Source organism: Pseudomonas sp. Sample_11 (genome assembly GCF_004307505.1).
Classification (GTDB): Bacteria; Pseudomonadota; Gammaproteobacteria; order Pseudomonadales; family Pseudomonadaceae; genus Aquipseudomonas; species Aquipseudomonas atacamensis.
This window is the reverse complement of record NZ_RCOD01000051.1, coordinates 1-57,671: the sequence shown is the minus strand read 5'-3', so window position 1 is coordinate 57,671 and position 57,671 is coordinate 1. Positions and strand designations below refer to the sequence as shown.

Here is a 57,671-nt window from a genome sequence, read left to right as displayed (position 1 = left end):
AGCAGTACTCGGCGTCAGCGGGTTCGCTCAGGCGGGTGCAACCCTGGATGCGGTACAGAAAAAAGGTTTCGTGCAGTGTGGCGTGAGCGACGGTCTGCCGGGCTTCTCGGTACCGGATGCGACCGGCAAGATCCTCGGCATCGATGCCGACGTCTGCCGCGCTGTGGCGGCAGCCGTTTTCGGCGACGCCAACAAGGTCAAGTTCAGCCAGTTGAACGCCAAGGAGCGCTTCACCGCGTTGCAATCCGGCGAGATCGACATCCTGTCGCGCAACACCACCATGACCAGCTCCCGTGACGCGGGCATGGGCCTGAAATTCCCGGGCTTCATCACCTACTACGACGGCATCGGCTTCCTGGTGAACAACAAGCTGGGCGTGAAGAGCGCCAAAGAGCTGGACGGTGCGACCATCTGCATCCAGGCCGGTACCACCACCGAACTGAACGTTTCCGACTACTTCCGTGGCAACGGTCTGAAATACACCCCGATCACCTTCGACACCTCCGATGAAAGCGCCAAGTCGCTGGAATCCGGTCGTTGCGACGTGCTGACCTCCGACAAGTCCCAGCTGTTCGCCCAGCGCAGCAAGCTGGCCTCGCCGAAGGACTACGTGGTGCTGCCGGAAACCATTTCCAAGGAACCATTGGGCCCGGTCGTACGTAACGGCGACGACGAGTGGCTGGCGATCGTGCGTTGGGTCGGCTATGCGCTGCTCAATGCCGAAGAAGCCGGCATCACTTCGAAGAACGTCGAAGCTGAAGCCAAGTCCACCAAGAACCCGGACGTAGCCCGTATGCTCGGCGCTGACGGCGAGTACGGCAAAGACCTGAAACTGCCGAAAGACTGGGTTGTGCAGATCGTCAAGCAGGTCGGCAACTACGGCGAAATCTTCGAGAAAAACCTCGGCAAGAGCACTCCGCTGGAAATCGACCGTGGCCTGAACGCCCTGTGGAACAACGGCGGCATTCAGTACGCACCACCAGTGCGCTAATGGTTCTATCGCCCGGCGGGCCAACCGCCGGGTGATGTTCTTGTTCCATTTCTTCCGGGGCACTTCATGCAAAATTCAATCGGCGCACCAAAGCAGAGGCTCAGCCTCAGCGATCCACGAGTGCGTGCGTGGCTATTCCAGATCATCACCGTTGTGGCGGTGGTCTCGCTTGGCTGGTACCTGTTCGACAATACGCAAACCAACCTTCAGCACCGGGGCATCACCTCCGGTTTCAGCTTTCTGGAGCGCAGTGCCGGATTCGGCATCGCTCAAACCCTGATCGACTACACCGAAGCGGACAGTTACGCGCGGGTGTTTGTCATCGGCCTGCTCAACACCCTGTTGGTGACCTTTATCGGCGTGATCCTGGCGACGATTCTCGGTTTCATCGTCGGCGTGGCGCGGCTGTCGCAGAACTGGATCATCGCCAAACTGGCGACGGTGTATGTGGAAGTATTCCGCAACATTCCGCCGCTGCTGCAGATCCTGTTCTGGTACTTCGCGGTGTTCCTGACCATGCCGGGGCCGCGCAACAGCCACAACTTCGGCGACACCTTCTTCGTCAGCAGCCGTGGCCTGAACATGCCGGCCGCACTCGCTGCCGACGGTTTCTGGGCGTTCGTGATCAGCATCGTCCTGGCCATTGTCGGCATCGTGCTGATGTGCCGCTGGGCCAACAAGCGCTTCGAAGAAACCGGCGTACCGTTCCACAAGTTCTGGACCGGCCTGGCAATTGCGCTGGTGATCCCGACCCTGTGCGCGCTGATCTTCGGCGCTCCGCTGCACTGGGAAATGCCCGAGCTCAAGGGCTTCAACTTTGTCGGTGGCTGGGTGTTGATCCCGGAACTGCTGGCGTTGACCCTGGCGCTCACCGTGTACACCGCAGCGTTCATCGCCGAGATCGTACGTTCCGGGATCAAGTCGGTCAGCCACGGCCAGACCGAAGCAGCGCGTTCCCTCGGCCTGCGCAACGGCCCGACCCTGCGCAAGGTGATCATCCCGCAAGCCCTGCGCGTGATCATTCCGCCGCTGACCAGCCAATACCTGAACCTGGCGAAGAACTCCTCGCTGGCCGCCGGTATCGGTTACCCGGAAATGGTTTCGCTGTTCGCCGGCACCGTGCTCAACCAGACCGGGCAGGCTATCGAAGTGATTGCCATCACCATGAGCGTGTACCTGGCGATCAGTATCAGCATTTCCCTGCTGATGAACTGGTACAACAAGCGCATTGCGCTGATCGAGCGGTAAGGAAAAGCGCATGAGTACTCATACTTTCAAACCCGACATGCCTCCACCGAACAGCAGCATCGGCGTGGTGGCGTGGATGCGCGCGAACATGTTCTCCAGCTGGCTCAACACCCTGCTGACGCTGTTTGCGTTCTACCTGATCTACCTGGTCGTGCCACCGATCCTCAGCTGGGCGATCGTCGATGCCAACTGGGTCGGCACCACCCGCGCCGACTGCACCAAGGAAGGCGCCTGCTGGGTGTTCATTCAGCAGCGCTTCGGCCAGTTCATGTACGGCTACTACCCGACCGAGCTGCGCTGGCGCGTTGATCTGACCGTGTGGCTGGCGGTCATTGGCGCAGCACCGCTGTTCATCTCGCGCGTGCCGCGTAAAGCGGTGTACGGCCTGAGCTTCCTGGTGCTGTACCCGATCATCGCCTTCATCTTGTTGCACGGCGGTTTCGGTCTGACCACCGTGCCGACCAGCCAGTGGGGTGGCCTGATGCTGACCCTGGTGATCGCCACCGTCGGCATCGCCGGAGCATTGCCGCTGGGCATCGTGCTGGCGCTGGGACGGCGTTCCAATATGCCGGCGATTCGTGTGGTCTGCGTGACTTTCATCGAGTTCTGGCGCGGCGTGCCGTTGATCACGGTGTTGTTCATGTCCTCGGTGATGCTGCCGCTGTTCCTGCCCGAAGGCATGAACTTCGACAAGCTGCTGCGGGCGCTGATCGGCGTGATCCTGTTCCAGTCGGCGTACGTGGCTGAGGTGGTACGTGGCGGTCTTCAAGCGATCCCTAAAGGTCAGTACGAAGCGGCCGCGGCGATGGGCCTCGGTTACTGGCGTTCGATGGGCCTGGTGATTCTGCCGCAAGCGCTGAAGCTGGTGATTCCGGGCATCGTCAACACGTTCATTGCGCTGTTCAAGGACACCAGCCTGGTGATCATCATCGGCCTCTTTGACCTGCTCAACAGCGTCAAGCAAGCCGCCGCCGACCCGAAATGGCTGGGCATGGCCACCGAAGGCTACGTGTTCGCCGCCCTGGTGTTCTGGATTTTCTGTTTTGGTATGTCGCGCTATTCCATGCATCTGGAACGCAAGCTCGACACTGGCCACAAGCGTTAGGAGTTCTCTGTAAATGAGCGAAGCAATCAAAAAGCCTGTGGGTCCGGAAGGCATCATCCAGATGCAGGGCGTGAACAAGTGGTACGGCCAGTTTCACGTACTCAAAGACATCAACCTCAACGTCAAACAGGGCGAGCGCATCGTCCTGTGCGGCCCGTCGGGTTCCGGTAAATCGACCACGATCCGTTGCCTCAATCGTCTGGAAGAACACCAGCAGGGGCGCATCGTCGTCGATGGCGTGGAACTGACCAATGACCTCAAGCAGATCGAAGCGATCCGTCGCGAAGTCGGCATGGTGTTCCAGCACTTCAACCTGTTCCCGCACCTGACCATCCTGCAGAACTGCACCCTGGCGCCGATGTGGGTGCGCAAAATGCCCAAGCGCAAGGCCGAAGAAATCGCCATGCATTACCTGGAGCGCGTACGCATTCCGGAGCAGGCGCACAAGTACCCGGGGCAACTGTCCGGCGGTCAGCAACAGCGTGTGGCGATCGCCCGCGCCTTGTGCATGAAGCCGAAAATCATGCTGTTTGACGAGCCGACTTCAGCGCTCGATCCGGAAATGGTGAAAGAGGTTCTCGACACCATGATCGGTCTGGCCGAAGACGGTATGACCATGCTTTGCGTAACCCACGAAATGGGCTTCGCCCGCACCGTGGCCAACCGCGTGATCTTCATGGACAAGGGCGAAATCGTTGAACAGGCCGCGCCGAACGATTTCTTCGACAATCCGCAGAATGATCGGACCAAGTTGTTCTTGAGTCAGATTTTGCATTGATGGTTGATAAGTGAAACCAACCCGGCCATGTGCCGGGTTGTTTTTTCGGGGTCAGGAAACCGAAAGGGATTGATGTTCTTTGTGGACGATGTGCTCGAAACCTCTCAAATCTGCACCTTCGCCGAGAGTCTTTGCATCGGTTAGCAAATATGGGTAACGATCCAATAAACGCATCAGCAGTATGAGTGCCTTGGGCGGCAAGATTTCGCCGCGCTCGTAGCGAGAGAATGCGTTATGCCCACCCCCAGATAGCAGTTGCACCGTCTCTTTTTGCGTCAGATGCAATTTGCGGCGAATCCGCTTCATCTCGTCGCCGATCATTTTCCTGGCAGCGATGACCAACTCATCACCTGCGTCGCAATAACGTTCCGCGCTATCGGTATCGGCGTCCCATTCGACCTCACCGCAGTTCTGGCACTCCCAGCCAGAAAGATCATCCACACGCCGCTCCATGCCTTTGACTTTCAGGGTTTCGCCGCGCCCCTGAAAATGCCTCATTCCCTCACGTGCACCGCAGCTGACACATTGCTGGGTTTTCATGGGTTTTTCTCCTTGAAGGAGATCACCGGTGGGCTGCCGCCGGGGCGGTATGTCACCTTGATGTAAATCTCCTGATCTCGTGAATTGATGTGATACACGTCTTGCCAGATTCGATGATCCTCATAAGTAGTCATCGATTTGTACAACATCCTGGTTTGTAGCTCGAAAACAATCTCCTGCATTTCGCTGACATTGAAGCCGAGCTTCTCAGCTGACCTTACTGAAGTTTTGGTGAAAGCATTTTGACCCAGTCGCCTCACTTCAGACTTGATCACCGCCAAGTCGTAATGGGGTGTGCTCTTTTCCATAAGAAGCCAAAACCCTGTCCCTGAAATTACCCTTAAAGGGTAATTTTGACCAATCGAAAATGCCGCTCCATGTGTCTCCGATTGACCCTAGGTGGTTGCCGTCCTACATGGGTCTGACTAACATGTCGGAAAATTCATCCTATGATTGGATGAAAAGGTGAGGTTCATGTCCGACATTTCCCCTTTGATCAAGCGATCCCTGGTCGATCAGGCTTTGGATCAACTGCGTCAACGCATCAACAGCGGTGCGTGGCAGGTCGGCGAGCGTCTGCCGACCGAGCCTGAGCTGTGCGCCGAGCTGGGTATCAGCCGCAACACGGTGCGTGAGGCGATGCGTGTTTTGGCGTTTTCGGGATTGATCGAAATTCGCCAAGGCGACGGCAGTTATCTTCGTGCACTGGTCGACCCGCTCGACACACTTAAAGCGCTATCGCGTTGTTCGCTGGAGCAGGCCCGGGAGACCCGGCACATCCTTGAAGTCGAGGCCATCGGCCTGGCGGCGTTGCGTCGTACCGATGAGGATCTGGCGGCGCTGCGTGAAGCGCTCGGCACCAGCGGCAGCCATTACCACGGCGATCTCGACACCTATATCGCCTGCGATCTGGTGTTCCATCGCCGACTGGTCGACGCCGCGCACAACCCGACCCTCAGCGAGTTGTATCGCTACTTTTCCAGCATCGTCGGCGCGCAATTGCGCCAGACCCTGAATATCTCCCCGCGCCGTCAGGAAGTGTTCGATCTGCACATCGACTTGCTCGATGCGGTCGAGCAACGCGACCCGGAACGGGCCAAAGCCTTGTCGAGGCAGTTGATCAATGAACCTTGAAACCGAGAAGACCATGTCCCGCAGTGAGTTATCCACAGCGTCGAAACGCACCCCCGAACTTGAAGAGCTGCTGATCGATGCCGAGGCTGATGACGAGCAGGTGCAGCAAAGCCATCCGTTGGTGAAACGTCCATGGTTGCTGCTGCTCGGGTTGATTCTGGTGGCACTGAACCTGCGCCCGGCGTTGTCGAGCATGGCGCCATTGCTTAGCGAGGTCTCCAGAAGCCTCGGGCTGACTGCGGCGCAGGCGGGATTGCTGACCACGTTGCCGGTGCTGTGCCTGGGCTTGTTCGCACCGCTGGCGCCGATTCTGGCGCGGCGTTTCGGTGCTGAGCGGGTGGTGCTGGGGATTCTGCTGACACTGGCCGGCGGCATCATCCTGCGCAGCAATTTCGGCGAGATCGGGCTGTTCGCCGGCAGCGTGCTTGGCGGCGCCAGCATCGGCATCGTCGGCGTGCTGCTGCCGGGCATCGTCAAGCGCGACTTCGCCAAACACGCCGGGACCATGACCGGCGTCTACACCATGGCCCTGTGCCTGGGCGCAGCGATGGCGGCGGGTTCGACCGTTCCGCTGAGTGAACACTTCGGCAACAGCTGGGCGATGGGCCTGGGCTTCTGGGTGATTCCGGCATTGGTGGCGGCGGTTTTCTGGCTGCCACAAGTTGGCTCCAAACATGGCGCACACAACGTCGCCTATCGCGTGCGCGGGTTGCTGCGTGATCCGCTGGCCTGGCAGGTGACCTTGTACATGGGCCTGCAATCGTCGCTGGCCTACATCGTGTTTGGCTGGTTGCCGTCGATCCTCATCGGGCGCGGGCTTACACCGACTCAGGCCGGATTGGTGCTGTCCGGTTCGGTGATCATTCAGCTGGCCAGTTCGCTGGCCGCGCCGTGGCTGGCGACCCGTGGCAAGGATCAGCGTCTGGCGATCGTGGTGGTCATGGCGCTGACCCTGGCCGGCCTGTTCGGCTGCCTGTACGCACCGATCGAAGGTCTGTGGGGCTGGGCGATTCTGCTCGGGCTGGGGCAGGGCGGTACGTTCAGTCTGGCCCTGACCCTGATCGTGCTGCGCTCGCGCGATTCCCATGTCGCGGCGAACCTGTCGAGCATGTCCCAGGGTTTTGGCTACACCCTGGCGTCCATGGGGCCGTTCGCCGTGGGTGTGGTCCATGACTGGACCGGCGGCTGGAATGCGCTGGGCTGGATTTTCGGCATTATCGGCGCCGGTGCAATCCTCGCCGGGCTAGGTGCCGGCCGGGCGCTGTATGTGCAGGTGCAAAGCGAAAAGATCTGAATGCACTGACTGCAAATGTGGGAGCGAGCCTGCTCGCGAAAGCGGTGTTTCAGTCAACATGGATGTTGAATGTTGAATTGCCTTCGCGAGCAGGCTCGCTCCCACAAGGGTTTTGCGTATTGCCGATAGTGTTTCTGCGCGCGGCAGATTATGGTGCTGGCAATCTGTACCTATTTTTTTGGAGACTGCCTTGAGCGAAGCCCATAGCGCCCTGATCACCCGCTTCTACCAAGCCTTTCAGCGCCTTGACGCAGAGGCCATGGCCGCCTGCTACACCGATGACGTGGTCTTCAGCGATCCGGCCTTTGGTGAACTGCGCGGGCGCGATGCCGGCGACATGTGGCGCATGCTGACTACCCGCGCCAAGGATTTCTCCCTGACCTTCGACAACGTCCGCGCCGACGAACGCAGCGGCGGCGCACACTGGGTCGCGACCTACCTGTTCAGCCAGACCGGCAACATCGTCATCAACGATATCCAGGCGCGTTTCGTGTTCCGTGACGGCAAGATCTGTGAGCACCACGACCACTTCGATCTGTGGCGCTGGTCGCGCCAGGCGCTCGGTTTCAAAGGCCTGCTGCTGGGCTGGACGCCGCTGGTGCGCAACGCCGTGCGCGCCCAGGCGCGCAAGGGACTGAAGGCATTTCAGGCCGGGCGCTGATAAGATCGCCGCCTGTTTTCCTACACGTTCAGATCCCGAAGTGACCAGTCTTAGCGAACAATCCGTCGATGCTGCCGAGCCAGTGAGCAAATCCTGGTTCGTCTACCTCGTGCGTGCCGCCAATGGCTCCTTGTACTGCGGAATCAGCGACGACCCCGTACGCCGTTTCGCCAAGCACCAAAGCGGCAAGGGCGCGCGGTTCTTTCTTTCCAGCCCGGCGATGGCGCTGGTCTACACCGAACTGTGCCGCGACAAAAGCGATGCTTTGCGCCAGGAACGGCTGATCAAGAAGCTGCGCAAAAGCGCCAAGGAATGCCTCGTCGCGTCTTATCAATCTGACTGATTGGTTCCCATCAGGCAGATCTGTAGGCTGCTAATCCAATGCACGCTAAGCTGCGGGCTCACTATCTGAGCGGCGGAGCCGAGCATGTCCGAGTTGATTCTGCACCATTACCCGACCTCTCCATTTGCCGAGAAGGCCCGCCTGCTGCTGGGTTTCAAAGGCCTGTCCTGGCGTTCGGTGCATATTTCCCCGGTGATGCCAAAGCCGGATCTGACGGCGTTGACCGGTGGCTACCGCAAGACACCAGTGTTGCAGATCGGTGCTGACATCTATTGCGACACCGCACTGATCGCTCGACGCCTGGAACAGGAAAAAGCCCTGCCGGCGTTCTTCCCCGAGGGCCAGGAAATGACCAGCGCCAGTTTTGCGGCGTGGGCCGATTCGGTGGTGTTCCAGCACGCCGTGAGCCTGGTGTTCCAACCGGAATCGGTGGCGGTACGTTTCGGCAAATTGCCGCCGGAAGCGATCAAGGCATTCCTGGCCGACCGCGCCGGTTTGTTCAGCGGTGGCAGCGCCACGCGTCTGTCCGCCGAGCAGGCCAAACATCAGTGGCCGACGATCATGGCGCGACTGGAGCAGCAGTTGCAGCGCGAGCAGGGCGACTTCCTCTTCGGCGAGCCATCGATTGCCGACTTCGCCCTGGCGCATCCGCTGTGGTTCCTCAAGGCGACGCACGTCACGGCGCCGCTGGTGGATGAATATCCGGCGGTGGCGGCGTGGCTGGGTCGAGTGTTGGGGTTCGGCCATGGCGCAGCGAGCGAGATGTCTTCCGCCGAGGCACTGGAGGTCGCGCGTAACGCGACGCCAGCGGCATTGCCGGATGAGCGGTTCGTTGATCCGAACGGCTTCAAGGCGGGCCAGCAAGTGGCAATTGCCGCTATCGATTACGGCGTTGATCCGGTGGTGGGCGAGCTGCTGTTTGCTGGCCGTGAAGAGCTGATCATTCGCCGTGAAGACGAACGTGGCGGCGTGGTGCATGTGCACTTTCCGCGCTTTGGGTTCCGTATCGAGGCGCGCTAAAAGCAAAAGATCGCAGCCTTCGGCAGCTCCTACACCGATCTCATGTAGGAGCTGCCGAAGGCTGCGATCTTTTGATCTTGATTTTATTTCAGGGCAGCGAGGATTTCTTCCGGATCGAACCCGCGAATCAAGGTGCCGTTCACATCAATCAGCGGAATCCCGCGTCCACCCAATGCCTCATACGCCTTGCGCGCATCGGCATCCTTCTCGATGTCGTACTCCTTGAACGGTATGCCCTTGCTGTCGAGAAAGCGTTTGGTCTGTTTGCAGTAGCCGCACCAGTCGGTGGCATAGAGCACGACATTGGCTTGCGCCCGCGTCTGCTCAGAAACCATTTGCGCGGGGTTGAACACCCGCTCGATCTTGCCCCAGTTCTGATAAACCACGACCACCAGCAGCACCAGGGCGACTTTTTTCAGCACATTGCCGAGCATCAGTTACGCCGCTTCAGCTGGTCGGTCAGCGAAGTCGGCAGGCCTTTGATGATCAGGGTGCCGTTCTCTTCGTCGTACTCGATCTTCGAACCCAGCAGGTGCGCTTCGAAGCTGATCGACAGGCCTTCGGCGCGGCCGGTGAAGCGGCGGAATTGATTGAGGGTGCGCTTGTCTGCCGGGATCTCCGGCGACAGGCCGTAGTCCTTGTTGCGAATGTGATCGTAGAAGGCCTTCGGGCGTTCTTCGTCGATCAGTTCCGACAGCTCCTCAAGTCCCATCGGTTCGCCGAGCTTGGCCTGGCTGCTGGCATAGTCGACCAGAGTCTTGGTTTTCTCGCGGGCCGAGTCTTCTGGCAGGTCTTCGCTCTCGACAAAGTCGCTGAAGGCCTTGAGCAGTGTGCGCGTCTCGCCGGGGCCGTCGACGCCTTCCTGGCAGCCGATGAAGTCGCGGAAGTACTCCGAGACCTTCTTGCCATTCTTGCCCTTGATGAACGAGATGTACTGCTTGGACTGCTTGTTGTTCTGCCACTCGGAAACGTTGATCCGCGCTGCCAGATGCAATTGGCCAAGGTCGAGATGGCGCGAAGGCGTCACGTCGAGCTCGTCGGTCACCGCCACGCCTTCGCTGTGGTGCAGCAGGGCGATCGCCAGATAGTCGGTCATGCCTTGCTGATAGTGGGCGAACAGCACGTGGCCGCCCACCGACAGGTTGGATTCTTCCATCAGCTTCTGCAGATGCTCGACCGCCACTTTACTGAATGCGGTGAAGTCACGGCCGCCGTCCATGTACTCCTTCAGCCAGCCGCTGAACGGGAACGCGCCGGATTCCGGATGGAACAGGCCCCAGGCTTTGCCCTGTTTGGCGTTGTAGCTTTCGTTGAGGTCGGCGAGCATGTTTTCGATGGCGGCGGACTCGGCCAGTTCAGAGTCACGGGCGTGCAGAACTGCGGGCGTGCCGTCGGGTTTTTTGTCGATCAGGTGGACGATGCAATGACGGATCGGCATGGGCTTCTCGGCTGTTGGAAAGGAGGAGGGCAGGCTCCCCCGAAAAAGCGCTCAGTGTACCGCAACCACTGGTTTTGGCGCGGGTTGCAGGGCAAAACCGGGGCGCGCGCCCGGCCTTAAGCGGTTTTTTACCGATTTAGCGCAATAAAGCTGACCAAATGGGTAGCTAGAGGCGGATATTTCCTTGTCGCTGTGCTAGTTTTGCCCGGTCTTACGCGAAGTCACTGCGTTAAGCGTGCATTCAGCATTTGTCAGGTCGAACCAAACCCTGATTTCGGCATCTATAACCCGACTCGTCGTGGTTATCGCCGAGGGTGCCAGATCCAGAAGATCGGGCTCGATGGCTGACACTGCACTCTGCAATCCATATGAATTTGATAGGGAAGGAACACTACATGGCTCTTACTAAAGACCAACTGATCGCCGACATCGCTGAAGCTATCGACGCGCCGAAAACCACCGCGCGTAACGCTCTGGACCAACTGGGCCAAATCGTTGCCGATCAGCTGGAAAACGGCGGCGAAATCACCTTGCCAGGTATCGGCAAGCTGAAAGTGACCGAGCGTCCTGCCCGCACCGGCCGTAACCCTTCGACTGGCGCTGCCATCGAAATCCCTGCAAAGAAAGTGATCAAGCTGGTTGTGGCCAAAGGCCTGACCGACGCTGTGAACAAGTAAGACGCAGCGATAAAAAAAACCGTGCTTTGGAGTGATCCGGGGCACGGTTTTTTTGTGTCTGCGATTCGTTGATGTCACCAAGGTCTTTGTGGGTGCACGTCCCGTAGGAGCTGCCGAAGGCTGCGATCTCTTGATCTTGTTTTTGCCAATCCAGAATCAGGATCAAGATCAAGATCAAGATCAAAAGATCGCAGCGTTCCGCAGCTCCTACAGGTTCAGCGCACCCAGCGCTCGCGCCGCCAGATCTGCTGCTCGGACTTGGTCTGGAAGGTCCAGGCGACAAAGCGGCTCTGCTTCTGCCCCTGCGACATCTCCACTACCTGGCTTTCCAGCACGCCAGCCTTCTTCAGTGCCGTCTCGATGGCCGGCAGGTTCGAGGCCTTCGACACCAGGGTGCTGAACCACAACACCTTGTGCTGAAAGTTCGCGCTCTCGGCAATCAACTGCGTCACGAAGCGCGCTTCACCGCCTTCACACCACAGCTCCGCCGATTGCCCGCCGAAGTTCAGCACCGGCAGCTTGCGTTTCGGGTCGGCCTTGCCCAAGGCGCGCCACTTGCGCTCGCTGCCCTTGGTCGCTTCTTCCATCGAAGCGTGGAACGGCGGGTTGCACATGGTCAGGTCGAAACGCTCGCCCGGCTCCAGCAAGCCGATGAGGATGTGCTTGCGGTTTTCCTGCTGGCGCAGCTGGATCACTTTGCTCAGATCATTGGACTGCACGATGGCTCGCGCCGCCGCCACGGCTGTCGGATCGATCTCCGAGCCGAGGAAGTGCCAACGGTATTCGCTGTTGCCGATCAGCGGATAAACGCAGTTGGCGCCCATGCCGATATCCAGCACATTGACGATCGCGCCGCGCGGCACCTTGCCGTCGTTCATGCTCGCCAGCAGGTCGGCGAGAAAGTGCACATAGTCGGCACGCCCCGGAACCGGAGGGCAGAGGTAGTCGGCCGGAATGTCCCAATGTTGAATGCCGTAGAACGCCTTGAGCAGCGCCCGGTTGAACACACGTACCGCGTCGGGGCTGGCGAAGTCGATGCTTTCCTTGCCGTACGGGTTGGTGATCACGTACTTGGCCAGTTCCGGCGTGGTCTTGATCAGTGCCGGAAAGTCGTAACGACCCTGATGGCGATTGCGCGGATGCAGGCTGGCCTTCTCGCGCGGCTCGATGGCTTTGCTCGGGGACGCGGCGTCAGGCTTCTTGCGCGCAGGTTTGGGTGTGCGGGGGGCGGTCATGGGCGTGGTCGATTCGGGTATGGCTGAAAGTGGCGGGCATTGTCCCACATTGATGGGCCATGCGCCGAACCCATGTAGGAGCTGCCGAAGGCTGCGATCTTTTGATGTTGATTTTTAGAAGCAAGATCAAAAGATCGCAGCCTTCGGCAGCTCCTACAGGGGAAATGTGGTGGGAATAAAAAAAGGGAGGCCACTTGGGCCTCCCTTTTTCAGTGCGGTTTGCCGTTACAGGCTGGCAATCCGCGCGTGCTGCTCGGCCAGTTTGCCCAGGGCCTGTTCGGCCTCGGCCAGTTTGGCGCGTTCCTTCTCGATGACTTCGGCCGGGGCCTTGTCGACGAAACCTGCGTTGGACAGCTTGCCGCCAACGCGCTGGACTTCGCCCTGCAGTCGCAGGATTTCCTTGTCCAGACGCGCCAGTTCCGCGCCTTTGTCGATCAGGCCGGCCATCGGCACCAGCACTTCCATCTCGCCCACCAGTGCGGTAGCGGACAGCGGTGCTTCTTCGCCAGCGGCGAGTACGGTGATCGATTCCAGGCGCGCCAGCTTCTTCAGCAGCGCTTCGTTCTCGGTCAGGCGGCGCTGGTCTTCAGCGCTGACGTTCTTCAGGAAGATCGGCAGTGGCTTGCCCGGGCCGATGTTCATCTCGCCACGAATGTTGCGCGTGCCGAGCATCAGTTCCTTGAGCCATTCGATGTCGTTTTCCGCCGCCGGATCGATGCGCTCCTCGTTGGCCACCGGCCAAGGCTGCAGCATGATCGTTTTGCCCTGAATACCGGCCAGCGGCGCGATGCGCTGCCAGATTTCTTCAGTGATGAACGGCATGAACGGATGCGCCAGACGCAGCGCCACTTCCAGCACACGCACCAGCGTACGGCGAGTGCCGCGCTGACGTTCGACCGGCGCGTTCTCGTCCCACAACACAGGCTTGGACAGTTCCAGATACCAGTCGCAGTACTGGTTCCAGATGAACTCGTACAGCGCTTGCGCGGCGAGGTCGAAACGGAACTGATCCAGTTGGCGGGTCACTTCGGCTTCGGTGCGTTGCAACTGCGAAATGATCCAGCGATCAGCCAACGACAGCTCGTAGGCTTCGCCGTTCTGGCCGCAGTCTTCGCCCTTGTCCAGAACGTAACGCGCGGCGTTCCAGATCTTGTTGCAGAAGTTGCGATAGCCTTCGACGCGACCCATGTCGAACTTGATGTCGCGACCGGTCGAGGCCAGCGAGCAGAAGGTGAAGCGCAGGGCGTCGGTGCCGTAGCTTTCGATGCCATTGGCGAATTCTTCGCGGGTGGCTTTCTCGATCTTCTTCGCCAGTTTCGGTTGCATCAGGCCCGAAGTGCGCTTCTGCACCAGGGTTTCCAGGTCGATGCCGTCGATGATGTCCAGCGGGTCAAGGACGTTGCCCTTGGACTTGGACATCTTCTGGCCCTGGCCGTCGCGCACCAGACCGTGTACGTACACGGTCTTGAACGGAACCTGCGGCGTGCCGTCTTCGTTCTTCATCAGGTGCATGGTCATCATGATCATCCGGGCAACCCAGAAGAAAATGATGTCGAAACCGGTGACCAGCACGTCGGTGGAGTGGAATTTCTTCAGGAACTCGGTCTGCTCAGGCCAGCCCAGGGTCGAGAAGGTCCACAGCCCGGAGCTGAACCAGGTGTCGAGTACGTCGTTGTCCTGTTGCAGCGCAACGTCCGGGCCGAGGTTGTGCTTGGCACGCACTTCGGCTTCGTCGCGACCGACGTAGACTTTGCCCGACTCGTCGTACCAGGCCGGAATCCGGTGGCCCCACCACAGCTGACGGCTGATGCACCAGTCCTGGATGTCGCGCATCCACGAGAAGTACATGTTTTCGTACTGCTTGGGCACGAACTGGATGCGACCGTCTTCAACGGCAGCAATCGCCGGCTCGGCCAGCGGCTTGGTCGATACGTACCACTGGTCGGTCAGCCACGGCTCGATGACCGTGCCGGAGCGATCGCCTTTCGGCGTTTTCTGGTTGTGATCGTTGACACTCACCAGCAGGCCGGCGGCGTCGAACGCGGCGACGATCTGCTTGCGCGCTTCGAAACGCTCAAGGCCGGCGAACTCGGCCGGAATCTTGCCGTCGATGCTCTCGTTCAGCGTGCCGTCGAGGTTGAACACCTGGGCGGCAGGCAGCACGTTGGCGTTCTTGTCGAAGATGTTCAGCAGCGGCAGGTTGTGGCGCTTGCCGACTTCGTAGTCGTTGAAATCGTGGGCCGGGGTGATTTTCACGCAGCCGGTGCCGAATTCAGGGTCGCAATAATCGTCGGCGATGATCGGGATGCGCCGGCCAACCAGTGGCAGCTCGACGAATTTGCCGATCAGCGCTTTGTAGCGCTCGTCGTTCGGGTTAACCGCGACGGCGGAGTCGCCGAGCATGGTTTCCGGACGGGTGGTGGCGACGATCAGGAAGTCATTGCCCTCGGCGGTTTTAACGCCATCGGCCAATGGGTATTTCAGGTTCCACAGGAAACCTTTCTCTTCGTGGTTTTCCACTTCGAGGTCGGAAATCGCCGTGTGCAGTTTGGTGTCCCAGTTGACCAGACGCTTGCCGCGGTAGATCAGGCCGTCTTCATGCAGACGCACGAAGGCTTCCTTGACCGCTTCCGAGAGGCCGTCGTCCATGGTGAAGCGCTCGCGGCTCCAGTCGACGGACGAGCCGAGACGACGGATCTGCCGGCTGATGTTGCCGCCGGACTGATCTTTCCACTCCCAGACTTTCTCGAGGAATTTTTCCCGGCCCAGATCGTGACGATTCTGGCCTTGGGCTTCGAGCTGACGCTCCACCAGCATCTGCGTGGCGATACCGGCGTGGTCGGTGCCCGGCTGCCACAGGGTGTCGCGACCCTGCATGCGGCGGAAACGGATCAACGCGTCCATGATCGCGTTGTTGAAGCCGTGACCCATGTGCAGGCTGCCGGTGACGTTCGGCGGCGGGATCATGATGGTGTAGGACTCGCCCGCGCCTTGCGGGGCGAAGTAGTTCTCGGACTCCCAGGTCTTGTACCAGGAAGTTTCAATGGCGTGCGGCTGGTAGGTCTTATCCATGCGCGGCGGGACCCTATTGGCATTTATTCAGGAAAAGCCGGGAAGTATAGCCGTGGGGACAGCCACAAGCCACAAGCTGCAAGCTTCAAGAGGAGCGCGGCGGATTTGCTTTGGCTTTGGCTTGCAGCTTAAAGCTTGCCGCTTGCAGCTGCGGCGAGCAGCCGCTCCATCCGCGCATCCAGGCGACGTTTGATTTCGGTTTCGATGTGCGGAGCGAAGTCGTCGATCACGTCTTGCATGATCAATTGCGCGGCGGCGCGCAGTTCGCTGTCCAGGTGCAGCAGAGCGTCGGGACCTTTGTCGACCGGCGCAGCAGCCTGGGCAGCCTGGGGCGGCGCTGGTGGCGGCTCGACGGCCGCCGGTTGATTGCCGACGGAATCGAACAGCATCGGAATCTGTTCCTGTTCGCCGTCATCGACCGTATCGGTCAACAGTGGCGGTTGCAGGTTGTCATCGCCGAGCAACTGGCGGATCGATTCGAGATCGTCCAGCAGGTGTGCGGATTTCTGTTGCGGTTTCGGAGTGTCCATTGGAATGCTCAGAGTCGCTGTAAACGGTGGTCTTGCAGAGAATAGCCCTGTTCGCGGTAGAAACGGAAACTCTCCCGCGCCGCTGCGCGGATGGTCGGATCTTCGACCACCACTTCCGCCACGCGGGCAAATTTGCTGGCGAAGGCCGGGACTTTCAGGTCGAGATTGACCAGTAGATCCTGATGCTCACCGCAGTCTTGCCCGAGTCCCAGCACGATCAAACCGTCCGGTTCGCTGTCGGCCGGGCCGTGGGGCACGAAGCTTTCACCCTTGAATGCCCACAGACGCGCATCGAGATCGTCGCGCTGGGCCGCATCGCTGCAATGCAGGTAGATGCGGTGGCCCATGCGCCAGGCTTTCTCGGTGAGCTTGCAGGCGAAATCCAGGCGCGCTGATGGATCGGCGCTGGGCAGGATATAGAAGTCGACTTTGGTCATTGCGGTTCCAGAGCGGCAAGCGGCGTCACCCGAGAGTGACGCCACCTTTCAGCGGTTTCAGGCCTTGGCGCGATCCAGCAGGTACTGGGTCAGCAGTGGAACCGGACGGCCAGTGGCGCCCTTGTCCTTGCCGCCGCTGGTCCATGCCGTGCCGGCGATGTCCAGGTGCGCCCAGTTGAGGTTCTTGGTGAAGCGCGACAGGAAGCAGGCGGCAGTGATGGTGCCGGCCTTCGGCCCGCCAATGTTGGCGATGTCGGCGAACGGGCTGTCCAGTTGCTCTTGATACTCATCGAACAGCGGCAGTTGCCAGGCGCGGTCGTCGGCAGCCTTGCCGGCGCTGAGCAGTTGGTCGATCAGCTCGTCGTTGTTGCCCAGCAGGCCGGACGTGTGCGCGCCCAAGGCAACTACGCAAGCACCGGTCAGGGTGGCGATGTCGATCACCGCTTGTGGCTTGAAGCGCTCGGCGTAGGTCAGCGCATCGCACAGCACCAGACGGCCTTCAGCGTCGGTGTTGAGGATTTCCACGGTCTGGCCGCTCATGGTAGTGACGATATCGCCCGGCCGCGAAGCATTGCCGCTCGGCATGTTTTCGGCGCAGGCGAGGATGCACACCAGATTGATCGGCAGTTTCAGCTCAAGCACAGCACGCAAGGTACCGAACACGGAGGCAGCGCCGCCCATGTCGTATTTCATCTCGTCCATGCCGGCGCCCGGCTTCAGGCTGATGCCGCCGGTGTCGAAGGTGATGCCCTTGCCGACCAGCGCGTATGGCTTCTCGGATTTCTTGCCGCCGTTGTATTGCATGACGATCAGGCGCGGCGGCTGGGCGCTGCCCTGGCCCACAGCGTAGAACGAGCCCATGCCGAGGGATTTGATCTTCTTCTCGTCGAGTACTTCGACTTTCAGATCCTTGAACTCTTTGCCCAGGTTCTTCGCCTGTTCGCCCATGAAGGTCGGGTGGCAGATGTTCGGTGGCAGGTTGCCAAGGTCGCGGGTGAAGGCCATGCCGTTGGCGATGGCGGTGGCGTGGTTCACGGCACGCTGCACTTCGGCTTGCGCAGCCTTGATGGTCAGCAGGGTGATTTTCTTCAGGGCGCGCGGTTCGGCTTTCTGGCTCTTGAACTGGTCGAAGGTGTAGCCGCCGTCGACCAGGGTTTCTGCCAGCAGGCGAGTCTTGCCGTAGCTGTCGCGACCTTTGACGATGACTTCATCCAGCGCCAGCACGGCGTCACCGCCGCCCAGGCCTTTGAGGGTGTTGAGGATGCCGGCAACGATTTTGCGGAACGGACGGTCGCCCAATTCTTCGTCCTTGCCCACACCGACCAGCAACACGCGCTCGGCTTTCAGGTTCGGCAGGCTGTGCAGCAGCAGGCTCTGACCGACCTTGCCGGCCAAGTCGCCACGCTTGAGCACGGCGCTGATCGCGCCACCGCTCGACTCGTCGACCAGTCTGGCGGCGACACCGAGTTTGCGGCCTTCGCCGACGGCAACCACCAGGGTGGCGGTTTTCAACGTTTCTGGGCTAACGCTTTTTACAACCAGTTCCATGTCCGGATCCCTGAATGAATGGTCAACACGCAGGCGCTCGACGTTGTCCGCAGTCGCCTGCTTATAGATAGAAGAGGCGCAGGCCAAAGCCTGCGACAAGGGCCGCAGTTTGAACCTCGCTCCCCGCGCCTGACAACCCTCAGCAAAGGATTACAGCGATGGATGAGTGTGCGCAGTGACAGGCGCACCCAATCACAGGATAATGCCGCATCTTTTTTCGACCGCTCTGCATGGCGGGCCGGTCGATGTGTTTGCTTGTTTGGCCGCCTTAGCCTGACAACCCTGGAGTGTCTGGTTTGATCGTCTTCCGTTATCTGTCCCGCGAAGTCCTGTTGACCCTCAGCGCCGTAAGTGCCGTGCTGCTGGTCATCATCATGAGCGGTCGCTTCATCAAATACCTGGCGCAGGCTGCGGCCGGTCAGCTCGATCCGGGCTCGCTGTTCCTGATCATGGGCTTTCGTCTGCCGGGTTTCCTGCAACTGATTCTGCCGCTGGGCCTGTTCCTCGGGATCCTGCTGGCCTACGGTCGGCTGTACCTCGAAAGCGAAATGACCGTGCTCTCGGCCACCGGCATGAGCCAGCAGAAGCTGTTTCGCATGACCCTGTTTCCGGCAACGCTGGTGGCACTGGTGGTGGCGTGGCTGAGCCTCGGCCTTGCTCCGCAGGGCGCCAACCAGTTTCAGCTGCTGCTGAACAAGCAGGACGCGCTGACCGAGTTCGATACCCTCGAACCGGGCCGCTTCCAGGCCTTGCGTGACGGTACTCGAGTGACTTACACCGAAACCCTGAGCGACGACCGCGTCAATCTCGGTAGCGTGTTCATTTCGCAGAAGAACCTCGGCGCCGATAAGAAGGATCGCGGGATTTCCGTACTGGTGGCCGAGTCGGGCCGTCAGGAAATCCGCCCCGACGGCAATCGTTACCTGATTCTCGACAACGGTTACCGCTATGACGGCAGCCCCGGGCAGGCCGATTACCGCGCCATTCATTACGAAACCTACGGCGTGCTGCTGCCCAAGCCGGACGTCAGCGAAGAAGTCACCGATCGCGATGCGATGCCGACCTCGTCCCTGTGGGGCAGTGATGACATCCGTTCAAAAACCGAGCTGCAATGGCGCATGTCGCTGCCATTGCTGGTGTTCATCGTGACCCTGATGGCGGTGCCGCTGTCGCGGGTGAATCCGCGTCAGGGGCGTTTTCTCAAGCTGCTGCCGGCGATTCTTCTTTATATGGCTTACCTGACCATTCTGATTGCCGCTCGCGGCGCCCTTGAAAAAGGCAAGATTCCGCCAGCCCTCGGCCTGTGGTGGGTACACGCGATCTTCCTGGTGATCGGCCTCGGCCTGCTTTATTGGGAGCCGCTGCGCCTGAAGCTGGCCAGCCGTCGCAGTGCTGCGCTGGAGGTGGCCCGTGGTTAAACTCGACCGCTACATCGGCAGCAGCGTATTCATGGCGATCATCGCCGTGCTTGCGATCATCCTCGGCCTGGCAACGCTTTTCGCCTTCATCGATGAAATGGGCGACGTCAGCGACACCTACACCCTGGTCGACGTGCTCGGTTTTGTATTGCTCACCGCACCGCGCCGGCTCTATGAAATGCTGCCGATGGCCGCATTGATCGGCTGCCTGATCGGTCTCGGCAGTCTGGCCAGCAGCAGTGAGCTGACGGTCATGCGCGCTGCTGGCGTGTCGATCGGCCGTATCGTCTGGGCCGTCATGAAACCGATGCTGGTGCTGATGCTCGCCGGCGTGCTGATCGGCGAATACGTCGCCCCGGCCACCGAAAGCATGGCACAGGCCAATCGCTCGCTGGCCCAGGGCAGCGGCGATGCGCAAAGCGCCAAACACGGTATGTGGCACCGTCAGGGTGAGGAATTCATCCACATCAACGCCGTTCAACCGAACGGTCTGTTGTACGGCGTGACGCGCTATCACTTCGACAAGGAACGCCATCTGCTCAGCTCCAGCTTCGCCAAAAAGGCCGAGTTTGACGGCAGCAAGTGGCAGCTCACCGACGTTGCCACCACGCTGTTCCACGAGCGCAGCACCGAGGTCGTCAATGCCCCGAGCGAGGAGTGGGACGTGGCGTTGAGCCCGCAACTGCTCAGCACCGTGGTCATGGCGCCGGAATCGCTGTCGATCAGCGGTCTGTGGGGCTACATCCACTATCTGGCCGAGCAGGGCCTGAGCAACGGCCGTTACTGGCTGGCATTTTGGGTCAAGGTGTTGCAGCCGCTGGTGACTGCCGCGCTGGTGCTGATGGCGATCTCGTTCATCTTCGGTCCACTGCGTTCGGTGACTCTTGGCCAGCGTGTGTTCACCGGCGTGCTGGTGGGCTTCACCTTCCGCATCGTCCAGGATCTGCTGGGGCCATCGAGTCTGGTGTTCGGTTTCTCGCCGCTGTTTGCGGTGCTGGTGCCGGCCGGCGTGTGTGCGCTGGCAGGCGTCTGGCTGCTCAGACGCGCGGGCTGATGAACAAGCTTTCATTGAGCGCTTGAACCCTGAAAACGCCTCGGTCGCCAGACCGGGGCGTTTTTGCATGCGATCCGGGTGACAGGCGAACGTGACGCTTGCGCCGTGTATCAGGTACAATTCCCGGCTATTTTTCGGCGGGCCAAGCCTGCAGCCTTTTTGAGTGTTGATCCGTGAGTGATTTGAGTCATATCCGCAATTTCTCCATCATCGCCCACATTGACCATGGCAAGTCGACGCTGGCTGACCGTTTCATCCAGATGTGCGGCGGCCTGGCCGAGCGTGAAATGGAAGCCCAGGTACTGGATTCCATGGATCTTGAGCGTGAACGCGGGATCACCATCAAGGCCCATAGCGTTACCCTCTATTACAAAGCCAAAGACGGCATCACCTACCAGCTGAACTTCATTGACACCCCGGGACACGTCGACTTCACCTACGAAGTCAGCCGTTCCCTGGCCGCGTGCGAAGGTGCGTTGCTGGTGGTCGATGCGGGGCAGGGCGTAGAAGCCCAGTCCGTGGCCAACTGCTACACCGCCATCGAGCAGGGCCTTGAGGTCATGCCGGTCCTGAACAAGATCGACCTGCCCCAGGCCGAGCCGGATCGCGTCAAGGACGAGATCGAGAAGATCATCGGCATCGACGCTACCGACGCCGTCACCTGCAGCGCCAAGACCGGCCTGGGTGTCGACGAAGTGCTCGAGCGTCTGGTGCACACCATTCCTGCACCCACCGGCAACATCGAAGATCCGCTGCAAGCGTTGATCATCGACTCCTGGTTCGACAACTACCTGGGCGTTGTTTCCCTGGTACGCGTGCGCCACGGCCGTGTGAAGAAGGGCGACAAGATTCTGGTCAAGTCCACCGGCAAGGTGCACCTGGTCGACAGCGTCGGTGTGTTCAACCCGAAACACACCGCCACCGTTGATCTGAAGGCCGGCGAAGTGGGCTTCATCATCGCCAGCATCAAGGACATTCACGGTGCGCCGGTCGGTGACACCCTGACCTTGAGCTCCACGCCGGACGTGCCGGTGCTGCCGGGCTTCAAACGCATTCAGCCACAGGTTTACGCCGGTCTGTTCCCGGTCAGCTCCGACGACTTCGAGGATTTCCGCGAAGCGCTGCAGAAGCTGACCCTGAACGACTCGTCGCTGCAGTACACCCCGGAAAGCTCCGACGCCCTGGGCTTCGGCTTCCGTTGCGGCTTCCTCGGCATGCTGCACATGGAAATCATCCAGGAGCGCCTCGAGCGCGAATACGACCTGGACCTGATCACCACTGCGCCGACGGTAATTTTCGAGCTGGTGCTGAAAACCGGTGAAACGATTTACGTCGACAACCCGTCGAAGCTTCCGGACGTGTCGGCGATCGAGGACATGCGCGAGCCAATCGTGCGCGCCAATATCCTCGTACCGCAGGAACACCTGGGCAACGTGATCACCCTGTGCATCGAGAAACGCGGCGTTCAGGTCGACATGCTGTTCCTCGGCAATCAGGTGCAAGTGACCTACGACCTGCCGATGAACGAAGTGGTCCTGGACTTCTTCGACCGTCTCAAATCCACCAGCCGCGGCTATGCTTCGCTGGACTACCATTTCGATCGTTACCAATCGGCTAATCTGGTGAAACTGGACGTGCTGATCAACGGCGACAAGGTCGATGCCCTGGCATTGATCGTGCACCGTGACAATTCGCACTTCAAAGGTCGCCAGTTGACCGAGAAGATGAAAGAACTGATTCCTCGTCAGATGTTCGACGTGGCGATCCAGGCCGCCATCGGTGGTCAGATCGTGGCGCGGACAACCGTCAAGGCGCTCAGAAAGAACGTATTGGCCAAATGCTACGGCGGTGACGTCAGTCGTAAGAAGAAACTGCTCGAGAAGCAGAAGGCCGGTAAGAAACGCATGAAACAGGTCGGCAACGTGGAAATTCCACAGGAAGCCTTCCTCGCCGTGCTCAGGTTGGAATAATCAGGTCCTATGTCGCTAAATTTCCCGCTGTTGCTGGTCATCGCCGTGTTCGTCTGCGGCCTGTTGGCGTTGCTTGATCTGCTGTTCCTGGCACCGCGTCGGCGTGCTGCCATTGCCTCTTATCAAGGCAGTGTCAGCCAGCCCGAGCCTGTGGTGGTCGAGAAGCTGAACAAAGAGCCGCTGCTGGTCGAATACGGCAAGTCGTTCTTTCCGGTGCTGTTCATCGTGCTGGTGCTGCGTTCGTTCCTGGTGGAGCCGTTCCAGATCCCGTCCGGCTCGATGAAACCGACCCTGGATGTCGGCGACTTCATTCTGGTGAACAAGTTTTCCTACGGCATCCGTCTGCCGGTGATCGACAAGAAGATCATCGAAGTCGGTGACCCGCAGCGCGGTGATGTGATGGTGTTCCGCTACCCGAGCGACCCGAACGTCAACTACATCAAGCGTGTGGTCGGCCTGCCGGGTGACACGGTGCGTTACACCGCCGACAAGCGTCTGTTCGTCAACGGCGAATCGATTGCCGAGAAGATGGTTGGCGCCGAGGCGGGTTCGCTGGGCAGCGCGGAGCTCTATCAGGAAAAACTCGGCGCAGCCGAACACCTGATCCGTAAGGAAATGAGCCGCTACCGCGCCACCCCGGACCGTTCGTGGACAGTGCCTGCCGGGCACTACTTCATGATGGGCGACAACCGCGACAATTCGAATGACAGCCGCTACTGGGATGATCCGAACATTCCCAAGGATCTGCTGGGCATGGTTCCCGACAAGAATATTGTCGGCAAGGCCTTCGCGGTCTGGATGAGCTGGCCAGAGCCGAAACTCAGCCACCTGCCGAATTTCTCGCGGGTTGGCCTGATCAAGTAATCAAACACGGCGCTGTTGACCACAGCGCCGAATGCATTTCTGGAGCCGGCACAATCGGCTTCGCAATCGCCAGGATTTATTTTTTGAACACAGCGTTAATTGTCCCAGGCCTGCGCCGTACCCCGGCGATGGCAGTGGAAACCAGCCACGAACTCAGCGTGGGTAAACCGTGAGCGTTTCTCTAAGCCGTCTCGAGCGCCAGCTCGGTTACACCTTCAAGGATCAGGAGCTGATGCTGCTGGCCCTCACGCACCGCAGTTTTGCCGGGCGCAACAACGAGCGTCTGGAATTCCTCGGTGATGCCATCCTCAACTTCGTCGCTGGCGAGGCGCTGTTCGATCGCTTCCCGCTGGCCCGCGAAGGCCAGTTGTCGCGTTTGCGCGCACGGCTGGTAAAAGGTGAGACCCTGGCCGTACTCGCTCGCGGTTTCGACCTCGGCGATTATCTGCGCCTGGGTTCGGGTGAACTGAAGAGCGGTGGTTTCCGCCGTGAATCCATTCTGGCCGATGCCCTCGAAGCGTTGATTGGCGCGATCTACCTCGATGCCGGCATGGACGTCGCCCGCGAGCGCGTGCTGGCCTGGCTGGCCGGCGAATTCGAAGGCCTGACGCTGGTCGACACCAACAAGGATCCGAAAACCCGCTTGCAGGAACACCTGCAATCGCGCGGTTGCGAACTGCCACGCTACGAAGTGGTGGATATCCAGGGCGAACCGCACTGCCGAACCTTCTTCGTCGAATGCGAAGTGGTCTTACTGAATGAAAAAAGCCGAGGTCAGGGTGTGAGCCGTCGTATTGCCGAACAGGTAGCGGCCGCCGCAGCACTGATTGCCCTGGGCGTGGAGAATGGCAATGACTGATACAAACGCAACTCGCTGTGGCTACGTTGCCATCGTCGGCCGTCCCAACGTCGGCAAGTCGACGCTGCTCAACCACATCCTCGGGCAGAAGCTCGCGATCACCTCGCGCAAGCCGCAGACCACTCGCCACAACATGCTCGGGATCAAGACCGAGGGCGACGTGCAGGCGATCTACGTCGACACCCCGGGCATGCACAAGGGTGGCGAAAAGGCCCTGAACCGTTACATGAACAAAACCGCTTCGGCGGCGTTGAAAGACGTCGACGTGGTGATCTTCGTCGTCGACCGCACCAAGTGGACCGACGAAGACCAGATGGTTCTGGAGCGTGTGCAATACGTGACCGGCCCGCTGATCGTCGCGCTGAACAAGACCGATCGCATCGAAGACAAAGCCGAGCTGATGCCGCACCTGAGCTGGTTGCAGGAACAGCTGCCGAACGCGCAGATCATCCCGATTTCCGCGCAGCACGGGCACAACCTCGAAGCGCTGGAAAAGGTCATCGCCGATCACTTGCCGGAGAATGATCACTTCTTCCCGGAAGACCAGATCACCGACCGCAGCAGCCGTTTCCTTGCCGCCGAACTGGTGCGCGAGAAAATCATGCGCCAGATGGGCGCCGAGCTGCCGTACCAGATCACGGTTGAAATCGAAGAATTCAAGCAGCAGGGCAAGACCTTGCACATCCACGCGCTGATTCTCGTCGAGCGTGACGGCCAGAAGAAAATCATCATTGGCGACAAGGGCGAGCGCATCAAGCGCATCGGCACCGAAGCGCGCAAGGACATGGAGCTGCTGTTCGACTCCAAGATCATGCTCAACCTGTGGGTCAAGGTGAAGGGCGGCTGGTCCGATGACGAGCGCGCGCTGCGTTCGCTGGGTTATGGCGACCTGTAAGTAGCGATCTCGAAAACACCGCTACTCACTGTGGGAGCGAGCCTGCTCGCGAAGAGGATGTAACATTCAGCATTGATGTTGACTGTCACTCCGCTTTCGCGAGCAGGCTCGCTCCCACAGTGGTTTTGGGTTGTATGTAAAACCGCGTTTCTTCATCGAGAACTCAATGTCGCAAAACCCGCCTCCCGCCCAGCCCGCCTATGTCCTGCATTCGCGCGCCTATCGCGAAACCAGCGCATTGGTCGATTTCCTCACGCCGCAAGGTCGGCTGCGGGCGGTGTTGCGCAGTGCGCGGGGCAAGGCCGGGACGCTGGCGCGGCCGTTCGTGGCGCTGGAGGTCGAGTTCCGTGGCAAGGGCGAGCTGAAGAATGTCGGGCGCATGGAGAGTTCTGGCACCTCTGCGTGGCTCAATGGCGAGGCGCTGTTCAGCGGTCTCTACCTCAACGAATTGTTGATCCGCCTGTTGCCTGCCGAAGACCCGCATCCCGCCGTATTTGACCACTATGCTGCGACCCTGTTGGCGCTGGCCGAGGGGCGGCCACTGGAACCGTTGCTGCGCTCCTTCGAATGGCGTCTGCTGGATGATCTCGGCTACGGCTTCTCCATGAACACCGATATGCACGGTGAGCCTGTGGCACCTGACGGTCTCTATCGCCTGCAAGTCGATGCCGGTCTCGAAAGGGTGTATCTGCTGCAACCAGGCTTGTTCAACGGCACTGAACTGCTGGCCATGGCCGAAGCCGACTGGTCGGCGCCCGGTGCGCTGTCGGCGGCCAAGCGGCTGATGCGCCAGGCCCTGGCGGTGCATTTGGGCGGGCGTCCGCTTGTCAGTCGCGAGCTGTTTCGCAAGCCCTGATATGCTGTGCGCCGAATCTCTCAATTCAGGAGCGCATCCGTGACCAGCAGCAATCGCATTCTTCTCGGCGTGAACATCGACCACGTCGCCACCCTGCGTCAGGCCCGTGGCACGCGCTACCCGGACCCGGTCAAAGCGGCGCTGGATGCAGAAGAGGCGGGCGCCGATGGCATCACCGTGCACCTGCGCGAAGATCGACGGCACATTCAGGAGCGTGACGTGCTGCTGCTGAAAGATGTGCTGCAAACGCGCATGAACTTCGAAATGGGCGTCACCGAAGAAATGATGGCGTTCGCCGAGCGCATTCGCCCGGCGCACATCTGCCTGGTCCCGGAAACCCGTCAGGAGCTGACCACCGAAGGCGGTCTGGATGTAGCGGGGCAGGAAGAACGTATCAGGGCGGCGGTCGAGCGCTTGTCGAAAATCGGCAGCGAAGTGTCGCTGTTCATCGATGCTGACGAGCGGCAGATTGCGGCTTCCAAGCGCGTCGGTGCGCCGGCTATCGAGCTGCACACCGGGCGTTACGCCGATGCCGAAACCCCGACTGAAGTGGCCGAGGAATTGAAGCGTGTGGCGGATGGCGTTGCGTTTGGTCTGGCCCAAGGCTTGATCGTCAATGCCGGGCATGGCCTGCATTACCACAACGTCGAGGCCGTGGCTGCGATCAAAGGCATCAACGAGCTGAACATCGGTCACGCGCTGGTGGCGCATGCGTTGTTCGTTGGCTTCAAGTCTGCCGTATCGGAAATGAAAGCGCTGATTCTGGCTGCTGCTCTCAAGGGCTAAGATCAAAAGATCGCAGCCTTCGGCGGCTCCTACAGGTGAACACATAACCCTGGAGCTGCCGAAGGCTGCGATCTTTTGCTTTAGAGCGGGGCGGGCTCTTGCGCGGGTTTCGACTTGTCGATCGCCGGCACATGCAGGTTGCCCTCGGCCACCTGATCGCCTTCAAGTTGCGGCTGGGTCACCCAGGTCAGGATGTCGTAGTAGCGACGGATGTTCGCCACGAAATGCACCGGCTCGCCACCACGGGCGTAACCGTAGCGGGTCTTGCTGTACCACTGCTTCTGCGAGAGGCGCGGCAGGATCTTTTTCACGTCCAGCCACTTGTCCGGATTCAGACCTTCCTTCGCCGCCAGTTTGCGCGCGTCATCCAGATGGCCGCTGCCGACGTTGTACGCCGCCAGGGCGAACCAGGTGCGATCCGGTTCCTGGATCGAGTCGTCGAGCTGATCTTTCATATAAGCCAGGTACTTGGCGCCGCCCATGATGCTCTGCTTGGGGTCGAGGCGGTTGGACACGCCCATCGCCTGCGCGGTGTTCTGGGTCAGCATCATCAAGCCGCGTACGCCGGTTTTCGAGGTCACCGTCGGCTGCCACAGGGATTCCTGATAGCCGATGGCGGCCAGCAGGCGCCAGTCGACTTTCTCTTTCTTCGCGTAGTTCTTGAAGTGCTGTTCGTATTTCGGCAGGCGCTGCTGCAAATGCTGGGCGAAGGTGGTGGCGCCCATGTAGCCAAGCACATCGACATGGCCGTAATAGCGGTCCTTCAGGCGTTGCAGGGTGCCGTTCTTCTGCACCTTGTCCAGATAGGCGTTGATTTCATTGAGCAGGCTGTTGTCTTCGCCCGGGCCGACCGCCCAGCTCTGACTGCGCGCGTCGCCGAGGTCGAAGGCCACGCGGATGTTGGTGAAGTACACCTGATTCATCGCCACTTCGTTGGAGTCGACCAGGGTCAGGTCGATCTGGCCCTCATCGACCATGCGCAGCAGATCGACCACTTCAACCGCGTCGGATTCTTCGTATTCGATACCGGGATATTTCTGTTTCAGCGCGGCCAGTTGCTCGGCGTGGGTGCTGCCCTTGAGCACGGTGATCTTCTTGCCGACCAGATCCGCCGGATCGGTGGGGCGCGACTGGCCGTTGCGGTAGATGATCTGCGGGGTGACTTCGAGGTAGGAGTGGGAGAACCGCACCTGCTTCTTGCGTTCATCGCTGCTGACCAGACCGGCGGCCGCGAGTACCGGGCCGTTCGGCTTGCCGACCTGGTTGAACAGGTCATCGAGGTTGTCGGCCGTCTCGATCTTCAACTCGACGCCCAAATCGTCGGCGAAGCGCTTCACCAGCTCGTATTCGAAGCCGGTTTCACCGCTGCGATCCTGAAAGTAGGTGGCGGGGCTGTTGCGGGTAACCACGCGCAGCACACCGTCCTCCTTTACGCGCTCGAGTGTGTTGGGTTTATCAACACAGCCACCGAGCACCAGGAAGAGTCCGGTTGCGATCAGCCATTTGGCGTATCGCGGACGCAAAGCCGTTGGGAAAAACATCTGCGCAGTATACGCAAACGGCCACGGGCGCCATATCTCGACAGCGTAGGACTAGTCTGCTAGCGATCACAAAATCGAACGAAATCCCTTGAATACGGGCCTTCAGGGCATTTTGTTACAGTAAAAATAAGCCGCGCTGAAAGGCTTGATTTACCTGACCCCGAAGGCAGAAACACAGATTGCTACCCGAGTGCAACCGTGCGTAGCGTTTCGGGTGATGTTGAGGTCGGTTTAGGCTAGAATGCACGGCCTCAAAGCACACCCCTTCCCGAGGCTGTCCCGAAGATGTTGATCCTGCGCGGCGCTCCTGCCCTTTCTGCCTTTCGCCACAGCAAACTCCTTGAGCAACTGAGCCAGAAGGTTCCAGCTGTCAGTGGCCTGTATGCTGAATTCGCTCACTTCGCCGAAGTCACCGGCGTCCTGACCGGCGACGAACAGCAGGTGCTAGCGCGCCTTCTGAAGTACGGCCCAAGTGTTCCGGTTCAAGAGCCTACCGGCCGTCTGTTTCTGGTGTTGCCGCGTTTCGGCACCATCTCGCCGTGGTCGAGCAAGGCCAGCGACATCGCCCGCAACTGCGGCCTGAGCAAGATCCAGCGTCTGGAACGCGGTATCGCCTTCTATGTTGCAGGGCAGTTCAGCGAAGCCGAAGCCCAGCTGATTTCGGACGCGCTGCATGACCGCATGACCCAGATCGTGCTGGCCAACCTCGAGCAGGCCGCCGGTCTGTTCAGCCATGCCGAGCCGAAGCCGCTGACGGCCATCGACATCCTCGGTGGCGGCCGCGCCGCGCTGGAAAAGGCCAACACCGAGCTGGGCCTGGCCTTGGCCGAAGACGAGATCGACTATCTGGTCAACGCCTTCAATGGTCTGAAGCGCAACCCGCACGACATCGAATTGATGATGTTCGCCCAGGCCAACTCCGAGCACTGCCGCCACAAGATCTTCAACGCCAGTTGGGACATTGACGGCCAGAGCCAGGAAAAAAGCCTGTTCGGCATGATCAAGAACACCTATCAGATGCACAGCGAAGGCGTGCTGTCCGCTTACAAGGACAACGCTTCGGTGATCGTCGGCAACGTTGCCGGCCGCTTCTTCCCGAACCCTGAAACCCGCCAGTACGGCGCGGTGCAGGAGCCGGTGCACATTCTGATGAAGGTTGAAACCCACAACCACCCGACCGCGATTGCGCCGTTCCCGGGCGCATCCACCGGTTCCGGTGGCGAGATCCGTGACGAAGGTGCAACCGGTCGCGGCGCCAAGCCAAAGGCCGGCCTGACCGGTTTCACCGTATCGAACCTGCAGATCCCGGGCTTCGAACAGCCGTGGGAAGTGCCGTACGGCAAGCCTGAGCGCATCGTCACCGCGCTGGACATCATGATCGAAGGCCCGCTCGGCGGCGCTGCGTTCAACAACGAATTCGGTCGTCCGGCGCTGACCGGCTATTTCCGTACCTTCGAACAGTCGATCACCACTCCGCACGGTGACGAAGTGCGTGGTTACCACAAGCCGATCATGCTCGCTGGCGGCATGGGCAACATCCGCGAAGAACACGTCAAGAAGGGCGAGATCGTCGTCGGCTCCAAGCTGATCGTGCTCGGCGGCCCGGCGATGTTGATCGGTCTCGGTGGCGGCGCGGCTTCGTCGATGGCCACCGGCACCAGCTCGGCGGATCTGGATTTTGCTTCCGTGCAGCGTGAAAACCCTGAAATGGAGCGTCGCTGCCAGGAAGTCATCGACCGTTGCTGGCAACTGGGCGACAAGAACCCGATCAGCTTCATCCACGACGTCGGCGCGGGCGGTCTGTCCAACGCCTTCCCGGAACTGGTCAACGACGGCGACCGCGGTGGCCGTTTCGAACTGCGCAACATCCCAAACGACGAGCCGGGCATGGCCCCGCACGAAATCTGGTCGAACGAATCCCAGGAACGTTACGTGCTGGCAGTCGGCCCGGAAGACTTCGAGCGCTTCCAGGCGATCTGCGAACGCGAGCGTTGCCCGTTTGCCGTAGTCGGGGAAGCGACTGCCGAACCGCAACTGACCGTGACCGACAGCCACTTCGGCAACAACCCAGTGGACATGCCGCTGGAAGTGTTGCTGGGCAAAGCTCCGCGCATGCACCGTTCGGTGGTTCGCGAAGCCGAACTGGGCGATGACTTCGATCCGTCGAACCTCGACATCAGCGAGTCCATCGAACGCGTTCTGCATCACCCTGCCGTAGCCAGCAAAAGCTTCCTGATCACCATCGGCGACCGCACCATCACCGGCCTTGTCGCCCGTGACCAGATGGTCGGCCCATGGCAAGTGCCGGTGGCTGACGTTGCCGTCACCGCCACCAGTTTCGACGTCTACACCGGTGAAGCGATGGCGATGGGCGAGCGTACTCCGCTGGCTCTGCTGGACGCGCCGGCATCGGGCCGCATGGCTATCGGCGAAACCATCACCAACATTGCTGCCTCGCGCATCAACAAGCTCTCCGACATCAAACTGTCGGCGAACTGGATGTCGGCGGCCGGTCACCCGGGCGAAGACGCGCGTCTGTACGACACCGTGAAAGCGGTCGGCATGGAGCTGTGCCCTGAGCTGGGCATCACCATTCCGGTGGGCAAGGACTCGATGTCCATGGCCACGCGCTGGAACGACAACGGCGAAGACAAGACCGTCACCTCGCCAATGTCGCTGATCGTCACCGGTTTCGCGCCAGTGGCTGACATCCGTCAGACCCTGACTCCGGAACTGCGCATGGACAAGGGCACCACCGACCTGATCCTGATCGACCTCGGTCGCGGGCAGAACCGCATGGGTGCATCGATCCTCGCGCAAGTCCACGGCAAACTCGGCCAGCATGCACCGGACGTCGATGACGCCGAAGACCTGAAGGCCTTCTTTGCGGTGATCCAGGGCCTCAACGCCGACGGTCACCTGCTGGCTTACCACGACCGTTCCGACGGTGGTCTGCTGACCTCCGTGGTGGAAATGGCCTTCGCCGGCCACTGCGGTCTGAGCCTGAACCTGGACAGCGTTGCCGAATCCGCTTCGGAAATCGCCGCGATCCTGTTCAACGAAGAACTCGGCGCAGTGATCCAGGTTCGCCAGGACGCCACCCCGGACATCCTCGCGCAATTCAGCGCGGCCGGTCTGGGCGACTGCGTGTCGGTGATCGGTCAGCCGATCAACAATGGCCAGATCAACATCACCTTCAACGGTGACACCGTGTTCGAAGGCCAGCGTCGTCTGCTGCAACGTCAGTGGGCCGAGACCAGCTACCAGATCCAGCGTCTGCGCGACAACGCCGACTGCGCCGAGCAGGAATTCGACGCGCTGCTGGAAGAAGACAACCCGGGCCTGAGCGTCAAGCTCAGCTACGACGTCAATCAGGACATCGCCGCGCCTTACATCAAGAAAGGCATCCGCCCACAGGTTGCCGTGCTGCGTGAGCAGGGCGTCAACGGTCAGGTGGAAATGGCCGCCGCGTTCGACCGCGCCGGTTTCAGCGCGATCGACGTGCACATGAGCGATATCCTCGCCGGTCGTGTCGACCTCAACGAGTTCAAAGGCCTGGTGGCCTGCGGTGGTTTCTCCTACGGCGACGTGCTCGGCGCCGGTGAAGGCTGGGCCAAGTCGGCGCTGTTCAACAGCCGCGCCCGCGATGCGTTCCAGGGTTTCTTCGAACGTAACGACAGCTTCACGCTGGGCGTGTGCAACGGTTGCCAGATGATGTCCAACCTGCACGAGCTGATCCCGGGCAGCGAGTTCTGGCCGCACTTCGTGCGCAACCGCTCCGAGCAGTTCGAAGCGCGGGTGGCGATGGTGCAGATCCAGGAATCGAACTCGATCTTCCTGCAGGGCATGGCCGGTTCGCGCATGCCGATCGCCATCGCCCACGGTGAAGGGCATGCCGAGTTCGCCAGCGAAGAAGCACTGCTGGAAGCCGATCTGTCCGGTTGCGTGGCGATGCGTTTTGTCGACAACCACGGCAAGGTCACCGAAGCCTATCCGGCCAACCCGAACGGCTCGCCGCGCGGGATCACCGGCCTCACCAGCCGTGACGGCCGCGTGACGATCATGATGCCGCACCCGGAGCGTGTGTTCCGTGCGGTGCAGAACTCGTGGCGTTCGGAAGACTGGAACGAAGACGCGCCGTGGATGCGCATGTTCCGTAATGCTCGCGTGTGGGTTAACTGATCGTCGTGTACAAGTTGGCGTTTTTTGTTCCTGACAGTCATGTCGAGGTGGTCAAAGGGGCTGTGTTCGCTGCCGGTGGTGGGCGGATCGGTGACTATGACCACTGTGCGTGGCAGGTGCTTGGCCTGGGCCAGTTTCGACCGTTGGACGGCAGTCAGCCGTTTATCGGTCAGGCGGGGCAGGTCGAGCGGGTTGAGGAATGGAGGGTTGAGCTTGTCGTTGCGGATGAGTTGATTGTGGCTGTTGTGGCGGCGTTGAAGCTCAGTCATCCGTATGAGACGCCGGCTTATGAGGTGTGGCGGCTGGAGGATTTCTGATCTTCTTGGCTGCTTGAACGGGAAGCCCGCAGATGAGGGATTGTCTGCGGGTTTTTTGTTGGCCTTGGTTTTATTTGGATTTGGGTGAATATCCGTTGCTTCGGGTGTGGCGGCTGGCGGTTTCGCCCTTACGGCGACTTACTTTTTTACAAGCGCCTAGAAAAGTAAGCAAAAAACGCTAGCTCCTGCGTTCGGCCCTCGCAGGCTCGGGTCCCTTCGCTCCGGGACTGATCCGGGCGCAGCGGCTCCGGTTTGCTTCGCTGCACCTCCTTCCGCTGTGTCTGGCTGCGCCAGACGGTCGCTGCGCTCCCACCCCCGGATCAATCCCTCCACTCAGCCTTCCGACGTCGCCGGTGGATCAAGATCAAGAGCAGGCGAGCTGACACTCGGCCTATTGAGTGGTGAAAAGCGTGTGTGTCCGGCTTTTGATTTGTGTTGTTGCTGCCCCTCACCCCAGCCCTCTCCCGAGGGAGAGGGGGCCGATTTTGTGTGGTTTGCAAATCCTGAGTTCAACTCGGACTTTCACGTCGGCGTACCTCGCCTGAACAACTCGGTCAGTCCCCTCTCCCTCTGGGAGAGGGCTAGGGTGAGGGTGGCGATCTGGAGTGTGTTTAAAGCGGTATCTGAGTTCGCAGAACCTTCCCACAAGGTTTTCAGGTTGTCCGTCGGACGTGCGATCTCTAGTCTTTTCCCGTCGCTGCGAATCAGCGATCGGGAGTGAGATCCCCGGATAGCTTGCAACTGGCGCCAGCACCACGATAATTGGCGCCAGCTCAATCTGCTGCCTGCTTTATGGCGGCTGTGTGCGGGCAGACTTCGGTCTGGCCGGTTGCCTGCTCCGGTGGATCTCACCTCGCACATAGCTGCCACCTATTCGCCGCGTGAGATCCGGCGATCGATGGCTGCCCATCAGCATCAGCAGGAGAAGCATTTTGGATAAGATCGTCCCCGACCCACCCCTCGAACCCACCACCCCCCTCGAACAAACCATCCGCGCCGACGACCTCGCGAAAAACCGCGAAGCGATCAAGCGCGCTCTGGATTTTTACCTGTGCCCACAGCCGAGCAAGGCGCGCCCGCCCGGCACCCTGTTTCTGATCCAGCCCGACGTCGACACCGAAACCCTGCTCGCCCACGCCTGTGAATCCCTCGCTTCAGCCAACACTCTGGCCAGTGATTTCGCCGATCAGTTGGGGCGACCGCAGCGCAATACGGCGCTGGCGATTCAGCAGATCATCATGCTCGCTGAGCTGGCGGTGAACCGTGCGCTGGATCGGGTTGATCCGTAGGCGTAAAAAAACCACCGGGCCGTCAAGCCCGGTGGTTTTCCACGACGTGCAATCGCGTGGATGTCACGTCACCTGTGTCAGCTTGACGTCCGTTACAAGCATGTCGACCAAGGTTCGCAGGTATTTGAAGCTCTGATCTTTTTTCCCCCAGCGATCAATGAAGAACAGACCTTTGTCATTGATCTGAATCGGCGTCTCAACGATCTCGCCGGACCTGGATCTATGCACCACACTGGCGTTGCGGGTATCTGCATTTTCGATCAGGAATTGGCCCTGTCGAGTCAGTCTGCTGCGACTGACAGACGGAGGCGCAGCAGGCTTTTTCGTGCCGGGGACGGCCACCTCCATCACAAAGTCGCTGCTCAAGGCCCTCACGTTGGCCTCGTGCTGGCCGCTGACAAATTCCCATGTACCGCGATGAATATCCCTGGCCAGCTCGGGGGCGGTGTCGCGCACGTGCAGGCTGACGGCTGAAAGTGTATCGGCCAGACCTGGCACGCCGAGGTTGTAATTGGTGTGCGCACTGCCGATGAGGGCCACCCATTTATGCGGGCCGTTGGCCAGTTGATCAGCCTCGATCACTTGGGTTGCAAAATAGCTGAACATCTCGTTTCGCGAGACTGCTTTGTCATGCAGGCCCTTGAGGTGGTAGGACGCTGTGCAATCGATCGCTCTGATGCGGATGTTGTATTTGGCTGCTGCCTGGTAGAGCTCCGTGTAGGTATCGCTCCCACCGTAAGCCATCATGTGCCCTCGGTCCTGACGATGCAGGTACGCCTTCAGCCTGTGCGGCATACGTTGGGTTCGCAAAAAAATGTCGAGATCGGCCTGGTGCAGATCGGTGAACAGGTGCTCGACATACAACGTGTCATAGCCTGCTTTCTTGAGCGCTTTCATGTGCTTTTTCAGCAGCGCTTTGCTCGCTACATCGGCATGGGCTTCGCCGATCAGAAGATTCAAGCGTCCGTCGGCCAGCTGCCGCAGAAAAGCCTCGAATGTGCAGTCGGAGGTGAGCACCGGCAGAATCGGCGCATCGGGAGGGACGTAGTCGGTGAAAGCGTCTCTGGCGGTTTTTTCCAGGCGCTTGCGCTGGGCGATGAAAGCCTCGTAGGCCGTTCTTTCACTGGAGATCGTCGGGGTGTAATTCGAGTCCATGGAGTAGGGCTTATGCAACATTTCAGCGATATCGTCACGCAGCGGCAAAGCCACATCGAAATCGCTGAAGTGATCAACGGCGCTAGCTGCGGCGGGCGGCCTGGAGACGGGTAGAGGTGCCTTGTAGGTGCTCGGCATCTGTACCAGGAAATCACCTTGCGCAGTCGCATCGCCGGCGATGGCGCCGGGTGTATCCCTGCTTATGCGTGCCGGTTGGTACAGGTCGATGTCTTCAACACGTATGGCTACGGCCTCGTGCAGGTCGGCCAGGCCCGGCGTGTTGTCGAACGTGGTCATGCGCGACTGTTCGGTCAGGGCAATCCAGCGCTCTTCGCCGACGTCGGCCACATCGCTGGCAAGCGCCTTGTGCGAATAGAAGTTTCTGATGGAGTTGTTTCGCGGAGTCAGCGGCGAGACTTCGGACATCACCATGATCCCTTCGAGCTTATAGCTGGCCGAGCCGTCTAGCGCATGGATGCTCATGCCTTTTTCCCGGGCCCTGCGCACCAGCGCCAAGTAAGAAAAAGCTGCGTCCGGCGCATACCCCATGGCTTTGTCGAGCGCCTTCAGATGTTTGTTGATATGAAACCAGGAGCCGTTCCTGTTGAGCTTTTCCAGTTTGAGATGAAACACGTCACCCGGCAGGTATTCGAGAAAGAGATGCTTGTAGCCGTTCGCAACGAGGACGTCGAGATGCTCGATCAATAACTGTTTGCTGGCGATCGAACCAGGTTGTGCACCGATCACCAGGTTTTTTGCGGCGAATGCATCGCTGCCGATCAACTGTGCGAATGAGGTATTGGCGGCAACCGCCGGCACTTCGGCACGGGCGGGCAGCGGTGCGAGCCGGGCAAAATGGCGCGTGGCATCTTTGGTGAGTTTTTCGACCTGTTCCAGATAGGCTGTGCGTACCTCGCTCAACTGATCGACCACGCGGGCAATGATGGTCTGCCGCGGGATACCCATGTCGCTCAGTTGCAGCAATGCCTCGCGCGATTGCGGCACCAGCAACGTTTCGACGCGCTCGCGGTAGTCGATCGCGACTCCATAATCTTTGTGCGGACCGGGTGTATCGGGCACAGCTTCGTATTTCGGTGCCCCGCCTGACAGGCCGCTGCGCACCATCACCCCGTCGGAATTGCGTACGGTCAGAATGCCGGTCGAAAGCAGTCCGGAGCCATTCGGATCCGGGCGGTAGAGCAAATAACGGCCCAGCGCGTCCGGGTTGTTACTGGCGTAATACGACTGTCCTCTGAAAGCGACCGCCTGCATATCGTCCCAGACGGGTGCAGTGGCCATTTGATCGACCAATGCCAGAGCACTCTGTTGCTCATTGCCGGCAGTGGCGACAGCCTGACGCAACGGGCGCCGGACGGGCTTGAGTGACCGTAGCGCCGGACGCAGATCCGTCAGCACCGCGCCGGCACTGTTGAACAGATAACCGAGCAAGTGCCGGAACGCTTCGTTGTTGTTGCCCTGACGATAGGCATGCAGGGCGAGCATCGCGTCCTTGAAGGCCAGCAACAGGCCGGTGCTCAGGCTCAACAGCGGGAAGGGCGCGGTGGCGATGGCCGCGACCCACTCAACGCTCGTCCAGATCAGGCCAGCGATCATTTCGATACGACTGGTGGTGGTCGCGTGGACGTTGTCGATCCGCCGTTGCAGCTTCATGTCATAGAGCGCGGTCAGCAGGTCGCTGACGGCGTCAGCCGGTCGCATCGAGTCGTAGCGGGCGGGGCTGGGGGTGGTTTTGTTGAGGTCTTTGGGCAGCTTCTTGCGGATGTTGTCCAGGTGCGTGCGGACCCGGGTCTGGGCGCTGATACCCACGCGCGAGGTGAAGTACTCGACCATGCCCGATTGCAGCAGCAGATAATTGAACAGGCGCGCTTCACGAAAACGCACGCCGTCCGGTGCGTCCGGCGTATACAGCAGAACCGGATTACTGCCATGGCTGAACAGCCAGGTATCGATCACCCATTCGCCATCGATCATCAACCGGTGGATCGGGTACTTCGTCCGCGTCTGCCCCGACGTTTGATCCATGCTGGTGATGCTTTGCTGGAGCCATTGCAGGTCGCTGCTGGCGATATGTCCTTGCAGCTGGCATTCCAGCGCGGCGCTTTGCATCTGGCGCTGAGTGATCGCCAGCGTCGCGTTGCGGCGGAACGCGTAGCCTTCGCTCTGGGAATTCTGCAGCTCCTTTTTGACTTTGTCGGTATAGCGTTGGCCGATCCACACCCCTGTGACCGAGCGCGCGACATTCTGCGCGGTCAGGCTGCTGATATCGATGCCTTGCGGACCTCTGAAGCGCGCCGAGCGTGAGAATTTCTGCTCGAGAAAACCCACGCCGTCGGCATAGCCGTCGCGATACAGCCGGGTATAGGTCAACGGCTTTGGTGTCCATGAGGGCACGATCGATTTTGGCGAGTAGGCCCAAACGGTGTCAGGATCGACGTCATTGGCCGGACGTTTGAGCAAGCGGTTCAGGCTGAGCTTCGCTTGCTCGTGCACGTAGGCGTCAAATGTCTGGAAACGCCCGCCCGACAGCGGATGTTGATTGAATGCGAGCAGTGCGCCCTCGGCGTCGTCGCTCAGCGTCGTCAGTTGTCGGCGATTGGCCGCAGTGGTTGAGCGATACCATACCGGTGTACTGAAATCATAATCATCGATGCGTGTGGCAAGCATGTGTTCAGCCATCGCTTTGAGGCAATCGAGATGGTTGCCGAGGTGATCGAAAGTCACCTTCTGGTGCTCCGCTGCTTCCGGCTTGAAGCTCAGCCCCGACAAGACTTTGCGCAGAGCAGGACGAAAGCGCATCGGTGCGCGGCTGACCAGGTAACCGGCCATGGTTTGGGCAGCGTCACTCTGCTTGGCCCACGACAACACATGGGCCTGACATTCGCGCTCACTGTCAAAGGCCTCGAACTGGCGATCGCGTGGGGCCTGTGGCGTGCATAGCAGAACGCGTTTGAGCGCACCGGACTGATCGTTCTGACGCAGCACCCAAAGGTCTTGGAGTTGCGCACCGTGCAAGCACAGCGTGGCGGCGCGCAACTGTGAATCGCTGCCGCTGCGCAGGCGCTGGATCATTTGCAGGTCGCTGTCGAGCAGGTGCCCTTGCAGCGCTGCGGTATGGGCGAGCGCGACGATGCGCTGATCGAGCATCTGCTCAATGGCAGGTTTGATTGCGGAGCTTGCCTGCATCTGCGTTTGCAAACGTGCGAAGTCGACGCGCGGTTCCAGCTCCAGTGCCTGCTCGAGCACCCAGGCGGGCGTCACGTCCGCGTACTCGTCGGATAACGGCAGGTCGTTGTAAGTCAGCCGGGTGTGGCTGAGAAACTCCGAGCCTGGCAACTCATCGCCGGTGTGCGGGCCGCGCAGGGTCAGCTCGAGCAGGTTGCGCTTGTGCACATATACGCCATATCCCGGTACCCGTCGGTCGGTGGTGATTTGCAGGTTGTCCGGTTGCAGATCGTCGATTTGCAGATCATCACTCAGACGCTCCAGCCATTGCTGGCGGGCCACGGCCATCAGACTGACCGCCGGGCCCATCAGGTCAAGCAGGTTTTGCCGGGCCTGATTGTAGTTGCCCAGGTGCAACGCCAGTTCGGCCCGCTTGGCGGCGTCGGCGCTGCGGTACCAGTCCGGGGCGCTGTTGCGCAGGTGCCGTTCGAACAGGGTTTGTGCCTGAAGGGCCAGACGCGGAGTGAGATCCGGCAGCGCAGCGCCGATGGCGCGCTCCAGCTCGGCGATCAAGCGAGCGGGATCCTGCTGCGGGTTAGCGGCGAAACTCAGTGCATATTCGATATCCAGGGTGCGTTTTTCGATCAAGGTATCGTAGATGTGTTCGAACAGCGGTTGGCTGTCGATGGGCGTCAGCTGCAATGGCCAGATTCCTGCTGTACCGACCTCGTGGTAGCGGCTGGGCAGCAGCTGCATCAACTCGCCACGGCTGATGCTGTGCTTCATGGTCTCGAGCAGATGGGCGTCGAGATCAGCCAGAGAATTGAACAGCTCCAGGCCCCTGGCAGGTGTGAACAAAACGACGAAACCCGCGCTCTGGTCGGTCAGCAGATCGCTGACTTTCGGGGTGTCGTTTTGCGTAACAACAAAGGCCCCGGCGAGCTCGACGGTGGTTTGCTGATAAGTGAACTGCAACGCATACATGGCCGGACGCAAGAGCGGGCCCAGCGCCAGTTTCCTCATCAGTTCACCAGCCTGCGGGTGCAACAGGCGATCCTTGACGGCTTGTTGCGCCTCGTACTCGAGCGCGGTGAAACCGGCGTCGTATTTAAGGAAGGTTTTTGCCGGTTTGCCGTCGATCTGGTCACGCAGATCCATGTTGATCAGTTGCGTGCTGAGGCGCACCTTCAGCGTGGCGATCAGTTGCTTGCCTGCCTCGCTTTGCAGGTCGCTGGTTGCCAGCGCCTGATAGAGCGTGCGGCTGCGTTGCAGGTAGCTGTCGCGATAGGTTTTCAGCTGCTCTTCGAGACGTTTGAGATGAGCCTGCTCGGTGCTCGGTTTGTGCTCTGGCAACAGCGGGGTTTCGGTGTTGAAGAGCAGACGGCCGATCTGGTTGAGATCGTTTTTGATCTCATCGGGTGTGGGTGCGTTGGGGGTGCTCATAGGCACGATTTCCATGCTGGGGATGAAGGGCCAGCATGGCGAGCGGGGCGTGGAGGAGGGTGGTATCCATATATCGTGCGCGAGCCGGATTTTCCCCGCCCGCTCCAGCCCTCCCGCCACCGGCGCAGATCAAACCTGCGCGCTGACCTCCCCGCGACTCAGCAATGTCTCGATCGCCCCGCTCAAACTCGCGGCCTTGTCCCCCACCAGCAAATGCCAGACGCCGCCGTCCAACTGGCTGACACCCAGGCAGCCGAGCGCTTTGAGCTGCGCATCGGACAATGCCTTGGCATCGGCCAGTTGCAGGCGAATGCGGGTCATGGCGATGCAATCGAGTTGCAGCACATTGTCGCGACCGCCCAGTGCATCCAGCCATTGCTGCGCCTCGTTGCGGGTAAGCGCAACGGTCTTCGGCTCATCAGCAACCACTGCGGTTTCCTCCAACGCAGTTCGGCCCAGCGCAGGCATGGCCAAGCGAATCTCATCGGCGATGCTGTCAGCCAACGGCCCGACCACGACCTGCAAACTGCCGCCCTTGCCCGGGCGCACCACCGCCATCGCGCCCAACGCTTTCAGCTCGGCATCCGAAGCCTTGTTGCGGTCGACCATCTCCAGGCGCAGTCGGGTCGTGCACGCACCGACGGTGAGCAGATTCTCGGCGCCGCCCAAGGCTTTGATATACGCACTGGCGCGTTCGGTTTCCGAGAGCACGGTTTTTTCGGCGCTGGCGACGTCTTCGCGCCCCGGCGTCTTCAGATTGAAGCGGCGGATACAGAAGTCGAAGACCAGGTAATAGATGACCGCATAAGCCAGCCCGACCGGCACCACCAGCCAGCCATTGGTCGACTTGCCCCAGCCGAGAATCATGTCGATGAAACCACCGGAAAAGGTGAAGCCCAGATGAATGTTCAAGCCGTTGGTGATCGCCATCGACAGCCCGGTCAGCAGCGCGTGCAGGAGGAACAGCAGCGGCGCGAGAAACATGAAGGCGAATTCGATCGGCTCGGTCACACCGGTGAGAAACGAGGTCAGCGCCATCGACAGGAAGATCCCGCCCATCACCTTGCGCCGCTCCGGCAAAGCGTTGCGGTACATCGCCAGGCACGCGGCGGGCAGGCCGAAGATCATCATCGGGAACATGCCGGTCATGAACTGGCCGCCCTTCGGATCGCCGGCAAAATACCGCGACAGATCGCCGGTCACCAAGGCGCCCGTGGTCGGGTCGGTGAAGTTGCCGAAGACGAACCACGCCATGTTGTTGAGGATGTGGTGCAGGCCGGTGACGATCAGCAGGCGGTTGAACACGCCGAAGACGAAGGCGCCGAGGCTGCCGCTTTCCATCATCAGCGCGCCGAACGCGTTGATGCCCTGCTGGATCGGCGGCCAGATATAGCCGAACAGCACGCCCAGACCCACCGCCGCGAACCCGGTGACGATCGGCACAAAACGCCGGCCACCGAAGAACGCCAGATACTCCGGCAGCTTGATGTCCTTGAAGCGGTTGTACAGCGCACCGGCCATCAGGCCGCTGACGATCCCGGCGAGCATGCCCATGTTGATGGTCGAGTCGAGCACCTTGAGCGTGGAGATCATCACCAGATAACCGATCACTCCGGCGAGGCCGGCGGTGCCGTTGTTGTCCTTGGCGAAACCGACGGCGATGCCGATGGCAAAGATCATCGCCAGGTTGGCGAAGATCACTTGTCCGGCATCGTGAATGATCGCGATGTTCAACAGGTCCGTGTCGCCCAGGCGCAGCAGCAGGCCGGCAATCGGCAGGATCGCGATCGGCAGCATCAGCGCGCGGCCCAGGCGTTGCAGGCCTTCGATGAAGAGTTGGTACATGGCGTTTGTCCTTTTTGTTTTTGTTAGCGCAGAGGCCAATGTTGTTGACAGGCGTGGCGAACGGCGGCGGCGCTGGACAGCTTGAGCAAGTCGCGGCTCAGGCGCTGACATTCGGCTTCATGCAACTGACGTACGCGGTCCTTGATTTCACCGATCTGCACCGGGCTCACCGACAGTTCGGTGACGCCCAGACCCACCAGCACCGGCGTGGCCAGCGGGTCGGAGGCGAGGGCGCCGCAGACACCGACCCAGCGCTTGTGCACCGCCGCGCCTTCGCAGGTCATGGCGATCAGGCGCAGCAATGCCGGGTGCAGGGCATCGACCCGCGCCGCCAGCCCGGCGTGATCGCGGTCCATGGCCAGGGTGTATTGCGACAGATCGTTGGTGCCGATCGAGAGAAAGTCGGCGTGTTCGGCCAGTTGTTCGGCTTGCAGCGCGGCGGCGGGGACTTCGATCATCACGCCGATTTCCGGGCGCTCGGCAATGCCCAGCTCAAGGCGCAAGGCATCGACGCGCTGGCGGATGTGCAGCAGTTCGTCGACCTCGGTGACCATCGGCAACAGAATCCGGCAACGCGACAACGGCTTGACCTGCAACAGCGCGCGCAGTTGCTGATCGAGAATTTCCGGGCGCGCCTGGGCCAGACGAATGCCGCGCAGACCGAGCACTGGGTTGGCCTCGGCGGGCAGCGGCAGGTAGTCGAGTTGCTTGTCGCCGCCGACGTCGATGGTGCGGATGATCACTGACTTGTCGCCCATGGCATCGATCACCGCTTGATAGGCGCTGCGCTGTTCTTCGACGTCCGGTGCCGTCTGGCGATCGACGAAGAGAAACTCGGTGCGCAACAGGCCTACACCATCAGCACCGTTGGCAAATGCGTCTGCCGCTTCGTTGCTTGAGGCGACATTGGCGACCACTTCGATGTGCACGCCATTGCGCGTTTCAGCGGGCAAATGGGCTTTGGCCTGTTGGCTGTCGCGACGCTGCCGACGCTCGATTTGTGCCTGTTGCACTTCGCTCAGGCGCTCGGCGTTTGGCGTCAATTCGAGGCGCCCGCCGTCAGCGTCGAGCACCACGGCCTGATCTTGCGGTTGCTCTAGCAATTGCGCGCCCAAAGCCACGAGGCACGGCAGACCTTTGCCGCGCGCCAGAATCGCTACGTGGGAGGTCGCGCCGCCCTCGGCCATGCACAACCCGGCGACACCTTGCGCGCTGAGTTGCAGCAGATCCGATGGCGTCAGTTCATGGGCGGCAACGATGGCGCCGGCCGGCACCTGGTATCCCCAGGCCTCGCCAAGCAGAGCGCGCAGGACGCGTTGCTTGAGGTCGCGCAAATCGTTGGCACGTTCGGCCAGCAGCGGACTGCCGGTGCCTTGGAGCATGTCGCACTGGGTGTCGATCGACTGACTCCAGGCGTGCGTCGCAGCGGTGCCTTGCGCGATGAATTGCTGCGCGGCGTCGATCAGGGCCGGGTCTTCAAGCAGCGCCATGTGTGCGGCGAAGATCGCTTCTTCGTCGGCGTTCTTGTGCTTTTTCGCCTGGGCGAGGGTGGCGGCGATTTCGCTGCGCACCGCGTTCAATGCCGTTTCAAGCGTCTGCTGCTGTTGCACTGGATCGTGATGGCCCGTATCCGCCGGCAAGGTGATCGCGTTCAAGCGAAACAACGGCCCGGCGACCAGCCCCGGCGCCGCGCAAACACCGTGCAACACGCCAGCCTCGGCCGGGCGTTTCAGCGCGGCTGTGGTGGTCGGCGCTTGCCCGTGATGATCGTCCGGCAGCGCCGTGGCCAATGCGCTGAGCAAGGCTTGCAGCGCGGCATCGGCGTCCGGTCCCTGACAGCTGACCTGCACTTCATCCTGCTCACCGATCGCCAGGCCCATCAAACCGATCAGACTGTTGCACGGCGCCGATTTGCCGTTGAAATGCAGTTGTGAGTGGCTGCTGAACCCCTGGGCGGTCTGGCGGATCAGCGCAGCCGGGCGCGCATGCAGGCCACCGCGATGAGCGACCTGCACTTGACCACGAACCTCAGGCCCGCCGCTTGTATCGGTATTCGCCGCCACCACATTGCGCGCGATGATGTGCAGCAACGGCTCGCCGACTTTCACCGCTTTGAGGGTGATCGGCCGCACCTGAAAATCCGCGCTGTTGGTCAGGATCAACAGGCTGACCAGGCTTTTGCAGTGCTGGCCGACCTTGTCCAGGTCATAACGCAGCAGCGGCTGACCGAGGCTGACGCGATCGCTTTCCTCGACCAGCATGGCGAAACCTTCGCCGTTCAGCTCAACGGTATCGAGGCCCAGATGCAGGAGGATTTCCGCACCGTTGTCGGCACGCACGGTCACCGCGTGGCTGCTGCGTGCGACGTGGATGACCACCCCGGCGCAGGGCGAATACAGCGTGTCGTTGAGCGGGTCGATGGCGATGCCGTCGCCCATCGCGCCACTGGCGAACACCGCGTCCGGGACGTTGGCGAGCGTCAGTACCGGGCCGCTGAGCGGGGCGCTGAGGGTCAGCTCTTTATTGTTGTCGGGCATGGCTGGGTCTCATCAGTTGAATCTCGGTTCGATGTCCCCTGTAGGAGCTGCCGAAGGCTGCGATCTTTTGATCTTGTTTTTATGGGTCGAGATCAAAAGATCGCAGCCTTCGGCAGCTCCTACATGGAGTTACGTCCTTTAGCCGCTATCAGTGCGTGCGGGTCACTTTGCTCAAATGGCGCGGCTGATCCGGGTCCATGCCCCGAGCCACGGCCAGGCCTGCGGCCATCACGTAGAAACTCTGGATCGCCAGAATCGGGTCGAGGGCCGGGTGTTCGGCGCGGGTCAGGGTCAGGTCGCGTTCGTTGACGTCATCCGGCGCGGCGAGCAAGACCCGGGCGCCGCGCTGGCGCATTTCCGCCGCCAGGCTCAGCAGGCCGGCCTGCTCGGCGCCGCGTGGGGCGAAAACCAGCAGCGGATAGTGTTCGTCGATCAGCGCCATCGGGCCGTGACGCACTTCGGCACTGCTGAACGCTTCGGCCTGAATCGCCGAGGTTTCCTTGAATTTCAGTGCCGCTTCCTGGGCAATCGCGAAACCGGCGCCACGGCCGATCACCATCAGGCGCTCGCAATCGCGCAGGGCTTCGATGGCCACGCTCCAGTCCTGTTTCGCCGCTTCGCGCAGGCCTTCTGGCAGCGCATCGTGGGCTTGCAGCAATTCGCTGTCCTCTTTCCAGTGCGCGATCAAGCGCGCGCTGGCGCTGAGGGTGGCGATAAAACTCTTGGTCGCGGCGACGCTGCTTTCCGTGCCGGCGAGCAGCGGCAGGCTGAATTCACACGCTGCCTCCAGTGGCGAGTCGGCAGCGTTAACCATCGACACGCTCAGCGCGCCACGCTTGCGCAACAGGCGCAGGCTGTTGACCAGATCCGGGCTCTGTCCCGACTGCGAAAACGCAAAGGCGACCTGACCGCTGACTTTCAGCGGCGCCTGCTGCATGGTCACCACCGACATCGGCAACGAGGCCACCGGCACGCCCAGTTGCTGCATGGTCAGGTAGGCGAAGTAGCTCGCCGCGTGGTCGGAGCTGCCACGGGCGACGGTCATCGCCACTTGCGGCGGCTGACGGCGCAGGCGCCCGGCGATCTCGATCATCGGCGCGTCGAGCTGTTGCAGTTGGGCTTGCACGGCCTCGAACGAGGACAGCGCCTCCTCAAGCATTTTTGAAGTCAATGTCTTCTCCTTCGACCATGACGGCGGTCAGTGTGAGTGAGCGATCGAGCCGCACGCTGTCGGCCCAGGCGCCGGGGGCAAGGCGCCCGCGTTCGGTAATGCCGAGGTAGTCGGCGGGAAATTGCGACAGACGCTGCGAGGCTTCGGCGATCGGCAGACCGATCTTGACCAGATTGCGCAGGGCCTGATCCATGGTCAGGGTGCTGCCGGCCAGCGTGCCGTCGGGCAGGCGCACGCCGCCCAGGCATTTGGTCACGGTGTGGCTGCCAAGCTTGTATTCACCGTCGGGCATGCCGGCGGCGGCGGTCGAATCGGTGACGCAATACAGGCACGGGATCGAACGCAGGGCCACGCGAATGGCGCCGGGGTGTACGTGCAGCAGATCGGGAATCAGCTCGGCGTATTTGGCGTGGGCCAGTGCTGCGCCGACGATGCCCGGCTCGCGGTGATGCAGCGGGCTCATGGCGTTGTAGAGGTGGGTGAAACTGCTGGCACCGGCAGCCAGCGCGGCGACGCCTTCCTCGTAGCTGCCGAGGGTGTGGCCGATCTGCATGCGGATGCCACGGCTGCTCAGCTCGCGAATCAACGCATCGTGGCCAGCGATTTCCGGGGCGATGGTGATGACGCGGATCGGCGCCAGCGCCAGATACTCTTCGACTTCGGCCATCAACGCGGTGTGGGCGAAGTTCGGTTGAGCGCCGAGTTTTCCCGGGTTGATGTAAGGGCCTTCAAGGTGTACGCCAAGCACTCGCGCGGCGCCTTTCGGACGCTGTTCGCAGAATTGTCCTACCTCTTTCAGGACATTTGAGATCTCCGCACTCGGCGCAGTCATTGTCGTGGCCAACAGCGAAGTGGTGCCGAAACGCACGTGGGTTCTGCTGATGGTTTCGAAGGCTTCGGCGCCTTCCATAATGTCTTTGCCACCGCCGCCGTGCACATGCAGGTCGATGAAACCCGGCAGCAGATAGGGCAGATCGTTAGCCGCCGGATCGCAGGGCAAGCCTTCGATCGACACGACCTTGCCGTGTTCGTGAATCAGCCGGCCGCGAACCCAGCCGCTGGCGGTGAGGATGTTGTCTTCGGACATTTCGCTTCTCTCGTTTGGCTTGCTGCTGATCAGCGGCGAAGCTCTGCAACAAAGTCGTAGTAGTCGTTGCGGCAATAGGTGTCGGTGACTTCGATCGGCGTGTTGTCTTCCAGATAGCCGACCCGGGTCATCAGCAGCATGGCGGTGCCGGGGGCGATGCCGACCAGTGCGGCGAATTCGTCCGAGGCGTTGATTGCCTGGATGTGCTGAAGGGCGCGGACGATCGGTTTGCCGATGCCGTCGAGGTATTCGTAAAGCGAATCGCCCACCGCTTGCGGCCTGGGCATGATCGAGGCGGGCAGGGTGCTCATCTCGATCGCCATGACCGTGTCATCGGCTTTGCGCAGGCGTTTCATGCGCGCCACCTTGTCATTCGGCGACAGGCCGAGGCGGATCAGTTCTTCGTGGGTCGGCAGGGTGATTTCCCGCTCCAGCCATTTCGAACTCGGTACGAAACCTTTCAGGCGCAGCATTTCGCTGAAGCCGGACAGACGCGACAGCGGTTGTTCCAGCCGTGGGGTGATGAACGTGCCCGAGCCTTGCAGACGGCGGATCAGGCCTTGCTCGAGCAAGACTTCCAGCGCCTTGCGTGCGGTGACCCGGGAGATGCCGAGCTGGTCGCTGAGGTTGCGCTCGGACGGCATCGCCTGTTCGGCCTTCCACTGCCCGGCATGAATCGCTGCTTCCAGATTGCGCGCCAGTTGCAAGTACAGCGGCGTCGGCTGGGAGTCATCGGGACGTAGGGTTTGAAGGTCGTTCATGTAGGTCGTTTCCGTCGCGAGTATAGGATTGTTGTGGCTCGCTTGTGCGACGGAAGCTAATACCACTTGAATACCATGTCAACGCGATGAAATGGCGTCTGACCCAATGGATTGGCGGGTTTCAGGGGGCAGCGTTTAAAGTGGTATTAGTGATGGCCTATAAAAAGCAAAAGATCGCAGCCTGCGACAGCTTCTACAGTTGAGAGTGGTATCACCCCTGTAGGCGCTGTCGCAGGCTGCGATCTTTTGAATTATTTTTTTTGCGGGTGACCAGCGGTCGAGGTTACGGACGAATCTCGATCATCGTGCCGTCCGGTACCAGATTCCACACTTCACGCATGTCGACGTTGCGCATGGCGATGCAGCCGTCGGTCCAGTCGAGGGTGTGGAACAACTGCTCAGGGTTATCTGCCGAATCCGGAGTGCCGTGGATCATGATCATCCCGCCGGGCTCGACACCTTCACGGCGTGCGCGGGCGGCATCGCTGATGTTCGGGTAGGAGATGTGCATCGACAGGTTGAATTTGTCGCTGGTCTTGCGCCAGTCGATCCAATAGAAACCTTCGGGTGTGCGTTTGTCGCCCTCGATCAGTTTCGGGCCTTTCTTCGCGCCCTTGCCCAAGGAGATGCGATAGGTCTTCAGCGGCTTGCCGTCGGCAATCAACTGCAGTTGGTGGGCCGATTTCAGTACCAGGACTTTTTCGATCAGCGGAGTGTTCGAGGGCGTCACGGTGGTCACGAATGACGCTTGCGAAACGCTGACGAACGACAGGCACAACAGGGCAAGCAACCAGCGCATTGAAACGATTCCCCAGGGAGTGACGCAATCAGGTTTTAGGTAGGAGCTGCCAAAGGCTGCGATCTTTTGATCTTCTAGCCAACAATCACCGGCTGAACCAATGGCGGAATCGATTCCGAACGAACCGGATACTTCTCGACGCGCCGATCAGCGAAGAAGCATTCTAAGGTACGCCCGACCGTGCGGAAAGCCAGCTCGTCCCAGGGAATGTCGGCTTCTTCGAACAGCTGCACTTCAAGGCTTTCCGGCCCGGCCGCATACTGCAGATCGGCCAGTTCAGCGCGGAAGAACACATGCACCTGGCTGATGTGCGGCACGTCGATCAGCGTGTAGATGCTCAAGTTGCGCACCCGGGCGCAGGCTTCTTCGGCGGTTTCGCGGATGGCGGCCTGCTCGATGGTCTCGCCGTTTTCCATGAAGCCGGCAGGTAGCGTCCAGTAACCGAGACGCGGCTCGATGGCGCGGCGGCAGAGCAGCACTTTCGTCCCCCAGGTCGGCACGCAACCGGCGACGATATTGGGGTTCTGGTAGTGAATGGTCTGACAGCTGTCGCAGACAAATCGCAGCCGCGAGTCGCCTTCGGGAATGCGCTGGGTGACCGGGTTACCGCAGTGGCTGCAAAATTTCATGCTCGGGTTCCTGAATGCTGCGCCTATCTTGGCGTGCAGCGGGGCCGGTCGGCAAGTTGTCGTTTCGCGACACGACGGGTTTCGGGGGCTTGGGCGCTCGCTTTGATTGGTGCATGATGCGGAGCAAGGCACCGATCGAGAACACTCATGCTGGACGAGCTACTGCATAGGGTAAGCAACCACACACCGCGCACGCTGGAGACCGACGCACGTTTCCCCGAAGCCGCCGTGCTGGTGCCGATCACCCGCAGTGACGAACCGGAACTGGTCCTGACCCTGCGCGCCAGCGGGCTTTCGACCCACGGCGGCGAGGTCGCCTTCCCCGGAGGGCGCCGCGACCCGGAAGATCCGGACCTCATATTCACCGCGCTGCGCGAAGCCGAAGAAGAAATCGGCCTGCCGCCGGGTCTGGTCGAAGTCATTGGCCCGCTCAGTCCGCTGATCTCCCTGCACGGCATCAAGGTAACGCCGTATGTCGGCGTGATTCCCGACTTTGTCGAATACCAGCCCAATGATGCCGAGATCGCCGCCGTCTTCAGCGTGCCGCTGGAATTCTTCCGCAAGGACCCGCGTGAGCATACCCATCGCATCGATTATCAGGGCCGCAGTTGGTACGTGCCGAGCTATCGCTTCGGCGAGTACAAGATCTGGGGGCTGACGGCGATCATGATCGTCGAGTTGATCAACCTGCTCTATGACGCCAAAATCAGCCTGCACCGACCGCCGAAAAGCTTTATCGATACCTGAGCCGTCGTTCGAACGGCCGTGAGCCCTGAGGAAAACAAGATGAAATACCGCCTGGGCGACGCCCGTGTCGAAACCCATCCACAGAGCTGGGTCGCGCCCAATGCCGTGCTGGTGGGCAAGGTTCGCCTGGAAGAGGGCGCCAACGTCTGGTTCAACGCCGTATTGCGCGGCGACAACGAACTGATCCTCATCGGCAAGAACAGCAATGTGCAGGACGGCACGGTGATGCACACCGACATGGGGTATCCACTGACCATCGGTACCGGCGTGACCATCGGCCACAACGCCATGCTCCACGGCTGCACGGTCGGCGATTACAGCCTGATCGGTATCAACGCGGTGATTCTCAACGGCGCGAAGATCGGCAAAAACTGCATCATCGGCGCCAATTCCCTGATCGGCGAAGGCAAGGAAATTCCCGACGGTTCGCTGGTGATGGGCTCGCCGGGCAAGGTCGTGCGTGAACTGACCGAGGCGCAGAAAAAGATGCTCGAAGCCAGCGCCGCGCACTATGTGCATAACTCGCAGCGTTACGCCCGCGATCTGGTCGAGCAGGAACAATGACGACTGTTGAACGACCAGTCGCCTCGCCGTGCGTGAATATTTGCGCGCTGGATGAAGATGACGTTTGTACCGGATGCCAGCGCACGGTCGCGGAGATCACCCGCTGGGGCCGCATGAACAATGACGAGCGCCGCGTGGTGCTGGGGTTGTGTCATGAACGGGCGAAGGCGAGTGGATTGGTCTGGATGATTCCCGCGAAGTCAGGCGTCTGAACCACCGCTTTCGCGAGCAGGCTCGCTCCCGCCTTGAAAATGCATTCCACTGTGGGAGCGAGCCTGCTCGCGAAGACGTCGGTCCTGTCACCGCACCTATTGGCGCAATACCAGCGCTCAAGTAACCTGTGCGCCACATTTACAGGCCGCCCCCATGATCTTCCTCATCGCCTACATCAGCAGCGTCGTGCTGATCAACTTCGCCTTTTCCACCGCACCGCACCTGGACATCATCTGGTCGGCCTGGGGCGGGCTGGTGTTTGTGCTGCGCGACATGGTGCAAACGCGCTTCGGTCATGGCGCGATCGTGGCGATGCTGGCGGCGCTGGTGCTCTCCTACATCACGTCCGACCCTTCCATCGCGCTGGCCAGCGCCACGGCGTTCGCGGTTTCCGAGTGCATCGACTGGCTGGTGTTCAGCATCACCAAGCGGCCGTTGCGTGATCGTCTGTGGATCAGTTCGGCGCTGAGCATTCCGCTGGATACCTTCATCTTTTTCGGCATGATCGACGCCTTGACGCCGCCGGTGATCATCACCGCGCTGGCCTCCAAGTTCGCCGGCGTTACCGCGGTCTGGCTGATCATGGCCTGGCGTGATCGCAAACAGGCTGTCGCCAGCTGAAGCCAAACCCTCGGGTTCATGTAAAATGCCGCGCTTTCTCCCCATGGAAAGCGCACTTGCGTGGCTTTCCTCGATGATCCGCTTCCTTTGAGGACCTGAGATGACCCGTATCGGAACTCCATTGTCGCCAACCGCGACCCGCGTATTGCTGTGTGGCTGTGGTGAGTTGGGCAAGGAAGTGGTAATCGAACTGCAGCGCCTGGGCGTTGAAGTGATTGCCGTCGACCGCTACGCCAACGCGCCGGCCATGCAAGTCGCCCATCGCAGCCACGTGATCAACATGCTCGACGGCGCTGCTTTGCGTGCAGTGATCGAAGCCGAGAAGCCGCACTTCATCGTGCCGGAAATCGAAGCCATCGCCACCGCCACGCTGGTCGAGCTGGAAGCCGAAGGCTTCACCGTGATTCCGACCGCGCGTGCGGCGCAGCTGACCATGAACCGCGAAGGCATCCGTCGTCTGGCTGCCGAAGAGCTGGACCTGCCGACCTCGCCGTACCACTTTGCCGACACCTTCGAGGACTACAGCAAAGCCGTTCAGGACCTGGGTTTCCCTTGCGTGGTCAAGCCGGTGATGAGTTCGTCGGGCAAGGGTCAGAGCCTGCTGCGCAGCGCTGATGACGTACAGAAAGCCTGGGATTACGCGCAAGAGGGCGGTCGCGCCGGCAAAGGTCGGGTGATCATCGAAGGCTTCATCGACTTTGACTACGAAATCACCCTGCTGACCGTGCGCCACATTGGCGGCACCACGTTCTGCGCACCGGTCGGCCACCGTCAGGAGAAGGGCGACTATCAGGAATCCTGGCAGCCGCAGGCCATGAGCCCGATTGCTCTGGCTGAATCCGAGCGCGTTGCCAAAGCAGTCACTGAAGCACTGGGTGGCCGTGGTCTGTTCGGCGTTGAGCTGTTCATCAAAGGCGATCAGGTGTGGTTCAGCGAAGTCTCGCCACGGCCGCATGACACCGGTCTGGTCACGCTGATTTCTCAGGACCTGTCGCAATTCGCCCTGCATGCCCGCGCCATTCTTGGCCTGCCGGTACCGCTGATCCGTCAGTTCGGCCCGTCGGCGTCGGCAGTGATTCTGGTGGAAGGGCAGTCGACCCAGACCGCATTTGCCAACCTGGGCGCTGCGTTGAGCGAGCCGGACACCGCGCTGCGTCTGTTCGGCAAGCCGGAAGTGAACGGCCAGCGCCGCATGGGCGTGGCGCTGGCCCGTGATGAGTCGATCGAGGCTGCACGTGCCAAGGCGACCCGTGCATCGCAGGCGGTTGTTGTCGAGCTGTAAACCGGGTCGCGGCAGCTATTCGCGAGCAGGCGCGCTCCCACATGGGATTGGGTGAACAGAGAATCTGTGACCAATCCCAAAACCCTGTGGGAGCGGGCTTGCCCGCGATAGCGATCTGTCAGGCAACCTGATTCAGATCGTTATTGCGCGTCTCCTTCAAGCACAGCACCGCAATCAGACTCAACACCGCCGCCGCCGACACATACCCGCCGACATAGCTCAACCCACCCATCGCCACCAGTTTCTGCGCAAAGAACGGCGCTGCCGAGGCTCCGACGATCCCGCCCAGGTTGTACGCCGCGGAAGCGCCGGTATAACGCACGTGGGTCGGAAACAGCTCAGGCAACAGCGCGCCCATCGGTGCGAATGTCACGCCCATCAAAAACAACTCGATGCACAGAAACAGCGCCACGCCCCAGGTCGAGCCCTGCGTCAGCAATGGCTCCATGAGAAATCCGGACAGAATCGCCAGCACGCCACCGATGATCAGCACCGGTTTGCGCCCGTAACGGTCGCTGGCCCAAGCGGATAATGGCGTCGCGGCGGCCATGAACAACACGGCAAAGCACAGCAGGCCGAGGAACGTTTCGCGGCTGTAACCCAGCGTCGATACGCCATAGCTCAGGGAAAACACCGTCGAGATATAGAACAGCGCATAGCAGACGACCATTGCCGCCGCACCGAGCAGGGTCGGCGCCCAGTATTGGCTGAACAACTCCACCAGCGGCACTTTTACTCGCTCCTGACGGGCGATCGCATTGGCGAACACTGGCGTTTCATGCAATTTCAGGCGCACATACAGGCCGACCATCACCAGCGCCGCACTGAGCAGAAACGGAATACGCCAGCCCCAACTGCGGAACTGTTCGTCATCCAAGGTCATTGCCAAGGTCAGGAACAGGCCGTTGGCTGCAAGAAAACCAATCGATGGCCCGAGCTGCGGGAACATGCCGAACCACGCGCGTTTGCCCTTCGGCGCGTTTTCCGTGGCCAGCAGCGCCGCACCGCCCCATTCGCCGCCAAGACCCAGGCCCTGACCGAAACGCAGCACGCACAGCAGAATCGGCGCCCAGGCCCCAATGCTGTCGTAGCCCGGCAACACGCCAATCAAGGTGGTGCACACGCCCATCAACAGCAGCGAGGCGACCAGCGTCGATTTACGACCGATACGGTCGCCGAAGTGGCCAAACAGTGCCGAACCCAGTGGTCGGGCGAGGAAGGCAATGCCGAAAGTGAGAAAAGCGGAAAGCATCTGCGCCGTGCCGGAGGTCTGCGGAAAGAACACCGGCCCGATCACCAGCGCCGCAGCAGTGGCGTAAACGTAGAAGTCGTAGAACTCGATGGCGGTGCCGATGAAGCTTGCCGTGGCCACGCGGGTGGCGGAATTGGTCGGCTGGGCAGGCGCGGTTTCGCTGTAAGCGGTATGGGTCGTCATGCGGTGATCCCTGACAGTCATGAGCTCCAGTGGAGCGAATTATTATGGTCGAACACCCAGGGATGTGGGGTAGGGCGCGAGCGCTGTTTCGAGTAGGAACAGTCGTCGGTTTGCAGCGGAAACAGTCAGGATCCGGGCAGTGCCGGGTAGGCACAGGGATCGACGGCGCTTGGGTAAGCGCCTCGATTATAGGAAGGGGGCTAACGATCAAACAAGCGCAAAAGATCGCAGGGTAGGAGCTGCCGAAGGCTGCGATCTTTTGATCTTTTGATCTTTTATCTGGCGGGCACCAAAGCAGGAGCAGAAGATGTATGCCAGATCAGCACCTTGCTCACCCGGTTCTCCTCGGTCTCGAGGATTTCCAGTCGATAACGCCCGATCTTCAGGCACACCGCGCTTTCCGGAATGGTTTCCAGCGCTTCGGTGACCAGGCCGTTGAGCGTCTTCGGCCCGTCGCTCGGCAGGTGCCAGCCCAGGCACTTGTTCAGGTCGCGGATCGACGCGGCGCCATCAATCACCATACGCCCGTCGGCTTGGGGATGGATGTGCGGGTTGTCGAGGCTGTGCTCGCTTTCGAATTCGCCGACGATCTCTTCGAGAATGTCTTCAAGGGTGACGATGCCCAGCACTTCGCCGTATTCATCGACGACCATGCCGAGGCGGCGTTGCTGCTTGTGGAAGTTCAGCAGTTGCAGTTGCAGCGGCGTGCTTTCCGGGACGAAGTAAGGCTCGTAGCTGGCGGCCAGCAGTGCCTCGCGGGTCAATCCGCCGTTGCTCAGCAAATGGCCGATCTGGCGGGTGTTGAGCACCGCTTCGACCTGATTGATGTCACTGTGAAACACCGGCAGACGCGTGCGCTTGTTCTCGCGCAGTTGCTCGATGATCTCTTCGATCGAATCGTCGAGGTTGATGCCGTCGACGTCACTGCGCGGCACCAGAATGTCGTTGACCGTGATGTTGTCCAGCGCATGGATGCCCGACACCGGGTGGGCGCGGACCGGATGTTCGGGATCATCATCGTGATCGGCCGGCAACTCGTCCTCGCTCTGCTGCACCACCTGAGCCTTGCGCGTGAACGGGGTCATCAGCAAAGCGCTGACCCGGCTGAACAGCCACGCGAACGGGTAGACGATTTTCATCGGCACGGTCAGCAGGGCATTGCCGAACGCCAGCACGGCATCCGGATAGCGCCGAGCCACGGTGCGCGGGAAATAATCGGCGAACACCAACAGGATGCCACCGGCGCCCAGGCACGCCGCCCATGGGCCGTTTTCTTCGCAGAGAAAAATCGCCAGCAGCGTCGCGATGATCACCGCGAGAGCGCGACACAGGGTGTTACAGAGGATCAGGCTGTCGAGCGGGAAGCTCAGCTTCGCCAGCGGTTTATCGCTGGCGCGCGAGGCGATACGTTGCGCAAGCAGGTGCTGCTGCGCGATTTCGACGGCGGTAAACAGCCCTGACCATAAAATCAGCAGGACAAATACCGCGAGCATCGGCCCTATGGGCAAACCGTCCATTTATGCCGCCCGTCAGATGTGCAGTATGTATTCACGAACCAGTTTGCTGCCGAAGTACGCCAGCATCAGCAGGCAGAAACCGGCGAGGGTCCAGCGAATCGCCTTGTGGCCGCGCCAGCCCAGACGGTTGCGACCCCACAACAGCACGCTGAAGACAATCCATGCCAGACAGGCCAGCAGGGTCTTGTGCACCAGATGCTGGGCGAACAGATTCTCAACGAACAGCCAACCGGAAATCAGTGACAGCGACAGCAGCGTCCAGCCGGCCCAGAGAAAGCCGAACAGCAGGCTTTCCATGGTTTGCAGGGGCGGGAAGTTCTTGATCAGCCCGGACGGGTGCTTGTGCTTGAGCTGATGGTCCTGAACCAGCAGCAGCAACGCCTGGAACACGGCGATGGTGAACATGCCGTAGGCGAGGATCGACAATAGAATGTGCGCGAGGATGCCCGGCTCTTCATCGATGATCTGCACCGTGCCGGTCGGCGCGAACTGCGCCAGCAATACCGTGATCGCGCCCAGCGGGAACAGCAGCACCAGCAGGTTTTCCACCGGGATCCGCGAACAGGCCAGCAGAGTCAGGGCAATCACCGCAGCGGCAATCAGGCTGGACGCACTGAAAAAGTCCAGGCCAAGGCCGATCGGGGTCAATAGATGTGTAAGCAGGCTGGCGCCGTGGGCGAGCACGGCGAAGACGCCGAGGCTGACCAGCAGGCGCTTGTTCGCCTTGGCGCCGGTGGCCAGGCGGGTGCTTTGATAGACGGTCGCAGCGGCATAGAGCAGGGCGGCGGCGAGGGTGGTCAGCAAACTGGGTGACAAGGGGAGCATAAATCCTGTTAGGCGAGCCCGAAAGGCGCTGAGTTTGGCATAGAACCGCCACGGCACGAAAGACTCCCCAAGCTGACGGCGAGGTGTCCGCCGGCCGCAGTCTTCGCTATAATCCGCGACCTGCCCACGCCGCAGGCTCGCCGAGCACATGTTGATTCCGGTCTGGGCCGCCATTATCCCGGTTCGTACAGGGCCTGAAAGGATCGCGCAATGTTTGAAAACTTAACCGACCGTCTCTCGCAGACGCTGCGCCATGTCACCGGCAAGGCCAAGCTGACCGAGGACAATATCAAAGACACCCTGCGTGAAGTGCGCATGGCGTTGCTCGAAGCTGACGTCGCATTGCCGGTGGTCAAGGACTTCGTCAATTCGGTCAAGGAGCGCGCTGTCGGCACCGAGGTGTCGCGCAGCCTGACGCCGGGCCAGGCATTCGTGAAGATCGTCCAGGCCGAACTCGAAAGCCTGATGGGTGCGGCCAACGAAGACCTCAACCTGAGTGCCGTTCCGCCAGCCGTGATTCTGATGGCCGGTCTGCAGGGCGCGGGTAAAACCACCACCGCCGGCAAACTGGCGCGCTTTCTTAAAGAGCGCAAGAAGAAGTCGGTCATGGTCGTGTCTGCGGACATTTACCGTCCGGCCGCGATCAAGCAGTTGGAAACCCTGGCCAACGACATCGGCGTGACGTTCTTCCCGTCCGACCTGAGCCAGAAGCCGGTCGACATCGCCAATGCGGCTATTAAAGAAGCCAAACTGAAATTCATCGACGTGGTCATCGTCGATACCGCCGGTCGTCTGCACATCGACGAAGAGATGATGGGCGAGATCAAGGCGCTGCACGCCGCGATCAACCCGGTAGAAACCCTGTTCGTGGTCGACGCCATGACCGGTCAGGACGCCGCCAACACGGCCAAGGCGTTCGGCGATGCGCTGCCGCTGACCGGTGTGATCCTGACCAAGGTCGACGGCGACGCCCGTGGCGGTGCCGCGCTGTCGGTGCGCGCCATCACCGGCAAGCCGATCAAGTTCATCGGTATGGGCGAGAAGAGCGAAGCGCTCGATCCGTTCCACCCTGAGCGTATCGCCTCGCGGATCCTCGGCATGGGCGACGTGCTCAGCCTGATCGAGCAGGCCGAAGCGACGCTGGACAAGGACAAGGCCGACAAACTGGCCAAGAAGCTGAAGAAAGGCAAGGGCTTCGACCTCGAAGACTTCCGCGATCAGCTGCAACAGATGAAGAACATGGGCGGCCTCGGCGGGCTCATGGACAAACTGCCGAGCATCGGCGGCGTCAACCTGTCGCAGATGGGCAATGCCCAGAACGCCGCAGAGAAGCAGTTCAAGCAGATGGAAGCCATCATCAATTCCATGACCCCGGCCGAGCGCCGCGACCCTGAGCTGATCAGCGGTTCGCGCAAGCGCCGGATCGCCATGGGTTCCGGCACGCAGGTGCAGGACATCGGCCGCTTGATCAAGCAGCACAAGCAGATGCAGAAGATGATGAAGAAATTCACCGCCAAGGGCGGTATGGCAAAAATGATGCGCGGCATGGGCGGTATGTTGCCCGGCGGCGGCATGCCGAAAATGTAAAGACTTCGCCGGTCGTCGCACCGGCGCAGACCCTGCAAGGACGCAGGATCAACAGCAAACCCGCACTCGGCGGGAGCTGACTGGCCGTTTTTATCGACGGCTCTCTATGCAAATCTGCACGGCATGCCATGGGCGCCGGAAAAAGTCATTTGCAAAAGTCCGGATATTCCTTAGAATATGCGGCCTTT

General features: G+C 60.7%; 48 protein-coding genes (1 of these 48 running past the window's edge). 27 read left to right on the top strand and 21 right to left on the bottom strand.

Going from position 1 to position 57,671, the window contains the following annotated elements:
- The 4 genes from D8U60_RS14810 to D8U60_RS14795 form a co-directional block, all read left to right on the top strand.
- A protein-coding gene (locus D8U60_RS14810; protein WP_016771583.1) for an amino acid ABC transporter substrate-binding protein crosses the window boundary here: on the top strand, window positions 1-991 show its 3' portion. Its footprint begins 41 nt before the window's first position; the window shows 991 of its 1,032 coding nt (coding positions 42-1,032); the start codon falls outside the window, past its left edge; it ends in the stop codon at window positions 989-991.
- Window positions 992-1,057: 66 nt separating this feature from the next.
- Window positions 1,058-2,239 carry an amino acid ABC transporter permease gene (locus D8U60_RS14805; protein ID WP_071174462.1) on the top strand — a complete coding sequence of 394 codons (1,182 nt, stop codon included), beginning with the start codon at window positions 1,058-1,060 and terminating at the stop codon, window positions 2,237-2,239.
- A gap of 10 nt (window positions 2,240-2,249) precedes the next feature.
- Entirely contained in the window at window positions 2,250-3,344 is a 1,095-nt protein-coding gene (locus D8U60_RS14800; RefSeq protein ID WP_024011693.1) for an amino acid ABC transporter permease, read from the top strand.
- Between the two features lie 13 nt (window positions 3,345-3,357).
- Window positions 3,358-4,122 carry an amino acid ABC transporter ATP-binding protein gene (locus D8U60_RS14795; protein WP_016771581.1) on the top strand — a complete coding sequence of 255 codons (765 nt, stop codon included), beginning with the start codon at window positions 3,358-3,360 and terminating at the stop codon, window positions 4,120-4,122.
- Between the two features lie 51 nt (window positions 4,123-4,173).
- Here D8U60_RS14795 and D8U60_RS14790 read toward each other — a convergent pair whose 3' ends face one another.
- Together D8U60_RS14790 and D8U60_RS14785 are read right to left on the bottom strand one after the other, a co-directional pair.
- Window positions 4,174-4,662, bottom strand: a complete 489-nt coding sequence (locus tag D8U60_RS14790) for a type II toxin-antitoxin system MqsA family antitoxin (RefSeq protein ID WP_130900373.1) — start codon at window positions 4,660-4,662, stop codon at window positions 4,174-4,176.
- Window positions 4,659-4,970, bottom strand: coding sequence for a type II toxin-antitoxin system MqsR family toxin (locus D8U60_RS14785; protein ID WP_130900372.1), 312 nt, complete (start codon window positions 4,968-4,970; stop codon window positions 4,659-4,661). The genes D8U60_RS14790 and D8U60_RS14785 overlap by 4 nt, the downstream gene beginning before the upstream one ends.
- A 166-nt stretch (window positions 4,971-5,136) precedes the next feature.
- On the opposite strand from D8U60_RS14785, the gene D8U60_RS14780 reads away from it, so the two are divergent.
- From D8U60_RS14780 to D8U60_RS14760, 5 genes are all read left to right on the top strand, one after another.
- A complete protein-coding gene (locus D8U60_RS14780; protein WP_016771578.1) occupies window positions 5,137-5,796 on the top strand; it encodes a FadR/GntR family transcriptional regulator in 660 nt (219 codons plus the stop codon).
- Window positions 5,786-7,090, top strand: a complete 1,305-nt coding sequence (locus tag D8U60_RS14775) for a CynX/NimT family MFS transporter (protein ID WP_024011695.1) — start codon at window positions 5,786-5,788, stop codon at window positions 7,088-7,090. Before D8U60_RS14780 ends, D8U60_RS14775 begins: the two co-directional genes overlap by 11 nt.
- Before the next feature lie 190 nt (window positions 7,091-7,280).
- Entirely contained in the window at window positions 7,281-7,751 is a 471-nt protein-coding gene (locus tag D8U60_RS14770) for a nuclear transport factor 2 family protein (protein WP_071174467.1), read from the top strand.
- A 40-nt stretch (window positions 7,752-7,791) separates the two neighbouring features.
- The gene (locus D8U60_RS14765; RefSeq protein WP_073473642.1) at window positions 7,792-8,094 is read left to right on the top strand and encodes a GIY-YIG nuclease family protein; all 303 of its coding nucleotides are present in this window, start codon (window positions 7,792-7,794) and stop codon (window positions 8,092-8,094) included.
- Between the two features lie 84 nt (window positions 8,095-8,178).
- Entirely contained in the window at window positions 8,179-9,114 is a 936-nt protein-coding gene (locus D8U60_RS14760) for a glutathione S-transferase family protein (RefSeq protein WP_122610752.1), read from the top strand.
- Window positions 9,115-9,197: 83 nt separating this feature from the next.
- Here D8U60_RS14760 and D8U60_RS14755 read toward each other — a convergent pair whose 3' ends face one another.
- Both D8U60_RS14755 and yejK read right to left on the bottom strand, forming a co-directional pair.
- Entirely contained in the window at window positions 9,198-9,548 is a 351-nt protein-coding gene (locus D8U60_RS14755) for a glutaredoxin family protein (protein ID WP_130887705.1), read from the bottom strand.
- Complete coding sequence (gene yejK, locus D8U60_RS14750) at window positions 9,548-10,552, bottom strand: nucleoid-associated protein YejK (protein WP_016771572.1); 1,005 nt, start codon at window positions 10,550-10,552, stop codon at window positions 9,548-9,550. The genes D8U60_RS14755 and yejK overlap by 1 nt, the downstream gene beginning before the upstream one ends.
- Window positions 10,553-10,947: 395 nt before the next feature.
- Between yejK and D8U60_RS14745 the strand changes: the two genes are divergently transcribed.
- Window positions 10,948-11,229, top strand: coding sequence for an HU family DNA-binding protein (locus D8U60_RS14745; RefSeq protein WP_003221909.1), 282 nt, complete (start codon window positions 10,948-10,950; stop codon window positions 11,227-11,229).
- A 215-nt stretch (window positions 11,230-11,444) separates the two neighbouring features.
- On the opposite strand, the gene rlmF is transcribed toward D8U60_RS14745, so the two are convergent.
- From rlmF to D8U60_RS14715, 5 genes are all read right to left on the bottom strand, one after another.
- Window positions 11,445-12,464, bottom strand: a complete 1,020-nt coding sequence (gene rlmF, locus D8U60_RS14740; protein WP_122610750.1) for a 23S rRNA (adenine(1618)-N(6))-methyltransferase RlmF — start codon at window positions 12,462-12,464, stop codon at window positions 11,445-11,447.
- Window positions 12,465-12,689: 225 nt separating this feature from the next.
- Window positions 12,690-15,536 (bottom strand): valine--tRNA ligase, encoded by a 2,847-nt coding sequence (locus D8U60_RS14730; RefSeq protein WP_122747664.1) that lies wholly within the window; start codon window positions 15,534-15,536, stop codon window positions 12,690-12,692.
- Window positions 15,537-15,664: 128 nt separating this feature from the next.
- Window positions 15,665-16,066, bottom strand: a complete 402-nt coding sequence (locus D8U60_RS14725; RefSeq protein ID WP_130900371.1) for a DNA polymerase III subunit chi — start codon at window positions 16,064-16,066, stop codon at window positions 15,665-15,667.
- An 8-nt stretch (window positions 16,067-16,074) separates the two neighbouring features.
- Window positions 16,075-16,503: a DNA polymerase III subunit chi gene (locus D8U60_RS14720; RefSeq protein ID WP_016771568.1), complete on the bottom strand. Its 429-nt coding sequence runs from the start codon at window positions 16,501-16,503 to the stop codon at window positions 16,075-16,077.
- 57 nt (window positions 16,504-16,560) lie between these two features.
- The gene (locus tag D8U60_RS14715; RefSeq protein ID WP_039759172.1) at window positions 16,561-18,051 is read right to left on the bottom strand and encodes a leucyl aminopeptidase; all 1,491 of its coding nucleotides are present in this window, start codon (window positions 18,049-18,051) and stop codon (window positions 16,561-16,563) included.
- A 296-nt stretch (window positions 18,052-18,347) separates the two neighbouring features.
- Between D8U60_RS14715 and lptF the strand changes: the two genes are divergently transcribed.
- The 8 genes from lptF (at window position 18,348) to pdxJ (ending at window position 26,753) form a co-directional block, all read left to right on the top strand.
- Window positions 18,348-19,469 carry an LPS export ABC transporter permease LptF gene (gene lptF / locus D8U60_RS14710; RefSeq protein ID WP_016771566.1) on the top strand — a complete coding sequence of 374 codons (1,122 nt, stop codon included), beginning with the start codon at window positions 18,348-18,350 and terminating at the stop codon, window positions 19,467-19,469.
- On the top strand, window positions 19,462-20,523 hold the full coding sequence (gene lptG / locus D8U60_RS14705) for an LPS export ABC transporter permease LptG (RefSeq protein ID WP_016771565.1): 1,062 nt from the start codon (window positions 19,462-19,464) through the stop codon (window positions 20,521-20,523). The genes lptF and lptG overlap by 8 nt, the downstream gene beginning before the upstream one ends.
- Before the next feature lie 173 nt (window positions 20,524-20,696).
- Window positions 20,697-22,493, top strand: a complete 1,797-nt coding sequence (lepA, locus tag D8U60_RS14700) for a translation elongation factor 4 (protein WP_016771564.1) — start codon at window positions 20,697-20,699, stop codon at window positions 22,491-22,493.
- A gap of 9 nt (window positions 22,494-22,502) precedes the next feature.
- Complete coding sequence (gene lepB, locus D8U60_RS14695) at window positions 22,503-23,357, top strand: signal peptidase I (protein WP_016771563.1); 855 nt, start codon at window positions 22,503-22,505, stop codon at window positions 23,355-23,357.
- Window positions 23,358-23,526: 169 nt separating this feature from the next.
- A complete protein-coding gene (gene rnc, locus D8U60_RS14690; protein WP_024011703.1) occupies window positions 23,527-24,216 on the top strand; it encodes a ribonuclease III in 690 nt (229 codons plus the stop codon).
- Window positions 24,209-25,111: a GTPase Era gene (gene era, locus D8U60_RS14685; protein WP_016771562.1), complete on the top strand. Its 903-nt coding sequence runs from the start codon at window positions 24,209-24,211 to the stop codon at window positions 25,109-25,111. Before rnc ends, era begins: the two co-directional genes overlap by 8 nt.
- 166 nt (window positions 25,112-25,277) lie before the next feature.
- Window positions 25,278-25,967, top strand: coding sequence for a DNA repair protein RecO (gene recO, locus D8U60_RS14680; RefSeq protein ID WP_016771561.1), 690 nt, complete (start codon window positions 25,278-25,280; stop codon window positions 25,965-25,967).
- 39 nt (window positions 25,968-26,006) lie between these two features.
- A complete protein-coding gene (pdxJ, locus tag D8U60_RS14675) occupies window positions 26,007-26,753 on the top strand; it encodes a pyridoxine 5'-phosphate synthase (protein ID WP_016771560.1) in 747 nt (248 codons plus the stop codon).
- Window positions 26,754-26,833: 80 nt separating this feature from the next.
- Here the strand turns inward: pdxJ and mltF are convergent, their stop codons facing one another.
- Window positions 26,834-28,294, bottom strand: coding sequence for a membrane-bound lytic murein transglycosylase MltF (gene mltF, locus D8U60_RS14670; RefSeq protein WP_024011704.1), 1,461 nt, complete (start codon window positions 28,292-28,294; stop codon window positions 26,834-26,836).
- Between the two features lie 285 nt (window positions 28,295-28,579).
- Here mltF and purL point away from each other — a divergent pair, with 285 nt between their 5' ends.
- From purL to D8U60_RS14655, 3 genes are all read left to right on the top strand, one after another.
- Window positions 28,580-32,476: a phosphoribosylformylglycinamidine synthase gene (purL, locus tag D8U60_RS14665; RefSeq protein WP_073473626.1), complete on the top strand. Its 3,897-nt coding sequence runs from the start codon at window positions 28,580-28,582 to the stop codon at window positions 32,474-32,476.
- Between the two features lie 5 nt (window positions 32,477-32,481).
- Complete coding sequence (locus D8U60_RS14660) at window positions 32,482-32,793, top strand: YqfO family protein (protein ID WP_130900370.1); 312 nt, start codon at window positions 32,482-32,484, stop codon at window positions 32,791-32,793.
- Window positions 32,794-33,725: 932 nt separating this feature from the next.
- On the top strand, window positions 33,726-34,082 hold the full coding sequence (locus tag D8U60_RS14655) for a DUF6124 family protein (protein WP_130900369.1): 357 nt from the start codon (window positions 33,726-33,728) through the stop codon (window positions 34,080-34,082).
- Window positions 34,083-34,145: 63 nt separating this feature from the next.
- Here D8U60_RS14655 and D8U60_RS14650 read toward each other — a convergent pair whose 3' ends face one another.
- The 8 genes from D8U60_RS14650 to D8U60_RS14610 form a co-directional block, all read right to left on the bottom strand.
- Complete coding sequence (locus tag D8U60_RS14650) at window positions 34,146-39,863, bottom strand: membrane-targeted effector domain-containing toxin (RefSeq protein WP_130900368.1); 5,718 nt, start codon at window positions 39,861-39,863, stop codon at window positions 34,146-34,148.
- A gap of 129 nt (window positions 39,864-39,992) precedes the next feature.
- Window positions 39,993-41,708 carry an N-acetylglucosamine-specific PTS transporter subunit IIBC gene (gene nagE, locus D8U60_RS14645; protein WP_130900367.1) on the bottom strand — a complete coding sequence of 572 codons (1,716 nt, stop codon included), beginning with the start codon at window positions 41,706-41,708 and terminating at the stop codon, window positions 39,993-39,995.
- A 23-nt stretch (window positions 41,709-41,731) separates the two neighbouring features.
- The gene (gene ptsP / locus D8U60_RS14640; protein WP_130900366.1) at window positions 41,732-44,245 is read right to left on the bottom strand and encodes a phosphoenolpyruvate--protein phosphotransferase; all 2,514 of its coding nucleotides are present in this window, start codon (window positions 44,243-44,245) and stop codon (window positions 41,732-41,734) included.
- A 148-nt stretch (window positions 44,246-44,393) separates the two neighbouring features.
- The gene (locus D8U60_RS14630; RefSeq protein WP_095180442.1) at window positions 44,394-45,416 is read right to left on the bottom strand and encodes an SIS domain-containing protein; all 1,023 of its coding nucleotides are present in this window, start codon (window positions 45,414-45,416) and stop codon (window positions 44,394-44,396) included.
- Window positions 45,397-46,503, bottom strand: a complete 1,107-nt coding sequence (gene nagA, locus D8U60_RS14625; RefSeq protein WP_130900365.1) for an N-acetylglucosamine-6-phosphate deacetylase — start codon at window positions 46,501-46,503, stop codon at window positions 45,397-45,399. Before nagA ends, D8U60_RS14630 begins: the two co-directional genes overlap by 20 nt.
- A gap of 29 nt (window positions 46,504-46,532) precedes the next feature.
- A complete protein-coding gene (locus tag D8U60_RS14620) occupies window positions 46,533-47,264 on the bottom strand; it encodes a GntR family transcriptional regulator (protein ID WP_016771550.1) in 732 nt (243 codons plus the stop codon).
- Between the two features lie 283 nt (window positions 47,265-47,547).
- Entirely contained in the window at window positions 47,548-48,063 is a 516-nt protein-coding gene (locus tag D8U60_RS14615) for a L,D-transpeptidase family protein (RefSeq protein WP_024011712.1), read from the bottom strand.
- A 74-nt stretch (window positions 48,064-48,137) separates the two neighbouring features.
- Window positions 48,138-48,692 (bottom strand): NUDIX hydrolase, encoded by a 555-nt coding sequence (locus D8U60_RS14610; RefSeq protein WP_056783116.1) that lies wholly within the window; start codon window positions 48,690-48,692, stop codon window positions 48,138-48,140.
- Between the two features lie 147 nt (window positions 48,693-48,839).
- On the opposite strand from D8U60_RS14610, the gene D8U60_RS14605 reads away from it, so the two are divergent.
- The 5 genes from D8U60_RS14605 to purT all read left to right on the top strand — a co-directional run bounded on the left by D8U60_RS14605 (window position 48,840) and on the right by purT (window position 52,119).
- Entirely contained in the window at window positions 48,840-49,439 is a 600-nt protein-coding gene (locus D8U60_RS14605) for a CoA pyrophosphatase (protein ID WP_016771547.1), read from the top strand.
- 39 nt (window positions 49,440-49,478) lie between these two features.
- Window positions 49,479-50,003 (top strand): gamma carbonic anhydrase family protein, encoded by a 525-nt coding sequence (locus tag D8U60_RS14600; protein ID WP_016771546.1) that lies wholly within the window; start codon window positions 49,479-49,481, stop codon window positions 50,001-50,003.
- Complete coding sequence (locus D8U60_RS14595; protein ID WP_039759143.1) at window positions 50,000-50,215, top strand: DUF1289 domain-containing protein; 216 nt, start codon at window positions 50,000-50,002, stop codon at window positions 50,213-50,215. The genes D8U60_RS14600 and D8U60_RS14595 overlap by 4 nt, the downstream gene beginning before the upstream one ends.
- A 154-nt stretch (window positions 50,216-50,369) precedes the next feature.
- Window positions 50,370-50,837, top strand: coding sequence for a VUT family protein (locus tag D8U60_RS14590; protein WP_016771544.1), 468 nt, complete (start codon window positions 50,370-50,372; stop codon window positions 50,835-50,837).
- A 100-nt stretch (window positions 50,838-50,937) separates the two neighbouring features.
- Complete coding sequence (gene purT, locus D8U60_RS14585; protein WP_024011715.1) at window positions 50,938-52,119, top strand: formate-dependent phosphoribosylglycinamide formyltransferase; 1,182 nt, start codon at window positions 50,938-50,940, stop codon at window positions 52,117-52,119.
- Window positions 52,120-52,237: 118 nt separating this feature from the next.
- On the opposite strand, the gene D8U60_RS14580 is transcribed toward purT, so the two are convergent.
- From D8U60_RS14580 to ccsA, 3 genes are all read right to left on the bottom strand, one after another.
- Entirely contained in the window at window positions 52,238-53,554 is a 1,317-nt protein-coding gene (locus D8U60_RS14580; RefSeq protein WP_016771542.1) for an MFS transporter, read from the bottom strand.
- A 275-nt stretch (window positions 53,555-53,829) separates the two neighbouring features.
- Window positions 53,830-55,071: a transporter associated domain-containing protein gene (locus D8U60_RS14570; RefSeq protein ID WP_130900364.1), complete on the bottom strand. Its 1,242-nt coding sequence runs from the start codon at window positions 55,069-55,071 to the stop codon at window positions 53,830-53,832.
- 12 nt (window positions 55,072-55,083) lie between these two features.
- Window positions 55,084-55,896 carry a cytochrome c biogenesis protein CcsA gene (gene ccsA / locus D8U60_RS14565; protein ID WP_016771539.1) on the bottom strand — a complete coding sequence of 271 codons (813 nt, stop codon included), beginning with the start codon at window positions 55,894-55,896 and terminating at the stop codon, window positions 55,084-55,086.
- Between the two features lie 210 nt (window positions 55,897-56,106).
- Here ccsA and ffh point away from each other — a divergent pair, with 210 nt between their 5' ends.
- The gene (gene ffh, locus D8U60_RS14560; RefSeq protein WP_007967791.1) at window positions 56,107-57,483 is read left to right on the top strand and encodes a signal recognition particle protein; all 1,377 of its coding nucleotides are present in this window, start codon (window positions 56,107-56,109) and stop codon (window positions 57,481-57,483) included.
- The last annotated feature ends 188 nt before the right edge of the window (window positions 57,484-57,671 follow it).

What these genes read in the sequence shown, in the direction of transcription:
- D8U60_RS14805 (WP_071174462.1), top strand. Translation starts at nt 1,058, where the DNA reads ATGCAAAATTCAATCGGCGCACCAAAGCAGAGGCTCAGCCTCAGCGAT.
- D8U60_RS14800 (WP_024011693.1), top strand. Translation starts at nt 2,250, where the DNA reads ATGAGTACTCATACTTTCAAACCCGACATGCCTCCACCGAACAGCAGC.
- D8U60_RS14795 (WP_016771581.1), top strand. Translation starts at nt 3,358, where the DNA reads ATGAGCGAAGCAATCAAAAAGCCTGTGGGTCCGGAAGGCATCATCCAG.
- D8U60_RS14790 (WP_130900373.1), bottom strand. Translation starts at nt 4,662, where the DNA reads ATGAAAACCCAGCAATGTGTCAGCTGCGGTGCACGTGAGGGAATGAGG.
- D8U60_RS14785 (WP_130900372.1), bottom strand. Translation starts at nt 4,970, where the DNA reads ATGGAAAAGAGCACACCCCATTACGACTTGGCGGTGATCAAGTCTGAA.
- D8U60_RS14780 (WP_016771578.1), top strand. Translation starts at nt 5,137, where the DNA reads ATGTCCGACATTTCCCCTTTGATCAAGCGATCCCTGGTCGATCAGGCT.
- D8U60_RS14775 (WP_024011695.1), top strand. Translation starts at nt 5,786, where the DNA reads ATGAACCTTGAAACCGAGAAGACCATGTCCCGCAGTGAGTTATCCACA.
- D8U60_RS14760 (WP_122610752.1), top strand. Translation starts at nt 8,179, where the DNA reads ATGTCCGAGTTGATTCTGCACCATTACCCGACCTCTCCATTTGCCGAG.
- D8U60_RS14755 (WP_130887705.1), bottom strand. Translation starts at nt 9,548, where the DNA reads ATGCTCGGCAATGTGCTGAAAAAAGTCGCCCTGGTGCTGCTGGTGGTC.
- yejK (WP_016771572.1), bottom strand. Translation starts at nt 10,552, where the DNA reads ATGCCGATCCGTCATTGCATCGTCCACCTGATCGACAAAAAACCCGAC.
- D8U60_RS14745 (WP_003221909.1), top strand. Translation starts at nt 10,948, where the DNA reads ATGGCTCTTACTAAAGACCAACTGATCGCCGACATCGCTGAAGCTATC.
- rlmF (WP_122610750.1), bottom strand. Translation starts at nt 12,464, where the DNA reads ATGACCGCCCCCCGCACACCCAAACCTGCGCGCAAGAAGCCTGACGCC.
- D8U60_RS14730 (WP_122747664.1), bottom strand. Translation starts at nt 15,536, where the DNA reads ATGGATAAGACCTACCAGCCGCACGCCATTGAAACTTCCTGGTACAAG.
- D8U60_RS14725 (WP_130900371.1), bottom strand. Translation starts at nt 16,066, where the DNA reads ATGGACACTCCGAAACCGCAACAGAAATCCGCACACCTGCTGGACGAT.
- D8U60_RS14720 (WP_016771568.1), bottom strand. Translation starts at nt 16,503, where the DNA reads ATGACCAAAGTCGACTTCTATATCCTGCCCAGCGCCGATCCATCAGCG.
- D8U60_RS14715 (WP_039759172.1), bottom strand. Translation starts at nt 18,051, where the DNA reads ATGGAACTGGTTGTAAAAAGCGTTAGCCCAGAAACGTTGAAAACCGCC.
- lepB (WP_016771563.1), top strand. Translation starts at nt 22,503, where the DNA reads ATGTCGCTAAATTTCCCGCTGTTGCTGGTCATCGCCGTGTTCGTCTGC.
- era (WP_016771562.1), top strand. Translation starts at nt 24,209, where the DNA reads ATGACTGATACAAACGCAACTCGCTGTGGCTACGTTGCCATCGTCGGC.
- recO (WP_016771561.1), top strand. Translation starts at nt 25,278, where the DNA reads ATGTCGCAAAACCCGCCTCCCGCCCAGCCCGCCTATGTCCTGCATTCG.
- mltF (WP_024011704.1), bottom strand. Translation starts at nt 28,294, where the DNA reads ATGTTTTTCCCAACGGCTTTGCGTCCGCGATACGCCAAATGGCTGATC.
- purL (WP_073473626.1), top strand. Translation starts at nt 28,580, where the DNA reads ATGTTGATCCTGCGCGGCGCTCCTGCCCTTTCTGCCTTTCGCCACAGC.
- D8U60_RS14650 (WP_130900368.1), bottom strand. Translation starts at nt 39,863, where the DNA reads ATGAGCACCCCCAACGCACCCACACCCGATGAGATCAAAAACGATCTC.
- nagE (WP_130900367.1), bottom strand. Translation starts at nt 41,708, where the DNA reads ATGTACCAACTCTTCATCGAAGGCCTGCAACGCCTGGGCCGCGCGCTG.
- ptsP (WP_130900366.1), bottom strand. Translation starts at nt 44,245, where the DNA reads ATGCCCGACAACAATAAAGAGCTGACCCTCAGCGCCCCGCTCAGCGGC.
- nagA (WP_130900365.1), bottom strand. Translation starts at nt 46,503, where the DNA reads ATGTCCGAAGACAACATCCTCACCGCCAGCGGCTGGGTTCGCGGCCGG.
- D8U60_RS14620 (WP_016771550.1), bottom strand. Translation starts at nt 47,264, where the DNA reads ATGAACGACCTTCAAACCCTACGTCCCGATGACTCCCAGCCGACGCCG.
- D8U60_RS14615 (WP_024011712.1), bottom strand. Translation starts at nt 48,063, where the DNA reads ATGCGCTGGTTGCTTGCCCTGTTGTGCCTGTCGTTCGTCAGCGTTTCG.
- D8U60_RS14610 (WP_056783116.1), bottom strand. Translation starts at nt 48,692, where the DNA reads ATGAAATTTTGCAGCCACTGCGGTAACCCGGTCACCCAGCGCATTCCC.
- D8U60_RS14605 (WP_016771547.1), top strand. Translation starts at nt 48,840, where the DNA reads ATGCTGGACGAGCTACTGCATAGGGTAAGCAACCACACACCGCGCACG.
- D8U60_RS14600 (WP_016771546.1), top strand. Translation starts at nt 49,479, where the DNA reads ATGAAATACCGCCTGGGCGACGCCCGTGTCGAAACCCATCCACAGAGC.
- D8U60_RS14595 (WP_039759143.1), top strand. Translation starts at nt 50,000, where the DNA reads ATGACGACTGTTGAACGACCAGTCGCCTCGCCGTGCGTGAATATTTGC.
- D8U60_RS14590 (WP_016771544.1), top strand. Translation starts at nt 50,370, where the DNA reads ATGATCTTCCTCATCGCCTACATCAGCAGCGTCGTGCTGATCAACTTC.
- purT (WP_024011715.1), top strand. Translation starts at nt 50,938, where the DNA reads ATGACCCGTATCGGAACTCCATTGTCGCCAACCGCGACCCGCGTATTG.
- D8U60_RS14580 (WP_016771542.1), bottom strand. Translation starts at nt 53,554, where the DNA reads ATGACGACCCATACCGCTTACAGCGAAACCGCGCCTGCCCAGCCGACC.
- D8U60_RS14570 (WP_130900364.1), bottom strand. Translation starts at nt 55,071, where the DNA reads ATGGACGGTTTGCCCATAGGGCCGATGCTCGCGGTATTTGTCCTGCTG.
- ccsA (WP_016771539.1), bottom strand. Translation starts at nt 55,896, where the DNA reads ATGCTCCCCTTGTCACCCAGTTTGCTGACCACCCTCGCCGCCGCCCTG.
- ffh (WP_007967791.1), top strand. Translation starts at nt 56,107, where the DNA reads ATGTTTGAAAACTTAACCGACCGTCTCTCGCAGACGCTGCGCCATGTC.